General features: G+C 64.5%; 55 protein-coding genes (1 of these 55 cut by a window edge). 35 read left to right on the top strand and 20 right to left on the bottom strand.

Annotation, left to right across the window (positions count from 1 at the left end; genetic code table 11):
- A protein-coding gene (locus tag BW940_RS12880) for an NAD(P)/FAD-dependent oxidoreductase (protein ID WP_076609623.1) crosses the window boundary here: on the top strand, window positions 1–851 show its 3' portion. It extends 187 nt beyond the left edge of the window; 851 of the gene's 1,038 nt are visible here — the last part of the coding sequence; its start codon lies beyond the left edge, outside the window; its stop codon occupies window positions 849–851.
- A gap of 224 nt (window positions 852–1,075) precedes the next feature.
- Here BW940_RS12880 and BW940_RS12875 read toward each other — a convergent pair whose 3' ends face one another.
- Window positions 1,076–2,263, bottom strand: coding sequence for a M24 family metallopeptidase (locus BW940_RS12875; protein ID WP_076609752.1), 1,188 nt, complete (start codon window positions 2,261–2,263; stop codon window positions 1,076–1,078).
- Window positions 2,264–2,393: 130 nt separating this feature from the next.
- On the opposite strand from BW940_RS12875, the gene BW940_RS12870 reads away from it, so the two are divergent.
- Together BW940_RS12870 and aroA are read left to right on the top strand one after the other, a co-directional pair.
- A complete protein-coding gene (locus tag BW940_RS12870) occupies window positions 2,394–3,539 on the top strand; it encodes a LolA family protein (RefSeq protein WP_076609622.1) in 1,146 nt (381 codons plus the stop codon).
- A 69-nt stretch (window positions 3,540–3,608) separates the two neighbouring features.
- Window positions 3,609–4,901, top strand: a complete 1,293-nt coding sequence (gene aroA, locus BW940_RS12865) for a 3-phosphoshikimate 1-carboxyvinyltransferase (RefSeq protein ID WP_076609621.1) — start codon at window positions 3,609–3,611, stop codon at window positions 4,899–4,901.
- A 456-nt stretch (window positions 4,902–5,357) separates the two neighbouring features.
- Here the strand turns inward: aroA and BW940_RS21505 are convergent, their stop codons facing one another.
- Together BW940_RS21505 and BW940_RS12855 are read right to left on the bottom strand one after the other, a co-directional pair.
- Window positions 5,358–5,498: a hypothetical protein gene (locus BW940_RS21505; RefSeq protein WP_159440168.1), complete on the bottom strand. Its 141-nt coding sequence runs from the start codon at window positions 5,496–5,498 to the stop codon at window positions 5,358–5,360.
- A 155-nt stretch (window positions 5,499–5,653) separates the two neighbouring features.
- The gene (locus BW940_RS12855) at window positions 5,654–6,214 is read right to left on the bottom strand and encodes a hypothetical protein (protein ID WP_076609619.1); all 561 of its coding nucleotides are present in this window, start codon (window positions 6,212–6,214) and stop codon (window positions 5,654–5,656) included.
- Between the two features lie 192 nt (window positions 6,215–6,406).
- On the opposite strand from BW940_RS12855, the gene aroC reads away from it, so the two are divergent.
- The 5 genes from aroC to BW940_RS12830 all read left to right on the top strand — a co-directional run bounded on the left by aroC (window position 6,407) and on the right by BW940_RS12830 (window position 11,354).
- A complete protein-coding gene (gene aroC, locus BW940_RS12850; RefSeq protein WP_076609618.1) occupies window positions 6,407–7,558 on the top strand; it encodes a chorismate synthase in 1,152 nt (383 codons plus the stop codon).
- Window positions 7,559–7,690: 132 nt separating this feature from the next.
- Entirely contained in the window at window positions 7,691–8,734 is a 1,044-nt protein-coding gene (locus BW940_RS12845) for a thiamine pyrophosphate-dependent dehydrogenase E1 component subunit alpha (RefSeq protein WP_076609617.1), read from the top strand.
- The gene (locus BW940_RS12840) at window positions 8,734–9,741 is read left to right on the top strand and encodes an alpha-ketoacid dehydrogenase subunit beta (RefSeq protein WP_076609616.1); all 1,008 of its coding nucleotides are present in this window, start codon (window positions 8,734–8,736) and stop codon (window positions 9,739–9,741) included. Before BW940_RS12845 ends, BW940_RS12840 begins: the two co-directional genes overlap by 1 nt.
- Window positions 9,742–9,746: 5 nt before the next feature.
- Complete coding sequence (locus BW940_RS12835; protein WP_076609615.1) at window positions 9,747–10,772, top strand: NAD(+)/NADH kinase; 1,026 nt, start codon at window positions 9,747–9,749, stop codon at window positions 10,770–10,772.
- 72 nt (window positions 10,773–10,844) lie between these two features.
- Window positions 10,845–11,354, top strand: coding sequence for a VOC family protein (locus BW940_RS12830; protein ID WP_076609614.1), 510 nt, complete (start codon window positions 10,845–10,847; stop codon window positions 11,352–11,354).
- Between the two features lie 27 nt (window positions 11,355–11,381).
- Here the strand turns inward: BW940_RS12830 and BW940_RS12825 are convergent, their stop codons facing one another.
- The gene (locus tag BW940_RS12825) at window positions 11,382–13,190 is read right to left on the bottom strand and encodes a 2-oxo acid dehydrogenase subunit E2 (protein ID WP_076609613.1); all 1,809 of its coding nucleotides are present in this window, start codon (window positions 13,188–13,190) and stop codon (window positions 11,382–11,384) included.
- 362 nt (window positions 13,191–13,552) lie between these two features.
- Here BW940_RS12825 and BW940_RS12820 point away from each other — a divergent pair, with 362 nt between their 5' ends.
- Complete coding sequence (locus BW940_RS12820) at window positions 13,553–15,457, top strand: 2-oxoacid:acceptor oxidoreductase subunit alpha (protein ID WP_076609612.1); 1,905 nt, start codon at window positions 13,553–13,555, stop codon at window positions 15,455–15,457.
- A gap of 2 nt (window positions 15,458–15,459) precedes the next feature.
- Window positions 15,460–16,395 carry a thiamine pyrophosphate-dependent enzyme gene (locus BW940_RS12815; RefSeq protein WP_076609611.1) on the top strand — a complete coding sequence of 312 codons (936 nt, stop codon included), beginning with the start codon at window positions 15,460–15,462 and terminating at the stop codon, window positions 16,393–16,395.
- A gap of 229 nt (window positions 16,396–16,624) precedes the next feature.
- On the opposite strand, the gene BW940_RS12810 is transcribed toward BW940_RS12815, so the two are convergent.
- The 3 genes from BW940_RS12810 to BW940_RS12800 form a co-directional block, all read right to left on the bottom strand.
- Window positions 16,625–18,058: an FAD-dependent oxidoreductase gene (locus BW940_RS12810; RefSeq protein WP_076609610.1), complete on the bottom strand. Its 1,434-nt coding sequence runs from the start codon at window positions 18,056–18,058 to the stop codon at window positions 16,625–16,627.
- 405 nt (window positions 18,059–18,463) lie between these two features.
- Complete coding sequence (locus BW940_RS12805) at window positions 18,464–19,633, bottom strand: LolA family protein (protein ID WP_076609751.1); 1,170 nt, start codon at window positions 19,631–19,633, stop codon at window positions 18,464–18,466.
- A gap of 157 nt (window positions 19,634–19,790) precedes the next feature.
- On the bottom strand, window positions 19,791–20,117 hold the full coding sequence (locus BW940_RS12800) for a hypothetical protein (RefSeq protein WP_076609750.1): 327 nt from the start codon (window positions 20,115–20,117) through the stop codon (window positions 19,791–19,793).
- Between the two features lie 170 nt (window positions 20,118–20,287).
- Here BW940_RS12800 and lrpA1 point away from each other — a divergent pair, with 170 nt between their 5' ends.
- The 4 genes from lrpA1 to BW940_RS12780 all read left to right on the top strand — a co-directional run bounded on the left by lrpA1 (window position 20,288) and on the right by BW940_RS12780 (window position 22,914).
- Window positions 20,288–20,716, top strand: a complete 429-nt coding sequence (gene lrpA1 / locus BW940_RS12795; RefSeq protein WP_076609609.1) for an HTH-type transcriptional regulator LrpA1 — start codon at window positions 20,288–20,290, stop codon at window positions 20,714–20,716.
- Window positions 20,717–20,784: 68 nt separating this feature from the next.
- The gene (locus BW940_RS12790; protein ID WP_076609608.1) at window positions 20,785–21,282 is read left to right on the top strand and encodes an SRPBCC family protein; all 498 of its coding nucleotides are present in this window, start codon (window positions 20,785–20,787) and stop codon (window positions 21,280–21,282) included.
- Between the two features lie 43 nt (window positions 21,283–21,325).
- A complete protein-coding gene (locus BW940_RS12785; RefSeq protein ID WP_076609607.1) occupies window positions 21,326–21,928 on the top strand; it encodes a nitrous oxide reductase accessory protein NosL in 603 nt (200 codons plus the stop codon).
- An 80-nt stretch (window positions 21,929–22,008) separates the two neighbouring features.
- Window positions 22,009–22,914, top strand: a complete 906-nt coding sequence (locus BW940_RS12780; protein ID WP_076609606.1) for a DMT family transporter — start codon at window positions 22,009–22,011, stop codon at window positions 22,912–22,914.
- Window positions 22,915–22,934: 20 nt separating this feature from the next.
- On the opposite strand, the gene BW940_RS12775 is transcribed toward BW940_RS12780, so the two are convergent.
- Window positions 22,935–23,150: a helix-turn-helix domain-containing protein gene (locus tag BW940_RS12775; RefSeq protein WP_076609749.1), complete on the bottom strand. Its 216-nt coding sequence runs from the start codon at window positions 23,148–23,150 to the stop codon at window positions 22,935–22,937.
- Between the two features lie 242 nt (window positions 23,151–23,392).
- Between BW940_RS12775 and BW940_RS12770 the strand changes: the two genes are divergently transcribed.
- Window positions 23,393–23,968 carry a TlpA family protein disulfide reductase gene (locus BW940_RS12770; protein ID WP_076609605.1) on the top strand — a complete coding sequence of 192 codons (576 nt, stop codon included), beginning with the start codon at window positions 23,393–23,395 and terminating at the stop codon, window positions 23,966–23,968.
- A 14-nt stretch (window positions 23,969–23,982) separates the two neighbouring features.
- Here BW940_RS12770 and BW940_RS12765 read toward each other — a convergent pair whose 3' ends face one another.
- Window positions 23,983–24,615, bottom strand: a complete 633-nt coding sequence (locus BW940_RS12765; protein ID WP_076609604.1) for a class I SAM-dependent methyltransferase — start codon at window positions 24,613–24,615, stop codon at window positions 23,983–23,985.
- 197 nt (window positions 24,616–24,812) lie between these two features.
- Here BW940_RS12765 and BW940_RS12760 point away from each other — a divergent pair, with 197 nt between their 5' ends.
- A complete protein-coding gene (locus BW940_RS12760) occupies window positions 24,813–25,445 on the top strand; it encodes a TlpA family protein disulfide reductase (protein WP_076609603.1) in 633 nt (210 codons plus the stop codon).
- An 18-nt stretch (window positions 25,446–25,463) separates the two neighbouring features.
- Here BW940_RS12760 and BW940_RS12755 read toward each other — a convergent pair whose 3' ends face one another.
- Complete coding sequence (locus tag BW940_RS12755) at window positions 25,464–29,672, bottom strand: outer membrane protein assembly factor BamB family protein (protein ID WP_076609602.1); 4,209 nt, start codon at window positions 29,670–29,672, stop codon at window positions 25,464–25,466.
- A gap of 169 nt (window positions 29,673–29,841) precedes the next feature.
- Complete coding sequence (locus tag BW940_RS12750; RefSeq protein WP_076609601.1) at window positions 29,842–32,328, bottom strand: DNA topoisomerase I; 2,487 nt, start codon at window positions 32,326–32,328, stop codon at window positions 29,842–29,844.
- Between the two features lie 288 nt (window positions 32,329–32,616).
- Here BW940_RS12750 and BW940_RS12745 point away from each other — a divergent pair, with 288 nt between their 5' ends.
- Window positions 32,617–34,080: an MATE family efflux transporter gene (locus BW940_RS12745; RefSeq protein ID WP_076609748.1), complete on the top strand. Its 1,464-nt coding sequence runs from the start codon at window positions 32,617–32,619 to the stop codon at window positions 34,078–34,080.
- On the opposite strand, the gene BW940_RS12740 is transcribed toward BW940_RS12745, so the two are convergent.
- Together BW940_RS12740 and BW940_RS12735 are read right to left on the bottom strand one after the other, a co-directional pair.
- A complete protein-coding gene (locus tag BW940_RS12740) occupies window positions 34,081–35,655 on the bottom strand; it encodes a flippase (RefSeq protein WP_076609600.1) in 1,575 nt (524 codons plus the stop codon). It abuts the gene before it with no gap.
- Between the two features lie 121 nt (window positions 35,656–35,776).
- Window positions 35,777–36,166: an FxLYD domain-containing protein gene (locus BW940_RS12735; RefSeq protein WP_076609599.1), complete on the bottom strand. Its 390-nt coding sequence runs from the start codon at window positions 36,164–36,166 to the stop codon at window positions 35,777–35,779.
- 255 nt (window positions 36,167–36,421) lie between these two features.
- On the opposite strand from BW940_RS12735, the gene BW940_RS12730 reads away from it, so the two are divergent.
- The 3 genes from BW940_RS12730 to BW940_RS12720 all read left to right on the top strand — a co-directional run bounded on the left by BW940_RS12730 (window position 36,422) and on the right by BW940_RS12720 (window position 38,611).
- On the top strand, window positions 36,422–37,351 hold the full coding sequence (locus BW940_RS12730) for a sulfide-dependent adenosine diphosphate thiazole synthase (protein WP_076609598.1): 930 nt from the start codon (window positions 36,422–36,424) through the stop codon (window positions 37,349–37,351).
- Window positions 37,352–37,359: 8 nt separating this feature from the next.
- Window positions 37,360–38,127, top strand: coding sequence for a DUF7001 family protein (locus BW940_RS12725; protein WP_076609597.1), 768 nt, complete (start codon window positions 37,360–37,362; stop codon window positions 38,125–38,127).
- Window positions 38,128–38,188: 61 nt separating this feature from the next.
- Window positions 38,189–38,611 (top strand): acyl-CoA thioesterase, encoded by a 423-nt coding sequence (locus BW940_RS12720; RefSeq protein ID WP_076609596.1) that lies wholly within the window; start codon window positions 38,189–38,191, stop codon window positions 38,609–38,611.
- A gap of 15 nt (window positions 38,612–38,626) precedes the next feature.
- Here BW940_RS12720 and BW940_RS12715 read toward each other — a convergent pair whose 3' ends face one another.
- The 4 genes from BW940_RS12715 to BW940_RS12700 all read right to left on the bottom strand — a co-directional run bounded on the left by BW940_RS12715 (window position 38,627) and on the right by BW940_RS12700 (window position 41,630).
- The gene (locus tag BW940_RS12715) at window positions 38,627–39,346 is read right to left on the bottom strand and encodes a class I SAM-dependent methyltransferase (RefSeq protein ID WP_076609595.1); all 720 of its coding nucleotides are present in this window, start codon (window positions 39,344–39,346) and stop codon (window positions 38,627–38,629) included.
- 1 nt (window position 39,347) lies between these two features.
- On the bottom strand, window positions 39,348–40,247 hold the full coding sequence (locus BW940_RS12710; protein ID WP_076609594.1) for a thiamine-phosphate synthase family protein: 900 nt from the start codon (window positions 40,245–40,247) through the stop codon (window positions 39,348–39,350).
- A 136-nt stretch (window positions 40,248–40,383) separates the two neighbouring features.
- Window positions 40,384–40,986 carry a dCTP deaminase gene (dcd, locus tag BW940_RS12705; protein WP_076609593.1) on the bottom strand — a complete coding sequence of 201 codons (603 nt, stop codon included), beginning with the start codon at window positions 40,984–40,986 and terminating at the stop codon, window positions 40,384–40,386.
- A gap of 44 nt (window positions 40,987–41,030) precedes the next feature.
- A complete protein-coding gene (locus BW940_RS12700) occupies window positions 41,031–41,630 on the bottom strand; it encodes a DsbA family protein (protein WP_076609592.1) in 600 nt (199 codons plus the stop codon).
- A 102-nt stretch (window positions 41,631–41,732) separates the two neighbouring features.
- Between BW940_RS12700 and pth2 the strand changes: the two genes are divergently transcribed.
- From pth2 to BW940_RS12675, 5 genes are all read left to right on the top strand, one after another.
- Window positions 41,733–42,071: a peptidyl-tRNA hydrolase Pth2 gene (pth2, locus tag BW940_RS12695; RefSeq protein WP_076609591.1), complete on the top strand. Its 339-nt coding sequence runs from the start codon at window positions 41,733–41,735 to the stop codon at window positions 42,069–42,071.
- A 93-nt stretch (window positions 42,072–42,164) separates the two neighbouring features.
- Complete coding sequence (locus tag BW940_RS12690) at window positions 42,165–42,422, top strand: hypothetical protein (RefSeq protein ID WP_076609590.1); 258 nt, start codon at window positions 42,165–42,167, stop codon at window positions 42,420–42,422.
- 104 nt (window positions 42,423–42,526) lie between these two features.
- Window positions 42,527–43,876: a tRNA pseudouridine(13) synthase TruD gene (truD, locus tag BW940_RS12685; RefSeq protein WP_076609589.1), complete on the top strand. Its 1,350-nt coding sequence runs from the start codon at window positions 42,527–42,529 to the stop codon at window positions 43,874–43,876.
- A 240-nt stretch (window positions 43,877–44,116) separates the two neighbouring features.
- Window positions 44,117–44,908, top strand: a complete 792-nt coding sequence (locus BW940_RS12680) for a bacteriorhodopsin (protein WP_076609747.1) — start codon at window positions 44,117–44,119, stop codon at window positions 44,906–44,908.
- Between the two features lie 102 nt (window positions 44,909–45,010).
- A complete protein-coding gene (locus BW940_RS12675; protein ID WP_076609588.1) occupies window positions 45,011–45,322 on the top strand; it encodes a hypothetical protein in 312 nt (103 codons plus the stop codon).
- A 33-nt stretch (window positions 45,323–45,355) separates the two neighbouring features.
- On the opposite strand, the gene BW940_RS12670 is transcribed toward BW940_RS12675, so the two are convergent.
- Entirely contained in the window at window positions 45,356–45,877 is a 522-nt protein-coding gene (locus BW940_RS12670; RefSeq protein WP_076609587.1) for a hypothetical protein, read from the bottom strand.
- A gap of 118 nt (window positions 45,878–45,995) precedes the next feature.
- Here BW940_RS12670 and BW940_RS12665 point away from each other — a divergent pair, with 118 nt between their 5' ends.
- Genes BW940_RS12665 through BW940_RS12655 form a run of 3 tightly spaced genes read left to right on the top strand, consistent with a single transcriptional unit; the run spans window position 45,996 to window position 48,140 of the window.
- Window positions 45,996–46,451: a zinc ribbon domain-containing protein gene (locus tag BW940_RS12665; RefSeq protein ID WP_076609586.1), complete on the top strand. Its 456-nt coding sequence runs from the start codon at window positions 45,996–45,998 to the stop codon at window positions 46,449–46,451.
- A gap of 36 nt (window positions 46,452–46,487) precedes the next feature.
- Entirely contained in the window at window positions 46,488–47,327 is an 840-nt protein-coding gene (gene surE, locus BW940_RS12660; protein WP_076609585.1) for a 5'/3'-nucleotidase SurE, read from the top strand.
- 60 nt (window positions 47,328–47,387) lie between these two features.
- A complete protein-coding gene (locus BW940_RS12655) occupies window positions 47,388–48,140 on the top strand; it encodes a DUF2103 domain-containing protein (protein ID WP_076609584.1) in 753 nt (250 codons plus the stop codon).
- Between the two features lie 63 nt (window positions 48,141–48,203).
- On the opposite strand, the gene BW940_RS12650 is transcribed toward BW940_RS12655, so the two are convergent.
- The gene (locus BW940_RS12650) at window positions 48,204–51,905 is read right to left on the bottom strand and encodes a CARDB domain-containing protein (RefSeq protein ID WP_076609583.1); all 3,702 of its coding nucleotides are present in this window, start codon (window positions 51,903–51,905) and stop codon (window positions 48,204–48,206) included.
- 272 nt (window positions 51,906–52,177) lie between these two features.
- On the opposite strand from BW940_RS12650, the gene BW940_RS12645 reads away from it, so the two are divergent.
- The 5 genes from BW940_RS12645 (at window position 52,178) to BW940_RS12625 (ending at window position 53,735) form a co-directional block, all read left to right on the top strand.
- Entirely contained in the window at window positions 52,178–52,384 is a 207-nt protein-coding gene (locus BW940_RS12645) for a hypothetical protein (protein ID WP_076609582.1), read from the top strand.
- A 69-nt stretch (window positions 52,385–52,453) separates the two neighbouring features.
- Window positions 52,454–52,714 (top strand): 50S ribosomal protein L37ae, encoded by a 261-nt coding sequence (locus BW940_RS12640; RefSeq protein ID WP_076609581.1) that lies wholly within the window; start codon window positions 52,454–52,456, stop codon window positions 52,712–52,714.
- A gap of 22 nt (window positions 52,715–52,736) precedes the next feature.
- Window positions 52,737–52,871, top strand: coding sequence for a DNA-directed RNA polymerase subunit P (locus BW940_RS12635; protein WP_006064440.1), 135 nt, complete (start codon window positions 52,737–52,739; stop codon window positions 52,869–52,871).
- A 6-nt stretch (window positions 52,872–52,877) separates the two neighbouring features.
- Window positions 52,878–53,144, top strand: a complete 267-nt coding sequence (locus BW940_RS12630) for a KEOPS complex subunit Pcc1 (RefSeq protein WP_076609580.1) — start codon at window positions 52,878–52,880, stop codon at window positions 53,142–53,144.
- A gap of 117 nt (window positions 53,145–53,261) precedes the next feature.
- A complete protein-coding gene (locus tag BW940_RS12625; RefSeq protein ID WP_076609579.1) occupies window positions 53,262–53,735 on the top strand; it encodes a DUF2243 domain-containing protein in 474 nt (157 codons plus the stop codon).
- Between the two features lie 44 nt (window positions 53,736–53,779).
- Here BW940_RS12625 and BW940_RS12620 read toward each other — a convergent pair whose 3' ends face one another.
- The gene (locus BW940_RS12620; RefSeq protein ID WP_076609578.1) at window positions 53,780–54,850 is read right to left on the bottom strand and encodes an iron transporter; all 1,071 of its coding nucleotides are present in this window, start codon (window positions 54,848–54,850) and stop codon (window positions 53,780–53,782) included.
- Between the two features lie 109 nt (window positions 54,851–54,959).
- Between BW940_RS12620 and BW940_RS12615 the strand changes: the two genes are divergently transcribed.
- A complete protein-coding gene (locus BW940_RS12615) occupies window positions 54,960–55,361 on the top strand; it encodes a prefoldin subunit beta (RefSeq protein ID WP_076609746.1) in 402 nt (133 codons plus the stop codon).
- Complete coding sequence (locus BW940_RS12610) at window positions 55,362–55,616, top strand: DUF3194 domain-containing protein (RefSeq protein ID WP_076609577.1); 255 nt, start codon at window positions 55,362–55,364, stop codon at window positions 55,614–55,616.
- Window positions 55,617–55,894 lie beyond the last annotated feature (278 nt).

Here is a 55,894-nt window from a genome sequence, read left to right as displayed (position 1 = left end):
ACGAGCGCGTGGTCGAGTTGCTCACGGAGACCCTCGAGACCGACGGCCTCGTCGATATCACGGAGCCGGTCTGGACGTTCGACAGTGAGAGCTGCGTTTCCGAGGGCCGAGACGTCGACGAGCACAAGTGGACCTACCGCGAGGGGCTGACCCAACTCGCCAAACACCTCTTTGCCCGCACCGACGCGACGATCCACCGCGGGACGCGCGTCGAGACGCTTCGACGGGACGGCGAGACGTGGCATCTCGAGGACACTGATGGCGACCAGTGGGGTCCCTTCGATATCGTCCTCCTGAACCCGCCAGCGCCACAGACGGCCGAGCTGGTACGGTCGGCCGAGTGGGACAGCGACCGGCGCGAGCCGCTGCTCGAAGCCATCGACGCTGTCCCCTACCGAACGATCTGGACCGGCGTCTTCCACTACCCGTTCGCCCTCGAGGTCCCCTACTATGGGCTGGTCAACACGGACAAAGAACACGAGATCGGCTGGATCTCCCGCGAGGAGTGCAAGCCAGGCCACGTCCCCGAGGGCCAGTCCCTGCTGATCGTCCAGGCCAACCACGAGTGGTCGGTCGACCACTACGACGCCGACCCCGAGGCGAACCTCGAGGAGCTGGCGTCGCTGACTGCGGCTGTATTCGACGACGATCGCCTGCTCGAGCCCGACTGGACAGACCACCAGGGCTGGCGCTACGCCCAGCCCGAGGCTGCAGTCGATCGGGAGCCGCTCCGGCGGGTCGAAGCCGAGGGGCTGTACTGTCTCGGCGACTGGGTCGCCGGCGAGGCGCGGATCCACGCTGCGTTACGGAACGGGCTCGAGGTCGGCGATCGCGTTGTAGGTAATGAGTAGGGTGTTGACTGTCGCGTTGGGCGACGACGAGCCACTGGCTCGCTCACACTGGCACCACTGATCGCCACGTCCTCCCCAGCCGATTCGCGCTCCGCTGGCGCTCGCTCATCCCTCGCACAGTGTCGGACCACGATTCGCTCGTCGCTCATCGTGGTCCAGCGCGCGCCACCGCAGCAGCCGACGTCGAATCCGCTTCGTACTCGGCAGTTGGCTCGAGGGCCGCGCTACTCGGCAGTTGGCTCGAGGGCCACGCGGTAGTCGGTCAGGTTCTCGTAGCCGTCCTCGGTGACGACAACCAGATCCTCGATCCGAACGCCGCCAACGTCGGGGTCGTAGAGACCGGGTTCGATCGTGATCACGTGGCCGGCCTCGAGGTCGCCGCCGGAGGGCGAGACGCTCGGTGCCTCGTGGATATCGAGGCCGACGCCGTGGCCCGTGCCGTGGATGAAGCCAGTCTCGGCGCTGGGATCGCTCCGCAGGGTGTCGTAGCCGGCGTCTTCGATCACATCACAGGCGACGTCGTGGACGTCTGCGCCGGTGACACCCGCCTCGACGGCCTCGAGGGCGGCCTCGTGGGCCGCTTTGGTCACCTCGTACCGTCGTCGGGCCTCCTCACCCGGGTCGCCGCGGGCAAAGGTGCGGGTCATGTCCGCGAAGTAGCCCGTCTCCTTGTCCCGCGGGAAGATGTCGATCACGATCAGTTCGTCGGCCTCGAGCGGGCCACTGCCTCGGTTGTGCGGGTCCGCGCCGTCGGCGCCGCAGGCGACGATAGTGTCGTCGAGGCTACAGCCCTGGCGCAGCAGTGTGACCTCGATTTCGGTCTTAACGCGCTCGCTGGTGAGTGGCTCGCCGTCGTGGACGAGCACGCCGTCTTCGACGTCGGCAGTCGCGATCAGTGCCTCGGCGGTCGCCATCGCGGCCTCGTTGGCACGCTGGCTTGCTTGGATCTGCTCGCGTTCCCAGTCGGTTTTTGTCGCCCGAATCCCCTCGATGATGCCCTCGGGTTCGACCGTGACCTCGAGGTCCTGTGCTCGCAACCCGTCCGCGGTTCCCGTCGGGAACGATCGCGGGACGGCAAGCGAGTCGACGCCGTGGTCGGCACAGAACGCTGCGAGCATACGACACTTACCCTCGTAGGGCCCATGGTCGGCGACGAGTTGCTGGTAGTCGTAGGCCGACCGGCGCGTCACCGAGTCGGCGCTCGCGTCCGCCTTCGCGCGGCCGTACTCGAGGCCGGAGACGAGTAGGTGGATGCCCTCAGCCGTGACGAGCGTCTGATAGGGATCCGGCGCGGTGAAGCCGGAGACGTACCGCTGGTCCGAATCGGTCCCGTCGGCGTCGATACAGTACCCGTCGATGCCTTCGGCCTCGAGCGACTCGCGCAGTGGCGATAGGTCGACGTCTACGTTCATGGCCGGGTGTCTAACGGGCGGCCACATATACTGTTCGCTGTCGTCAGGTGTGAGTGGCAGTTCGGGACTCGCTTCGTACGGCTGGATTCGAACCCACATTCTTATCAATAAATGCGACTATCTGGGACATATGAATCGCCGACGGGTCCTCGCAGCGGGGGCCGTAGCTGCACTGGCCGGCTGTGTGAGCTACACTGCCAACAGTGACGACTCCCCAACCAGCGTGGAGCTCGTCCGAGATGCGATCGAGACACGAAAGCGGATGACCGACCTCACGGCTCGTCGGACCATGACGGTCGAAACGCCCGACGAGACGACCGAGCGGACGGAAGCCGTCACACGGCAGCCGCCGGCCAAACAGCGCATCGAGGTGCTCGAGTCGACTGACCCGAGCGTCCCAGTCGGATCAGTCACGGTGACGAATCGTGCGGCAACGTGGGAGTACAATCCCCGAACGGAGATCGTCGACAAGCAGTTCCATCCGAACAAGGTCGACGCCGACCGCACACGACGCGTCCTCGAGAACTTACTCGAGGAGTACCGACTCGGATACGAGGAAACGGCAACCGTCGACGGCCGGGAGGCACACGTCATCGAAACGAAGCCGCCGGTCGACGATATCGGGCCGACGATCGATCTCGTCGTCGGGGATACGACGTTCGTCGTGCCGCTGCGCGTGACGGGCGACCTCGAGGAACTGGACGTCTCCCGGACCGTCTGGATCGACGACGAGTACCGGTATCCGATCAAGGAGGAAAATACGATCAGCGACGACGACGAGACGCTCCACCGCGTCGCCGTCACCTACGAGGACTTAGCGATCGATACGGGACTCGAGCCCGAGACGTTCACGTACGAGCCACCCGCGGACGCGACCGTCGTCACCGACGGGATCGAGCCTGAGGGTGTCTTCGAGACCCGTACGGCGGCCGAGGAGATCCTTCCGTACAGCCTGCCGGAGCCGGACGTGCCGGATTCGTACGTCCTCGACCGCGTCACCGTCGTCGAGAAAGGCGAGGGATTCGGGACGACAACGATGCTGTGGTACAACGACCCGACCGTCATCGCCCGCGAACTGTTCGTCGCCGTCCGTAACGTCCAGCGGTTCAACCCGGACGCCCTCGAGGAAACCGAGGTCGACGGCCGCACGGTCTACCGTCGCGACGGGCGGATACAGAGTGTCTTCTGGGCCTGCGAGGACCTCAATTACGAGGTCTCGAGTCTGACCGACGACGCGCCGCTGGCCGAGATCGTGGCCTCGATCGGCTGTCCATAACGGTTCGATCGCCCTGCAGCTATCGTGTGGATCGGTACCGGTAAGGCAGGGCCATCCCACAGACAGAGCATGAACGTCACGATCACGCCCTCGAGGCTGCAGGGGACGGCACAGGCACCGCCATCGAAGAGCTACACCCACAGAGCGATTCTCGCGTCGGGGTATGCGGGCCAGACGACAGTTCGAGACGCGCTCTGGAGCGCCGACACGCAGGCGACCGCGCGGGCCGTCAATCTCTTTGGCGGGTCCGTTTCGCGGGCCGACGACGCCACGCTCGAGGTCGAGGGCTTCGACGGCCGACCCGACGTGCCAGCGGACGTCATCGACTGTGACAACAGCGGGACGACGATGCGGCTCGTCACGGCCGCGGCCGCCCTCGCCGACGGTACCACCGTCCTCACGGGCGACGAGTCGCTGCGCTCGCGCCCACAGGGGCCGCTGCTCGAGGCGATCGCTGACCTCGGCGGCGACGCACGGAGCACGCGCGGGAACGGACAGGCCCCGCTGGTCGTCACCGGCCCCATCGACGGCGGCGAGGTCGCGATTCCGGGCGACGTCTCCTCGCAGTACATCACCGCCCTGTTGATGGCCGGGGCCGTCACCGATGAGGGAATCGACGTCGTCCTCGAGACCGAACTCAAGTCCGCGCCGTACGTCGACATCACGCTCGAGGTGCTCGAGGCCTTCGGCGTCGAGGCGCGCCAGACAGCCGACGGGTTCTCGGTCGAGGGCGGCCAGTCATACGATCCGGTGGGCGGCGAGTACGCCGTCCCCGGCGACTTCTCGTCGATCTCCTACCCGCTCGCCGCGGGGGCGATCGCCAGCGAGGACGACATCCGCATCGAGGGAGCCAACCCGAGCGCGCAGGGTGACACGGCCATCGTCGACATCGTCGACCGGATGGGGGCCGACGTCGAGTGGGACCGCGAGGCGGGAACGATCGACGTCTCGAGCGCCTCGCTGTCGGGGATCGAGGTCTCCGTCGAGGACACGCCCGACCTGCTGCCGACGATCGCAACCCTCGGAGCCGTCGCCGACGGCGACACCCACATCACGAACGCCGAGCACGTTCGCTACAAGGAGACCGACCGCGTGAGCGCGATGGCCGAGGAGTTGGGCACAATGGGGGTCGCAACGACCGAAGAGCACGACTCGCTGACGATCCACGGCAGCGACTCGACCCTCGAGGGCGCGACCGTCTCCGGCCGGGCCGACCACCGGATCATCATGGCGCTCGCGCTCGCGGGGCTGGTCGCCGACGGCGAGACGACCGTCGAAGGCGCGGACCACGTCGACGTCTCGTTCCCCGGCTTCTTCGACCTGCTCGAGGAGCTCGGGTGTTCGCTCGAGCGCCAGTCCTGACTCTTCCGTTCGCTCGAGTCGCAACTTGCTTTTTGCGATGGAAACAGCGAGTCCTCACAGTAGAGATAGTAGCCACTGAACGTCAGTGCACACCGCATCGCACGACGGGAGCGCGGTTCGGAGCGTGCGCGGTTCGGAGCGAACGACGTGAGCGAGAACCGCGGGAACGCGAACGGGGAGGAACGACCCGTGAGCGAACGGACCCGCGAAGTGGCGGCGTCCTTGGTTGTAGACCTGAAACTCCCACCGTTGAGCAACCCTCTGGGTTGCGAGGCTCGGGAATCTGTGATTCCCGTCCGCTCGGGATTCCTCCGTGTTCACGCGGAGGTGGATGTCAATGAATGCTGGACGGTCTACCAAGACTGAGAGAGATTCGGAACAGCGTGCCGAATACAGGGCGCGAATTTTGTAATCCAGATCGTGCTGAAATCGTCAGTAACGCAAACCACTTCGTTTTCAGTCACCCTTCAGTTCATCCATACACTCGGCGCAAACTTTCAGATCATCCTCCCCGGCAAGGTCTTCTTCGCCGTGATCGATTGAGTCTATTAGTTCTTTCGTGATAACATCTGGTGTGATGTTTTCAACGTCATCCACATCACGGCCGCATCGAGCACATTTGACCATAGAATGAAGTAACAAGGTCTCAGGGTATTATTATTTGCCAGAACCCTACCGTTAACGCTGTACCCTGTACTGACTGCGGGTTTTACCATCTACTCTGAGTAACGAAACCGTATTACTAACGGCTGCTAACAGTGATCCGACTCGGATTCGGTCGTCGACTCGAAGCCGTCCTCGAGGACGAACAGCTCCGTTGCCGGACAGGGGTCATCGAACGATTCGGCCTCGATATCGGGCGCGTCGACCGGATCGCCGTCGACGGTGACGGTCACGTCGAACTCGTGTCGCCCGTGGAGGAAGACGGCGATGTGAGCCTCGGGATCGAGGTCGTAGGAGCCGCTCGAGGAGATCGAGCCGTCGGCGGAGTCGATATCGAGGCTGACGGCGTGGCGCTCGTCGTCGAGGTTCCAGAGTCGGACGCGGTGGGGTGGATCGTCGCTCGACTGCGAGCCGATGACCGAACGTCCGACCGGGTCGTCCGGGTCGGCGGGCGGTTCGACGGTCGCCTCGTCGGGTTCGTCGTCGGTGGTCTCGGACTCCTGCCCGTCCTCGGTGTGGTCGTCGCCCGCTCCGTCGGCATCGTTTTCGGCGTCCTGTTCGTCTGCCGACTCGCTGAGGGAGACACAGCCCGCGAACCCGGCAGCGACACTCGAGAGTCCGGCAACGGCGAGCAACGATCGACGATTCATTGTGTGGCCTGTCAGACAGGGGATGAAATAAAGGGTATTGGGCAGGCCAGTGCCGGCGACGGAAATACCCGGTGAGGTGCTCGCCGACCCCATGTCAGCGAGCCGTGGGCGAGATGACCGAAGACTGCGGCCGAAACACGGGCATTGCCGAACCATGCACCGCTAAGTGTCCCCATCACTGAGTGGGCCGTAATGAACGGCAACCGCTTCGGTCGCCTCTTTCAGGTGACCACGTTCGGCGAGAGCCACGGGGAGGCGATGGGCTGTACCGTCTCGGGCTGTCCCGCCGGCCTCGAGCTGACAGAAGAAGACATCCAGAAGGACTTAGATCGGCGCAAGCCGGGCCAGTCGATGATCACGACCAGCCGCGGCGAACCCGACGACGTCTCGATCAAATCGGGGGTTCAGGACGGCTACACCACGGGAACGCCGATCGGACTGGTTATCCAGAACAAAGACGCCCGCTCGGGCAAGTACGAGCCCTTCATTACTGCGCCACGGCCGAGCCACGGCGATTTCACCTACTCGGCCAAATTCGGCACGCGAAACTGGGGCGGCGGCGGTCGCTCCTCCGCACGTGAGACGGTCAACTGGGTCGCTGCAGGTGCCATTGCGAAGAAACTCCTCGAGCGAGAGGGGATCGAACTCAAGGCCCATGTCAACCAGATCGGCGACGTCGAAGCTCCCGACGTGAGCTTCGAGGAGATGCTCGAGCACTCGGAAGAAAACGACGTCCGATGTGCCCATCCCGAGACGGCCGAGGAGATGCAAGCGCTGATCGCTGACTACCAGGAGGAAGGCGACTCCATCGGCGGCAGCATCGAGTTCGAGGCTCGAGGCGTTCCCGTCGGTCTCGGGGCACCGCGCTTTGACTCCCTTTCCGCGCGACTCGGACAGGCCATGATGGCTGTCCCGGCGACGACGGCGTTCGAGTTCGGGCTCGGCACGGAGGCCGCCGAGTGGACCGGCAAGGAGCGAAACGACGACTGGGAGTTCGACGACGATGGGACCCCTGTCCCGGTCGAGAACGACCACGGCGGCATTCAGGGTGGCATCTCCTCGGGCGAGCCGATTTACGGCGAAGTCACGCTGCACGCGCCGACGTCGATCCCGAAGACCCAGCAGACGGCCGACTGGGAGACGGGCGAACTCAAAGAGGAGAAAGTCATCGGTCGCCACGACCCCGTGCTCCCGCCACGAGGCGTCCCCGTCGTCGAGGCGATGCTCGCGCTCACGCTCGTCGACTTCATGCTGCTGTCGGGTCGGCTCAACCCCGACCGCGTCGACGGCCAGCCCGGCACGTACGACACGGACTACCATCCGAGCAACCCCCGAAACGAGTAGGACAGTCTCGGTTCGGAACCGATTTCGATTGTTTCTGTCGCGAACTGGTCGATGAAAGTGACAACTGAGTTGTACCATTGTATGGTGGCTGCTAGCACTTATATCGAAGATTGTTGTATATCAGTATGGATCATGGCAGACTTTGACTTACAGAGCACAGAGGGCCGACTCGAGGCGCTGCGACGGATGGTAACTATCCGGGCGTTCGACGAGGAGGCGGGGGATCGATTCGCAGACGGCGAAATACCAGGGTTCGTCCACCTGTATATCGGCGAGGAGGCGGTCGGGGTCGGCGCCTGCGCCGCACTCGATCCGGACGACTACATCGCGAGCACGCACCGAGGACACGGCCACTGTATCGCGAAGGGACTCGACCCACAGTACATGATGGCCGAACTCTACGGCAAGGCCGAGGGCTACTGTAACGGCAAAGGCGGCTCGATGCACATCGCAGACGTCGATGCCGGGATGCTCGGCGCGAACGGCATCGTCGGCGCGGGGCCACCGATGGCGACCGGCGCGGCGCTGTCGATCGATTATCAGGACCGCGACCAGATCGCGGTCGGCTTCCTCGGCGACGGGGCCGTCGCCCAGGGACAGGTCCACGAGGCGATCAACATCGCGGCGACGTGGGACCTGCCCGCCGTCTTCGTCATCGAGAACAACCACTACGGTGAGGGGACGGCGGTCGAGGACCAGCACAACCTCGACAACCTGAGCGACACGGCACAGGCCTACGACATTCCGGGCCTAACCGTCGACGGGATGGACATCACCGCGGTCGCGGAAGCCGTCTCGGAGGCTCGAGACCGTGCCAGAGCGGGCGACGGGCCGACGATTGTCGAGGCCGAGACCTACCGCTACCGCGGCCACTACGAGGGCGACGAGGAACCGTACCGCGACGACGCAGAGATCGAACGCTGGCAAGAGCGTGACCCGATAGAGTCGTTCAAAGAGCGCCTGATCGACCGCGGCGAACTCACCCAAGAGGAGTTCGACGAGCTGCAGGCCGACATCGAGGCCGAAATCGATGCCGCGATCGAGTTCGCCCAGGACGCTCCAGCACCGGAACCACACGAGGCCTACGAAGACATGTTCGCGGAGATGCCGCCGGAGATCGAACGCTTTGCCAGCGCCGCCCGCACGGACGGTGGCCGCCCGGGAGGTGACCGATAATGACTGCACAAGTAGAATCCGAACTCGAGACTGAAACCGAGGAACTGACCGTCAGAGAAGCGATCCGACAAGCGATGCGTGAGGAACTCGAGCGCGACGAGGACGTCTTCCTCATCGGCGAGGACATCGGCGTCTTCGGCGGCGTCCTCGAGGTCACGGGCGATCTGTACGACGATTTCGGCCCGGAGCGCATCAAGGACACGCCGATCAGCGAAGCTGGCTTCATGGGCGCAGCGACGGGCGCGGCGGCAACCGGCACGCGGCCGGTCGTCGAACTCATGTTCTCCGACTTCGCCGGCGTCGCGATGGAACAGATCATGAACCAGATGGCGAAGATGCGGTATATGTTCGGCGGCAAAGCGGAGATGCCGGTCACCGTCCGCACCACCGAAGGCGGCGGCATGGGCGCGGCGAGCCAGCACTCGGGGACGGTCCACTCCTGGATCGCTCACTTCCCCGGCCTGAAAGCCGTCGCCCCCGGGACTGCAGCGTCGGCGAAGGGACTGACGAAAGCCGCCATCCGCTCGAACGACCCCGTCTTCGTCTTCGAGAACAAGATGATCTACGAGCAGAAAGGTGCCGTGCCGACCGACGAGGACTTCACCGTCCCGATCGGCGAGGCCGCCATCGAACGCGAGGGTGAGGACGTCACCGTCGTCGCGACCCAACGGCTCGTCGGCGAGTCCCTGCAGACCGCCGAAAACATGGCCGACGACACGAGCGTCGAAGTGATCGACCCGCGGTCGCTGTACCCGCTCGACATCGACACCATCGTCGAGAGCGTCAAGAAGACCGGCCGGCTTATCGTCGCCGACGAGAGCCCGCTGTCCTACGGCACTCACGCCGAAATCGTCGCCCGCGTCCAAGAAGAGGCCTTCTTCAGCCTCGACGCGCCAATCCAGCGCGTCGGCACGCCCGACACGCACATCCCGTTCAGTCCACCACTCGAGCAGGAAGTGCTGCCTTCCGGCGACGACGTCCGTGACGCGATCCGGCGGGTGACATAGCCATCGTGAGCCGCGTCGGACTGATCGTCAACCCTGCTGCGGGCCGCGATATCCGGCGGCTCACCGGTGGCGCGAGCGTCGTCGACAACTACGCGAAGCGTCGAGTCGCGACCTGCGTCCTCGACGGACTGACGGCGGTCGACGAGCCGCCGGACGTGGCAGTTATGCCCGACAGACGGGGCATCTCCGACCACGTCCTCGAGGAAGCGCCGGCTGGACTCGAGGTAAAACCACTCGAGATGCTCGTCGAGAGCACCGCAGCCGACACACGCCGGGCGGCGAGTCTGTTTCGCGAGGGCGACGTCGACGTCGTCGTCGCCCTTGGGGGTGACGGGACGACCCGCGACGTCGCCTGCGAGATCGGTGACGTGCCCGTGGTCGCCGTCTCGACCGGGACGAACAACGTCGTGCCGACGGCCGTCGACGGGACCGTCGCGGGCGTCGCTGCGGCGCTACTCGCGACGGGTGTGGTTCCGGCGACCGACGCGACCACGCGCCATGGGATGATCGAGGCCCGCGCGGAGACCGCAGGGGGCACACAACAGCTCTCGGCGCTTGCAGCCGCCGAGGTGTCCGCGCAGTCGTTTATCGGAACGCGGGCGCTGCTCGACTCCGGTGATCTCCGCGGTGGTGTCGTCTCGCGGGCCCATCCGGGCGATATCGGGCTCGCCGCCATCGCGGGGGCCGTCGAGTGCCTCGAGCCGACCGAGCCGGGCGGTGTCGCCGTTCGATTAACTGAGCCCGACGACGCCGCACGGACCGTCCGTGCGGTGCTCGCTCCGGGCGTCACTGCAACCGTTGGCATCGAGTCGATCGAGCGACTCGAGTGGAACGAGCCCGCCGAATTCGACGTGCCCGACGGCGTCGTTGGAGCCGATGGCGAACGCGAACTCGAACTCACCGAAACGACGGTCGAACTCACGCCCGTTCCCGACGGGCCCCGACTCGTCGACGTCGATGCGACGCTCGCAGCCGGTGTCGAGGCTGGCGCGCTCGAGCACGCCGAGCGGCTGCAGTCGACCGAGGACTGATCGCCCCGGATCGAGTGTTCACTCACTCGAGAGTACAATAAACACTATTTTGCCCGGTGTGGACAAGATATCATGGTTAGGAATACCATACCACAGCTAGACGTCGAGATTCCGGAGCTCTCACAGGTCGCGTTCGTCGTCGAAGACTTAGAAGACGGCATGGACCGCTTCGAAGGGCTGCTCGGGGTCGGCCCGTGGCAAGTGTATCGATTCGAGCCCCCGGCGTTGACCGACCGCACCTTCCGCGGGGAGTCCCACGAGTACTCGATGCGGTTGGCGCTGGCCCAACTCGGCGAGACGATGCTCGAGCTAATTGAGCCGCTCGAGGGGCCGAGCATCTACACCGAACACCTCGACGAGCATGGCGAAGGGCTCCACCACGTCGCCTGTTTCGCGTTCGACGATCCACACGCGGTCGTCGAGACGTTCGAAGACGCCGGCATGCCCGTGATCCAGAGCGGCAACTTCGACGGCGTCGAGTACTGGTACTTCGATACGGCCGACGAACTCAACGGGACGATCTTCGAGACGGCGGCGAACGTCGATTCGATCCCCGAACCGGAGATGACCTATCCCGAGTAGGCAAGCCGAACGGTTCTGCAACCGGTGTCAGACCCGCTCCCAGCTGATCTCGACCTCGAGGTCGTCTCGAGTCAGCTGTGAGACGTGACAGCCCCGCTCGCCCAGATCGATGAGTCGATCGAGGGTGTCGTCGTCGGCATCGGACTCGAGTTGAACCGTCGCCTCGAGGTGTTCGACGCCGCCATGTTCGGGTTCGGCCGTCGTCGTGACGTCGATTCCGTTGACTGGTGTGTCGCGCTTTTCGGCCTGGAAGCGAATGCTCAGCGACAGACAGGCGGCGAGCGAGCCGAGGAAGACGTCGACTGGCGTCGGCCCCGTTTCGGTGCCGCCGGCCTCCTCGGGTTCGTCGTAGCCCCACTCGAACGAGCCAGCCTCGATCGTGCCAGCCATGCCGTCGGGGTTGTGTGCCGTAACCGTGCGCTCGGGCATCTCCGTTGGCGCACCCGCTCCCGCGCCGGCTCCGGCGCTGATTTCTTCGGGCAGCAGCGCCCACGGCTCCTCGAGATGCTCGACGAGGCTCTCGAGGAAGCGGGCGGCGTCGGCTCCGTCGACGATGCGGTGGTCGAAGGAGAGATCCAGCGGAAGCTGTTGTCGCCACTCCACCTCGTCGTTCGGGCCGCGTGTGGGGGCCTCCGAAATCGCGTTGACGCCGAGAATGGCGACCTGCGGGGGGTTGATGACCGGGTCGAACGACTCCACGCCGAGGACGCCGAGGTTTGTCACGGTAAACGTCCCACCCTGGAGGTCGTCCATCGTGTACTCGCCCTCGAGGGCCGATCCAACGAGGTCGCGGCGTTCGTCGGCGATCGTCGCAAGCGACTTGTTCCCGACGTCGCCCAACACGGGGGCGATCAGCCCGTGTTCGACGTCGACGGCGATACCGACGTTGTGTTCCGCCCAGAGCGTGTGGACCTCGTCCTCGAACGTCGCGTTGAATTCGGGATGGTCCTCGAGGGTCGCCGAGATGGCGAGTACGAGCAGGTCCTGAATCGAGACGTCGGTCTCGAGGACCTCATCCGCGGCGTCGGTGGCGTCGAACAGTGCCTCGACATCTGCCTTGCGGTGGACCGTCACGTGGACGGCTTCCCGGTAGCTCTCACCGAGGCGGGCGGCGATCGTTTGGCGCATCCCGCTGAAGGGCCGCGTTTCGATCGGCGTTCGATCGCCGCTGCCGGCCGCGTCCTCGACGTCGTCTTCGGTGATCGAGCCCTGATACCCGGTCCCCTCGACGGTTATGAGGTCGACGCCGAGTTCCTCGGCGCGACTGCGTGCGCGTGGAGATGCGTTGACGTCCGCTTCGGCGGCCCCACCCGATTCGGCGGCCGCTTCGACGTCGTCTTCCGTGATCGACCCCTGGTAGCCCGTCCCCTCGACGCTCGAGAGGTCGACCTCGAGTTCCGCGGCGCGCTCGCGGGCCCGCGGCGAGGCCTGAACGTCGCCGTCGGCCGTGTCCGTCGCGGCTGCCGTCTCGCTCGTCGTGCCGCTGTCGGCGCTTTCGGCCGCTGGCTCGTCGGCTGCTGGCTCCTCGGCCGCCGTCTCGCCCGTCGCCTCCTCGATGTCGGCCGATGCCTCTGCCTCGAGGTCGTCGATATCGGCGTCTTCGGGCGCGACGATTCCGATCGGTGTTCCTGGCGGGACCGTCCCACCCTCCTCGAGGTACGTCTCTCTGAGGACGCCATCCTCTCGAGCGTCGACTTCGGCGATGCTCTTTTCGGACTCGACCTCCGCGATCGTCTCGCCCTCCTCGACGGTCCCACCTGCATCGATCCGCCACTCGAGGAGTTCGCCGCGTTCCATTTCCAGCCCGAGTTTTGGCATCCTGACGATGTAACCCATGGCATCTCATAGCATAACAACCACATAAAGCGTACCGGTGGCTCCGTGATTGTGAGACGGTCTGATACGGACTGCTGTAATCAATTACCGCCGATCACCGACCCCGTCTCTGGTAATCGGCGGTAACTCGGTACAGCAGACCGTATGAACGGACACTGCTCGAAGCGGCCAGTTTGAACTGGATGCACGATTATCGAATACAGGTAATTTTGGATGATCTTTCCAGAAGGTTCGCGCGCCTGTGCCGAGTACTGGATGATTGTTCATTCTTCACGATAGATATATGGTAATGTATAGCAAAGGCTTTAGGTTGAGTAGGGCAAAATTCCGGTACGGTTGGCCCACAGGCCACTGATTTACCTATGAGCGACGACGAACTCATCTGGCGAATCGCAGGCGGTTCCGGAGACGGAATCGACTCGACGAGCCAGAACTTCGCAAAAGCGCTGATGCGCTCGGGGCTCGACATCTTTACCCACCGCCACTATCCGTCTCGGATCCGCGGTGGCCACACGTACGTCGAAATCCGGGCCGCAGACCACGAGGTACAGTCACGAGGGGACGGCTACAACTTCCTGCTCTCGCTTGGCGACTCCTTCGCCCGCAACCCACAGGAAGACGCCTACTACGGCAACGAAGAGATCAAGCCCCTCTCGGAGAACTTAGACGAGCTGCGAGAAGGCGGGATCATCGTCTACGACGAGGGCCTCATCAGCGAGGAGGACGTCGACGCGATCGACCTCGAGGAACGTGCCGAGGAGAACAACTGGCACGTCTTCCCGATGGACCTTCGCGGCCTCGCCAGAGAGCACGGCCGTGAAGTCATGCGCAACACCGCCGGTGTCGGTGTCACGGCGGCGCTGCTCGATATGGACCTCGAGCACATCGAGGACCTGATGTCCGACGCGATGGGCGGGGACATCCTCGAGTCGAACCTCGAGATCCTCCACGAGGCCTACGAGACGACTCGGGAGGAGTACGAGTTCGAACACGACCTTCGCGCACCTGAAGGCACCCACGAGACCGAGCAGGCGCTGTTGTCGGGCTCGAACGCGATCGCCTACGGTGCGATCGACGGTGGCTGCCGGTTCATCGCCGGCTACCCGATGACGCCGTGGACGGACGTCTTTACGATCCTCAGCCAGAACTTCCCCGACATGGGTGGCGTCTCCGAGCAGGTCGAAGACGAAATCGCCGCGGCCGCACTGGCCGTCGGTGCCAGCCACGCCGGCGTGAAAGCCATGTCCGGCTCCTCCGGCGGTGGCTTTGCGCTCATGAGCGAACCGCTCGGCCTCGCCGAGATGACCGAGACGCCGCTGGTCCTCGTCGAGTCGATGCGTGCCGGTCCGTCGACCGGGATGCCGACCAAGCCCGAACAGAGCGACCTCGAGTTCGTGCTTTATACGAGCCAGGGCGACTCCTCGCGCGTCGTCTTCGCGCCGGGCACGATCGAGGAAGCCTACGAGCAGACCCGACTGGCCTTCGATATCGCCTGGGAGTACCAGATCCCGACGATCATCATCTACGACCAGAAGCTCTCCGGCGAGAACACGAACGTCGACGTCGAGTTCTTCGACCGCGAGCCAGAGCCAGGACTCGGCTCGACGCTGACCGAGGAAGAACTCAAGGAGGCCGCACACGACGCCTCCGGGAAGTTCGAGCGCTTCGGCTACGACGACAACGAACGCAACGTTAGCAAACGCTCGCTGCCCGGCCAGAAAGGCGGGCGCTACCTCGCAACCGGGAACGAACACAGCCCCGTTGGTCACATCGAAGAGGACTCGGACAACCGCGTCTTCCAGATGACTCGCCGACTGGAGAAACTCGACTCCATCCGCGAGGAACTCGACGAGGACCACCCCTCGAACCAGACCTACTTCGGCGACGAGACGGCCGATTACGGAGTCATCACGTGGGGCTCGAGCCAGGGCGCCGTCGTGGAAGCCGTTTCCCGCCTGAACGAGGCCGGCCACTCGGTCAAAGGAATCAGCGTCTCCGATATGATGCCGTTCCCCGAGACCGAGATGACCGAGTTCTTAGAGAGCGTCGACGAGGCGATGGTCGTCGAGATGAACGGGACCGGCCAGTTCCGCGGGCTCATCCAGAAGGAACTCGGTCGCTTCGGCGAGAAACTGACGAGCCTGCTCAAGTACAACGGAAACCCATTCGAACCAGCAGAGGTCGTCGAGGGCTACGAGGTCAACGTCGCCGAGGAAGACCGTGAACCGACCGCACAGGTCCGAATCGAACCCGCAGCAGGTGACTAACCATGAGTGCATTCAACGCGATCGGAGAGGAGCGAGAGATCGACCGGGACGAGTTTACCCCCGGTGTCGAACCGCAGCCGACCTGGTGTCCGGGCTGTGGTGACTTCGGCGTCCTGAAGTCGCTGAAGCAGGCCCTCCCGGAAGTCGGCAAGACACCCGAGGAAGTGCTGACGGTCACTGGGATCGGCTGTTCGGGCAAGCTGAGCAGCTATCTCGACACCTACGGGTTCCACACCATCCACGGCCGTTCGCTGCCCGTGGCCCGTGCCGCCAAACTCGCCAACCCCGAACTCGAGGTCATCGCCGCCGGCGGTGACGGTGACGGGTACGGCATCGGCGGCAACCACTGGATCCACACGGCCCGTGAGAACCACGACATGACCTACATCGTGTTCAACAACGAGATCTTCGGCCTGACGAAGGGCCAGACCTCGCCGACGAGCCCGAAAGGTCACAAGTCGAAGACCCAGCCATCCGGCAGCGCGAAGACGCCGCTGCGTCCACTGTCGATGTCGCTGAACGCCGGTGCGAGCTACGTCGCCCGTACCGCCGCGGTCAACCCCAACCAGGCCAAAGAAATCATCAAAGAAGCCATCGAACACGACGGCTTCGCCCACGTTGATTTCCTGACGCAGTGTCCGACCTGGAACAAGGACGCACGCCAGTACGTCCCCTATATCGACGTCCAGGAGTCCGACGACTACGACTTCGACATTACGGATCGTCGCGAGGCCGCCGAGATGATGCACGAGACCGAGGACGTCCTCAACGAGGGCACCGTCCTCACCGGCCGGTACTACGTCGACGAGGACCGGCCATCCTATCAGGAGGAGAAATCGGCCGTCGGCGAACTGCCCGACGAACCGCTCGTCGAGCGCTACTTCGACGACGACGCCGAGTGGGAGCGCAGCTACGACCTGCTCGACCGTCACAAGTAAGCGTCGGCGGTCGTCTCGCTGGACGATTTTATCTTTTATGTGAGTGTGGTCGTCTCGAGCGAGGACGGAGTCACAACTGCGCCAGAGAGTTATCTGAACGGAAGCTACTCGTTACATCAGAGATTTATCGAGTAAGGTTCACTTCTCCGAAAGGAACTGGGGACCAAAACACGACCTGGCATCTCGACTGAATTCAAGGGCCATCAGTCGCGTCAATGCTGGTTCCATCTCATGGGAATGGACTCGTCTCGTCGTCTTCGACGTGACTCGGTACGTGACTGTGGGGCGACTCACGTAGCGACGATTGCGTGTCTTTCTGGCCCGGCCGTAGCACGCGCCATAGTACACTGGGATGTAACAGCGAGGTAGGAGGCTGCTGCATCGAGAGGACGCGAGTGAAGGCGTCAGTCAAGACGCTGTCTGTATGTGCCTTTCGGAACAGTCGGCCCAGATACCAGTTAAAGAAGGCAGTTCCTCGAGGTTTGTCGCCTTTTGTCTGTGGGAAGCTGAAATCCGCTCCAGTCGCTAGCATCCACGCGGGCTCGACGACCTCTGTGGCACGATCGAAAAAGCGACGTCCGAACTGTTTCCGATCGTCCGTCGCAAGCGTGTGGTGAAGCATCAGCGCCTCGAGCGCAGCCACAGACATGCCCTGTCCGTAGATCGGATTGAAATTGGCGATCGCATCACCCATGACGACCAGACCATCCGGGAAGCGGTCGAGTTCTTCGTACCGGTATCGCCGGTTCGACGGGAATGGATAGAAAGGGATCTCCGTGGACACCCTGGGGCGCTCCTCGAGGAGGTCTTTCACGATTGGGGTGGGCAGACTCGCTGCGAAGTCGTTGGATTCCTCGACATCTGTCGGTGGATGATCACCGTGGATCCCGTGTAAGTTCACCAGCCAACGATTGTCTTCAACGGGTAACACTGCCCCACCACGGGTACGCGGTGCCTCGGCCAGCACACCGATCATTCGGTGGTCGTCAGCAGGTCGCTCAATAAGGCTGGCGCTGTAGGCTAAGTCGACGTGTACCGCCTCGGTTGCAGGCGGCGTGTAACCGTGTTTCGCTAGCCAGTTCGGCGTCCGACTCGTTCGGCCCGTGGCATCAACGACCAGATCGGCGGCGAGTTCCTGCTCAGCGCCATCGTCTCGGATCATCACACCGTTCACGCTGGTCACTCCGTCGTCAGCGAGATACTCAAGAAATGGACAGTTCCCCCGTAGCTTGACGCCGTCAAGTTCGGAGACACGTCCTCGGAGCAACTGCTCGTACAGCGGCCGCGTCGCTGCGTAAAGTTGAAACGGCTCCGATCCGGCGGCAAGGAAACCGCCTTGGCTGTACATGTAGAAGTCCCGCTGACCATCGATTACCACCCCGCCAGCGCTACGCAACGCTTCGCTGTAGCCCGGGAAAAGTTCTTCCAGCGTCGCCCGTCCGGCCTCCCACAGAATATGGATTTGGCGGGCTTGGGGGACACCGGGACGTGCAACTGGTTCATCGGGCAGCGGATCACGATCAAGCACCGTGACCTCATCAAATGCATCTGCAAGGATACGGCCAGCCAGCAGACCGGCTATGCCTGCGCCGACCACTACCGCATGCCCCTCTCTGTCGGCGATCTGTTCACTGTCGTACTGTGGTACAGTTGTTAATGTCATCTGATTCAGTACTTATCTACTTGGCTGGCTTCACGTTTTCATTGAGCTCGAAGACGGTCTCCAGGCTGTACCCGTCGGCGTCGCCGCTCGCACCGCGACCGGGCCGATCGAGCGCGTAGACCGTGCAGTAGTTCACCAAGGCAGGGCTGCATCCAGACAGGTCCAATTTCGGGCATGCGTCAGCTCACCCGTGTCTCACTATGGGGAGCAGTCAGATAGCGTCATCTACCGCCGAATTTGCACGGACTGAAAGAAGCGTAGCCGGTGAACGATACGCGCTATGTATCTCACACACGTCTCGAAACGTCTCTCACAACAGGTCGCATATTCGGCGGCCAGTCCGCATCTGTAGCGAGTGGAGCGAAAGTACTGTTTGCGTCCCGACCGCACAGCAATCGAAAACACTCAACACTCGAGGCCCAGCGACTCGCTAACCACGAGCGCGAGTTCTGCGTCGCCGTACTCGTCGCTGACGAACACCGAGTAGTACAGCCCGTCACACGACCACTGCAGTTCTGTCCCCTGCTCGGTGGTCTCGAGCGTGCCCGTCGCCTCACCGACGCTGACCGAGTCGCCGTCGGTCGCGAACGCTCGAGGGCCGTCGCTCGTGGTGACCGTCACTGACTCGCCACCGCCGTTGCGGTAAAAGAGCGACACCTGTCTGCGGTCCTCGTCATGGAACTCGTAGCTGCTTGCGCCGTCGAAGGCGACGGCATCCGGCAGCGCGTCGGCTGACGGCTCGGCGACCGCGAACGGCGCTGCCGCCTCGGCGTCGGCGATCGTGTCGTACTGGTCGATTGTTGGGAAGACGAACTCAGTCTCGTCGGCGTCGCTGTCTTCGGCGACGGTCGGTGGCTCGAACAGGTCGTCATCGAGTCCCCCGTCGATCGAGAGGTTGCGGTAGGTCGTCGTCAGTTCGATGTCGTCGCCCGCGATGGTGTGTTTGACAGGAAATAAGGTTTCTCGATCGAGCCAGAGTTCGACTCGGTCGGCGCTTCGTTCGTAGGGGCCAGTCTCGCTCGTCTCGAGCGGAAAGACGTACTCCGTCTGGCCGACCCGGACGCCAACCGAGCGCTCGATCGTCTCGTTTGCCGGCGGTTCGAATTCGACGTGGTAGACGTCCCGACCGTTGACCTGTGTCTCCTCGAGGCCGGTCACGTCGTAGGCGTCGAGGTATCGCTCGGGCTGGGCGGAGAGCCCCTCGAGCAACGATCTCGCATCCGGATCGCGTTCGTAGCTGCGGATGGTGTCGCGCTCGAGGTCGTGAATGTACCGGTCGCTGCCGTCGCTGACGATGACGAGCTCGCTGCCGTTGTCGGCGGTTTCGATCCGGCTAGTACCGTCGGCACGTAACCAGACGGCTTCGGTGTGCTGAGTTGTCTCGCCGTCGACCGTCTCGCGAACGTCGACGGTTGCGGCGAACTCGTCCGGTGGCTCGGTGTCGGCGAGTTGGTCCTCGAGGTGGGCCTGTGAGGGACCGGCATCCGGAACGGCGACACAGCCAGCGAGCACCACGGTGAGAAACAGCGCGGCGGCGATGCGGATCGGGGTGTGATCGGCAGCGGGAACACGCATGACAGAAAAGATCACAGTCAAGCCCTATTATGTCATCGGCTCGGTGCCGACAGGTCGATCGCGTCCCGGGGTGATACGGACTGCTGTAGTCAATTACCGCCGATCACCGACCCGTCTCTGGTAATCGGCGGTAAACCGGTACAGCAGCCCGTATGAGTCACCCATCGTAGTCGCCGCGGTAGCCGACACCGCGAGCGAACAGCTTCGTCACGTAGCTCAAGACAAGCAGGGAGACGAGCAATCCACCGAGCGCGTAGGGCTGGAAGCCGTAGACAAACTCTCGAATTGCATAGGCGATGACGAGTATGCCCATGAGTATCGCCGTGCCGCCGGCCCATCGCGAGACGTACTCGGGATCGACCGATTCGTCGTAGTTGGCGTGGAGATCGGCTCGCCCACGGATGGCGATCAGATAGCCGAGATACAAGATTGCGAGGCCACAAAGCAGCCAGACGGTCCCGCTGATGATGTTCGCGTCGACCATGTCGTTCGCCGACACTGGGACCAGGAGGCGAATAAGTCCGACGGTCCCGTGGTCGCGTCGCAGTCGGCCGCGCTGACCCGATGAAACCGGCGTTTTCCGCCGCTTCCGTCGGAAGACCAACCGTTTTCGTATACAAAAGATATTTTTCCGTCGGAGCAAAAGAGAGTAGTATGAGTACACAGGCGACAGAAGATCGCATCCTCGATGTTCTCGAGGAGGATGCCCAGGCGTCTTACGCCGAGATCGCCGACCGGGCGGACGTCTCAAAGCCGACAGTTCGAAAGTATATCAACCAACTCGAAGAGGAGGGCGTCATCGTCGGCTACTCGGCCGACATCGACCCGAAGAAGCTCTCGAGCAAGACCATCGCGCTGGTCGGTTTCGACGTCGCGAGCGAACGCTACGTCGAGGCGACGAAAGCACTCAAGCAACTCGACGAGGTCGAGGCGCTGTACAGTTCCAGCGGTGATCACATGCTGATGGCCGAGGTTCGTGCCAAAGACGGCGACGAACTGGGCGAGATCATCTCCGACGAACTCCTCGAGATCGACGGCGTCACTGCGGCCCACCCGTCGTTTCTCCAAGAGCGACTGAAGTAATGTGGTCGGTCGTGACAGGACACTGTATGGCCACTTCGTTTTGATGCCGGCCGCCGTAGATACGGGCGATGCCAACGTACGAACGCCGAACGACGGTCGACGCACCGCTCGAGGAGGTCTGGCAATTTCACTCGCGAATCAGCGGGCTCGAGGCACTGACGCCCGACTGGATGGGGCTGCGCGTCGAGCGCGTGATCGGCCCCGACGGCGAGCCGGATCCGGACGTTCTCGAGCCGGACTCGGAAATCGCGCTCTCGATGCGCCCGTTCGGTGTCGGGCCACGCCAGCACTGGACGTCGCTGATCACGGCCCGCGAGCGCGTCGACGGGAGCGCGTTCTTTCGCGACGAGATGGCCCACGGCCCCTTCGACCGCTGGGAACACACGCACTCGTTTTACGCTGACGGCGATCGCACGATCGTCCACGATCGCGTCGACTACACCCTCCCCCGTGGTGGCCTCGAGGGCGTCGTCGGCCTCGGAAACGGAATCACGGCTGTCTCACAGCTTGGCTTCGAGACCATGTTCCGGACGCGCCACCGGATGACGAAAGTACGCCTCGAGTGAGTGAACCGTACGCGTTTTGCCACCCGAGCCAGTAAGAGTAGGCATGACTGAACGCGGTGGGCTGCCGATCGGACGGCGGGGGTTTCTCGGTCTCCTCGGAGCAGGCACGGTGGCCGGCGTCGCGGGCTGTCTGGGGGGAGACGGTGACGACGGGAGCGCGCATGTCGACGGCGACCAGGCTGGCAACAGCTACGATCCAAACGTCGACGAGCATCCGGGTGACGACCCGATCGAATTCGCGGAGACGCAGGGCTGTGCCGTCTGCAATATGACGCCGACGGACTACCCCCAGTGGCAGAGCCAGCTCGCCCACAAGGACGGAACAGGTGCCGTCTTCGATACGCCGGGCTGTCTGTTCGCCTACCTCGTCGCCACCTCGTCCGACTCGGCGGTCGCCGGCGCGTGGGCAACGGACCACGGGACAGGCGACCTCATCGACGCCACCGACGCCCATTTCGTGGTCGTCACCGACGCGACCGCGGCCGACGATCCGATGGATATCAACCCGCGCGTGTTCGCCGACCACGACGATGCCGTTGCCTACCTCGAGGAGTGGGACGCGGAGAGTCTGACCGAGGACGACATTATCGGCCTCGAGGACGTCGATGTCGAGATCGCGTCGATCTATCGTGGGAATCGACTCTAAGACTGGCGATTGAGACTCGAGTGCGACCGACAGACGCCGTTTCGCAAGGGGTTTGGGCCCGTGCCTGATTTCTCTCCGATGTGAACGCGTCCGACCTCGAGGTGACGCCGGCCGTCGCCCTGGCCTTTGCGGTGTTCGCAGCGAGCACCAGCGCGATTCTGGTTCGCTGGAGTCAGGCCCCGAGTTCGGTCGCGGCCTTCTACCGGGTGCTGTTCACGACGGCACTCGTCACACCCATCGCAGTACTGGGCCATCGCGAGGCGTTTGCCCGTCTCTCGAGGCGTGATCTCGGCTTTGCGGCCGTCGCCGGGGTCGCGCTCGCGGCCCACTTCGCGGCGTGGTTCGAGAGTTTAAACTACACGAGCGTCGCGGCGAGTGTCACCATCGTCCAGTCCCAGCCCGTTTTCGTGGCTCTCGGTGCCGTGTTCGTCCTCGGCGAGCGGATCACCCGCGAGGCCGCGCTGGGAATCGCCGTCGCGATCGGTGGGGCAGCCGTGATGTCGCTGGGCGATGCCGGACAGGCACCGCTCGCCGACGCGACGCTGTACGGCAACTCGCTTGCGTTGCTCGGGGCGGTCACCGTCGCGGGCTACGTGCTCGCCGGTCGCTCGATCCGCCAGCGCGTGTCGTTGTTTCCCTACGTCACCGTCGTCTACATCGCCTGTGCAATAACGTTGTTCGCCCTCGTCGGCGTACAGGGCCACGCGTACGTCGCCTACCCTCCTCGTGAGTGGCTGCTCTTTTTCGCTATGGCTGTCGGCCCCGGTATCTTCGGCCACACCGTCGTCAACTGGGCGTTGAAACACCTCGAGTCGGTCGTAGTCAGCGTCGCCTGGCTGGGCGAACCCGTCGGCGCGACGCTACTCGCGCTCGTCTTGCTCGCGGAGGTGCCCGACACGGTGACGGTGGTCGGCGGACTGGTCGTTCTCGCGGGGATTTACTTGACGACGATCAAACGAGAACGACGGCACAGCCCGACAGACTGATGGAAAACTCGGAGCGCTAGCTACTCTGTGAGCCTCGAGAGATGGTCCCTGCCGCGTTCGGTGATCGTGTATACATCGCCCGAAATCTGGCGAACGTAGCCAGCAGACTGGAGTTCGTGGCACTTCGCTCGCACCGTCATCGGGTGTGCATCGAGCGTTGCCGCCAGCGACGTCGCTGGAGCCGGCCCACGCTCGTCCAGAACGGCAAGAAGCCCGCGGCTCGAACAGCGGATCATCGTGGTAGCAACCATCACGGTAACATTTAACATAGTCTTTTCGGTGAGTCGTCCCCCATCGAATGCGATCCGGCGACGTCACAGCTACACCACCACCATCGCCGGTGACCATCGCCTCTTTACGCTGCGAAACGAAAGGGCAACATGGAAACGCGTGAGTTGGCACTGTGCCAACATATGTGTGCTATGATACCACTGGCCACGTACCGCGACCGACACTCGAGTCAACTCACGAGTCCGGTATGAATCGGCGGACACTGCTCGCTGCGACGACGGCAGTGACGATACCGATAGCCGGCTGTCTGGACGACGGGAGGGGGACAGACGACGGTACGGATGCGAACGAAGAACTCTCCTCCCCTGTCGATAGGTCGCCACCGTTCGATATCCGGACCGTCGACGCACCGGGGAGCGAGGCGGGGACGGTGCAGATCCCACGGGAAGGACGGGTCATGCTCATCAACTTCACCCGCATGTTCTGCCCGACCAGTCAGGGGTTTCTCGCCGATATCAGCGAGGCGGTCGTGAGCCTTCGACGACGAGACGTCGACGTCGTCTCCGTCATCGACCGGAGTGTCGGCCCGCAGCCGTCGCCGGAGGAACTGGCCGACTGGTGGCGCAAACACGACGGCAACTGGACGATCGGGATGGACGAACGCGGGTTGCTCAACGACCACTACGAGGTCAGCGGCTTTCCGGTCGCCATCGCGATCGACGGCACCGGCGAGACACACTGGCGTACCGACGGCCCGACGACGGCGAACAACATCGTCTCGGGCGTCGAAGCGGCGCTCGAGGCCCAGTCACGGGCCGAGTGAGCCGCAGCCGTGGCCTACTCTTGCGATGGCGGTTGCGTTCGGGCCGTCAGCTTCGGATACGACTGCGTGCCGCCACTCGAGTTGCGTGCGACCAGCGTCGCCACCGCAGCAACCCCGCCCGCGACCGGCCGGCGGCGCTCCTCGTAGGAGAGGATCGTCAGATCGAGACACGCCCGCAGGAGATCGTTCGATCGGTACCGGTGACGCTTGCTCGAGGGACCGATCTCGAGAGGGTCGCTCGAACGGATGTGGTGTTCGTAGATGAGTACGCCGCCCGGCGCGAGCGCCTCCTTGAGCGCAGGCAGGTGCTCGAGGGCGGCGAAAAAGCTCACCGTAATCACGTCGTACTCGCCGATGGGAACGTCGAACTCGGCCAGATCCGCGCGCGTCCAGTTGACGTCGACGCCGTGCTCGTCGGCGCGGCGGCGGGCCTGCTCGAGTGCGACGTCGGAGATATCGATCGCGTCGACATCGTAGCCTGCTGCGGCGAGAAAGAGCGCATTGCGCCCGTTACCGGTCGCGACGTCTAACGCGCGGCCGTCCGGCAGGGTCGAGCATCGGCGCTCGAGTTCCGGGATGGGGTCGTCTGGGAGGCTGAAGTCGACGCCGCTGTACTTTTCGTTCCACCGCTCGCGCTCGTCGGACATGGTCCAACAGACGGGCGAGACCCATTTGATGGTTGGCTCCCTCGAGCCCGCGCGCTGGGTGGATCGGCCACCGCGTGCGGCCGATTCCACGATCGAACCAGTGGTATCTTGATCATTCAGCCCGTATCATACTATATGCAGCGTCTCTCGTCTCGGTGGGCTGACACTGGCTGTCGACCGACAGCGGTGAGCGTCCGATGAACCGACGCGAACTCCTCGCGGGGATCGGTAGCGTCGGCGTTCTCGGCGGTGCCGGCACCGTCCTCGTCCGCGGGCTCCCGTCGTTCGGCGACGACGGTTCCGAGACGGCCGACGGCGAGAACGACCGTAACCCGCTCGAGGTCGAGACGATCCACGCCGAAGGCAGCGAGGCGGGCACGTTCGCCGTCCCGACCGACGGCGTCACGACCATTATGTTCTTTACCACCGGCTGTGGCAACTGTCAGGCCCAGATGCCGCGGCTGGCAGCCGCTCGCGAGGAACTCGTCGACAAACACGGCGACCGCGTACAGTTTCTCTCCGCTACGTACCAGACACCCGACACACTGCCCGAGGCCGATCTGCGCGAGTGGTGGACCACCCACAGCGGGAACTGGAACGTCGGCTACGACTCGGGGCTCGCCGGATCCTACGGCGTCGTCGGCTTTCCCGTCACGATCGTCGTCGACACTGATGGCGAGAAACACTGGGAGGAAACCGGCGTCCAGGGCACTGACAGGATCGTCGGCGCTGTCGAATCGGTCCTCGAGACCGAGACGTTCGACACCGACGCAACCGACGAGGCCGACACCGACGCAACCGACGAGCGCAGCGATGAACAGACGGCGTAGCCGTCCTCGAGACACGTATCACCCGCCGAACAGGCCCGAAAGCGAGTCCGTCCACGACGTACGCTCGTCGCCGATCGCTGTGATCCCGTCACCGACAGCATAGCGGTGGCCGTCTGCGACGGCGAGTGCGGTAACCGTCGCGTCACACTCGTACCGCCACCGTCGTGACCCATCTCCCGTCGCGAGTGCGTGGACAGACCCGTCGTTGTCCGCCAGACAGAGTGTGTTACCGACGAGTACGGGCCCCGTTTTCGACGTGCCGAACGCGACCCGCCAGCGCTCGCTCCACGTCGTCGTGTCGATGGCGTACACGCTGTCGTCCGAACTGGCCACGTAGACCGTCCCGTCGGCGACCGCCGGTGGCGTCTCGATCCGCCCGCCGGTCTCGAATCGACCCTGCCGTGAGCCGTCCGCACTCGCACAGATCAACAACGTTTCGCCGGCGGCGACGTACACCGTCCCGTCGGCGACCGCCGGTGATGTGCCGGCCGCGTCCTCGAGGTCGGTCGTCCAGCGGTGACTGCCGTCTGCCGATTCGAGGGCGACCAGTCGCTCGTCGGCGGCGACATACACCGTTCCGTCGGCGACCGCTGGACCGGTGGTCTCGCCGCCGAGATCGGCCGTCCACGCCGACTGGCCCGTGTCGGCGTCGATCGCGTGGAGGGCGTCACCGCCGACGTACACCGTGTCGTCGTCGACGACCGGTGCCGTGCGAGCGCGACCATCCGTTCGGTACTGCCAGAGACGCTCGCCGGTGTCGGCCTCGAGTGCGGAGACGTCGCCGTCGCGACTGGTGACGTAGACGACTCCGTCGGCGACTGCCGGCGTCGTTGCGACCGCCCCGTTGGTTTTGACGCGCCAGCGTTTGCTGCCGTCCGAAAGCGCCAGCGCGGCGATACCGTCGTCGCGGCCGACGTAGGCCACCCCGTCGACGACTGCCGGCGCGGCCTCGAGTGCGGTGTCGCCCTGCGGAGCGATCCGCCACTGCTCGGTCGGTCGGCCGATGAGGTCGCTGCTGCCCGAAACGGCCCCGTTGCGCGTCGGTCCTGCGCGTGCCATCGCCCAGTCGACCCGCTCGGTCGCGGCGTCGTCAGCGTCGGTTTGGGCGTACTCGAGCCGACTCGTCGCGGTCGACGCCGCTGTCGAAACGATCGACACGGGGTCGTCGGTCAGCGGCCGGATCGCCTCCAGCGCGTCGGATTCCTCGAGTGCAGTGAACGTTCGACTCGCTCGAGCGCGAACACGGGCGTCGGGATCGGTGAGACACGGCCGAAGCGCCGCGACGTGGTCGCGGTCGGTGTCAGCGACGGACGGTCCGGCGTCGCGTTGGGCACACGTCGCAAGCGCACCCGCGGCGCTCGCTCGGACGTCGGCGTCGGGATCTTCGAGCGCGTCGAGCAGCGCCGGGATCGTCTCTTCGAACCCGGTCGGATCGACCGTCGCCAGCCGCTCGAGGGCATCGGCCGCGACGAGCCGGCCGAGTTCGTTGTCGCCGACGGTGCCGTGGGCGAGTTTCGAGATTCCCGATGATCGGAGCGCCTCGGATTCGTCGGCTAGTGCGGCAAGCGCCAGCGCAGCGAGCCCCGCCGTCCAGGGGTCGGGATCGTCGTCCAGCAGCCGACCCATTGCCGACAGTTGCGTGGTGATCTCGTCGGTGTGTGTTGGCGTGTCGATCCCGGCCGCGAGCGCGGCGGCTTCGCGTTGCCGGTCGTCGACCGACTCGAGTGTCGACGCCAGCGCTCCGTCGCCGTGACCGGTCGCCGCGAGGGTTGCGAGTGCGAGCGTGATGGACCCGCGAACCGCCTCGTCGCCCTGCGAGCCGTCCTTGAGCAGCGCGACCAGTCGCTCCCGTTTGGCCGCGACGTCGTCAGGAGCCGTGACTGCAAGCCGCGCGATATCGCGGGCGATCGGCTGTGGGGCGTCCTCGAGTCGCTCGAGCAGGGACGCCGTCACTGGCTCTCGGCCGGCTTCGTCGGCGACCGACGGCAGCACGCACAGGAGCGCTCGCCGTTCGCTGCCGGTCGCCGACTCGAGTCGGTCGGCCAGCGCGGGTGCGGCGTCCGCGACGAGCGCGGGCTCGCTGCGGGCGATATCCGCGAGTCCCGAGGCGACGGCGGCCCCGCGTTCGCCACCGTCCGACAGCGCGTCGACCGCAGCCGCGAGTGGCGTCGGCTCCGTCTCGGCGTCGAGAGTCGCCTCGAGCGCGTTCAGCGCGGCGACCCGGACGGCCGGCGTCGGCTCGGACAGGAGGGCGCAAACGGCCTCGACGGCGGCGTTCGTTTCCGCTCCCGTCTCGAGGCCAACCACGGCAAGCGCCTCGCAGCCGGCGACACGGATGGCTTCGTCGGGATGTGTCGTCGCCTCGAGCGCGACCGACAGCGCGGGACGGACGTCCGCTTCCGTCCGTGGAGCGATCGCGGCAAGCGTCCGGCGAACGGTCGCCCGAACGGACCGATCCGGGTCGTCGAGCGCACCCAGCAGCGGTCCCAGCATGTCGCCGTCGCGGACGGCGTCCGGGGACGCCTCGGCGAGTCGCGAGAGGGCGATCGCCGCGTTGTTCCGGACGGTCGCGTCCTCGTCGTCCAGTCGCGCTCCGAGCGGGCCGACCGTGTCGCGGACGTCTCGCGGTCGCTCGCTTGCGACAGTCGCGAGGTCACGCGCCGCCGCCCGTCGAACGGCAACTGCGTCGGCCTCGAGGCGGCCACGCGCCGCTCGGATCGCCGGATGGGCGTCGGCGACCTGCGACTCGGCCACGTCGGCGAGCGCGCGAGCGGCGTACCCCTGCTCCCACTCGTCGCCGTCGGCCAGCCGATCGACGAGCGCGGCGACGTCCGGGTCGGCAGCCGAGGCCTCGAGCGCGATGGCGGACAGCGCCTCGGCCGCGTGGCGACGGACCGGATCGTGTGAATCGTCGAGACGATCGGCGAGGGCGGACACGACGGGTCGGATCGACGTCGGCGAGGCATCCGCGACGGCAGCGGTCGCCCGGACGGCCTCGAGGCGGACGCGCTCGTCGTCGACGGCGAAGACGCGAGCGAGATCGGTGAGGACGGGGTCGACGGCGGCCGGTTGCGCCTTTGCGACGGCCGCGACGAGCGAACTGCCGTGGCGTCGAAACGTCGGCTCGCTCTCGTCCAGCCGACGGGCCACCACCGGCACGGCGTCGACGACCGCTTCGGGGCGCTCCGTCGCGAGCGCCGACAGCACGCAGGCGGCGTCCGTCCGAACGGCCTCGAGTGGATCATCGAGCCGACCGATGAGCGGAGCGACAGCCGAGTCGACAGCCGTCGGCTCGCTGTCGGCGACGGCCCGAAGCGCGCGGACGCTCTCACGGCGCACGTCGGCGACATCGTCGAGTCGCGCGGCGAGTGGCTCGACGGCCTTGTGGACGGCAGCCGGACGGGCCGCCGCGACGGCCGCGAGGGCAACGGCAGCGGCTGTTCGGATCCGTTCACAGTCGTCTGCGAGGCGATCGGCAACGGGATCGATTGCGGCTTCGACCGCCGACGGGTCTTCGAGTGCGAGTTCCTCGAGCGCCTGTATCGCGTGTTTCGCGACGGCTGTCTCGTCGTCCAGCCGATCGACGAGCAGCGACACGCGATCGAGCACGTCGGCGGGTCGGTCCGTCGCGACCGCCTCGAGGATCGCGGTCGCGTGCTCGCGAACGGCGGCCGTCTCGTCGGTGGCGGCGTCGGCAATCGCGTCGACGACGGCGACGACTGCCTCGGCGTCGGCCTCGGCGAGCGACTTGAGTGTGGCCGTCGTCTGGATTCGAACACGTTCGTTCTCGTCGGTTACGTACCGCTCGAGCGTCTCGACCGAGCCGTAAACGACGACGGGACGGTCGGCTGCGACGGCCGCGACCGCGTCGACCGCCGCCGTCCGAACCGCCGTCGGCCCCTCGAGACCGTCGATGAGGTCGGGGACCGCCGCCCGAACCGCATCGGGGTGTTCGGTTGCGACGGCTGCGAGTGCAGTCGCGGCGTGTGCGCTGACGTCCGGGTCGTCCTCGAGGCGGTCGGTCAGTGCGCCGACGGCGGACAGAACGCCCTCCGGGCGCTGTGTAGCCTCGTTCGCGAGCGTGCTGGCCGCGTACGCCCGTATTTCGGGATCGTCGGCCGTCAGAAACCGCTCGAGTTCCGTTCTACCGACGGTGACTTCGATTCCGTCGCCCTGTTCGTCGAACTGGCGGTCGCGGTCGGTTGCGTAGGTGTCCGGGTGCGTCATAGCGAGTCGAGCACGACGCGCGCTCGAGTCGCGCGCGGCCGTGCGAATATTTTGAGGGACCGGTGACACGCAGTTAATTCTACCTCCTGTATGCGGCCCTTACCGCCCGTAGGGGGCGCTTTGACGGCTGTATTCGGAGAAAACGGGGAGGGGATTCGACGGCGCTCGATCAGGCCTTCGCCTGCCAGGTTCGAACCCGGTCGGCGCTGACGCCATCGACGTCGTCGGCGACGGTATCGGGGTCGGCCTCAGTCAGGTCGTCGATACTCTCGATGCCCACGTCGGCGAGTTTCTCGACCGTTTTGGCACCGATCCCCTCGAGCGCCTCGAGTTCGGAGCCGGTCTCGCTTTCGCGGGCCTGGAACTCCTGGTAGTTACAGATCGGACAGCCCAGTTCCCACGGCTCGTCGCCGCTGTGGATGACGAGTTCGGGCAGGTCGTGTTCCTCACAGCGGTCGTCGGTGACCTCGATATCGCCCCGCCGTGGCAGCGGCAGCGAGTACTCACAGTCGGGATAGCGCGTACAGCCGACGAGTCGCGAGCCGCTCTGGAGGGTCTTGACGGCGAGTTCCCCACCGTGCTCGTCACCACAGTCGGGGCAGTCGCCCAGAATCGGCCCTTCACCGGCGTCTTCGGCCTTACAGAGCGGACAGCCGTGGACGAACGTCTGGCGGCCGGCGAGCATCTTGACCTCGTTCAAGTCGTGCTCCTCGCACTCGCGCTCCATGATCAGTGGCTTGCCCGTCGACGGCAGCGGCAGCGTGTACTCGCAGTCCGGGTAGCCGTCACAGCCGATGAAATAGGAGCCGTGGCGACTGCGCCTGACGAGCAAGTCCTCGCCACACTCCGGGCAGGGACCCAGCCGCTTGTCGTCTTTGAGCGACTTGCGCAGATGGTCGCCGATCTCCTCCCGAGAGTCCGCGAGGTTGGCGAAGATCTCTTCTAACATCTCGCGGGACTCGTCGGTAACGTCGTCCAGCGTCGCCTCGCCGTGTGCGATGGCGTCCATGTCGGCCTCGAGTTGGGCAGTCATCCCCTCGCTGACGACCCGATCGGCGTAGCTCTCGGCCGCGTCGACAACGGCCATCGCGAGCTTCGTCGGCCGCGGTGGATCGCTCTCGATGTAGCCCCGGTCGTACAGCTTCTCGAGGGTGTTGTGACGGGTCGACTTCGTTCCGATCCCCATCTGCTCCATGGTTTCGATGAGCCGCGACTGGCCGTACCGGCGAGGTGGCTGGGTCTCTTTCTCCTCGAGTTCGACGTCCGTCAGCGACACCTCCTCGCCCTCGTCGACGTCTGGCACGAAGTTCTCCGTCGTACTGAAGTAGGGGTAGACGTCGTGATAGCCCGGTTCGACGAGCCGTTTGCCGTTTGCCTTGAGCCGAGAGTCGTCGACCTCGGCGACGACTTTGAGGTGTTCCCAGACGGCCGCGTCGGCGACCGTCGCGAAAAAGCGCCGGACAACGAGTTCGAAGATTTCCCACTCGTCGTCTGAGACGTCACCGCGGGTCGGAATCTCACCGGTCGGATGGATCGGCGGGTGGTCAGTCGTCTCCTCGTCGCCCTCCGTCGGGGTGATCTCGTTGGCCTCGAGCAGCGACTCTGCCGACTCGCCAAGCGTCGAGTGGCCGACGAAGTCGTCGAGCAACTCCTCGGGCTCGAGATCGTCGGGGTAGACCGTGTTGTCGGTTCGCGGGTAGGTAACATACCCCGCGGTATAGAGCTCTTCGGCGATCGACATCGCTCGTTTCGCCGTGTAGCCGATCGAACTCGCCGCGCGGATGAACTGGGTCGTGTTGAACGGCGTCGGTGGCGTGTCGGTTCGGGTTCGGCGGTTAACGTCGACGACCGTCGCCGTTTCGTGACTCGAGAGCGTGTCGTAGACCTCGTCGGCGATGGCTTCCTCCCAGACGCGTTCGGCCTCGTTGTCGTCCTCGTCGCGATAGAAGTACTGGGCCTCGAAGGCATCGGTGTCGTCGTCTTTCTCGAGGTCGGCGAACAGCTCCCAGTAGGTTTCGGGGTCGAACGCCTCGATCTCGCGTTCGCGGTCGACGATCAGCTTGAGCGTCGGCGACTGAACCCGGCCGACCGAGATGAAGTCGTTGCCGAGCTGGCCGGCAGACAGCGACAGGAATCGCGTCAGCGATGCCCCCCAGATGAGGTCGATGATCTGGCGAGCCTCGCCCGCGGCCGCCAGATCGAAGTCGAGTTCGTCGGGTTCCTCGAAGGCGCTCTGGACCTCGTTTTCCGTGATCGAGGAGAACCGGACCCGCTGGATCGGGACGTCCTCGTTGACGTCGCGGACGATCTCGTAGGCCTCCTTGCCGATGAGTTCGCCCTCGCGGTCGTAGTCCGTCGCGATCGTGACCTGTGTGGCCTTTCGCGCGAGGATTCGAAGGGTCGCGACGATGTTCTCTTTCGTCGCCGTCTTCTCGACGTCCGCGTCGATGAGTTCGGCGGGTTCGACGTCTCGCCAGTCCGAATACTCCGAGGGGAAGTCGACGCCGACGACGTGGCCCGACAGCCCCACACAGCGCTTGCCACCCCACTCGTAGACGTTGACACCGTTCTCACGGCTCGAGTCGTACGTGCCGCCGCTCAAAATGTCGGCGATCCGCCGTGCGGCGTTGTCTTTTTCCGTAATGATCAGTTCCACGGCGGCTCACCTCCGATATCGGTCGGTCCCCCCGGCTGTGGGCGAGTAGTCTGCATCGTCGGCGGCTACGGCTGAAGTTCTGATAACGCTTTCGCCAAAACCCGCCGACAGCGCGGGTGTGCGCGTCCTCGAGCGGTCGCGCGTGTGCGAGATTGTTGTCTGGCTGTCCGGACTGGGGTCGCAGTGCCGGCAACGGGCCCGGGGAGCCAAGCGCTTTTTACGGAACCAGGACTCACTCGTAGCAGACACACTGTGGGAGAGACGGAGACGGACCGCAAGCGCGTCGATATGACGACGGGGGCAATCCCCCCGAAACTGCTGGCGCTGGCCTGGCCGCTGGTTCTGGGCAATCTCCTCCAGACGTTCTACAACCTCGCCGATATGTTCTGGGTCGGTCGCGTGAGCAGCGAGGCCGTCGCTGCCGTCTCCCTGATGTTTCCGCTCTCGTGGCTGTTCGTCTCGACGGCGATCGGTATCACCGCCGCGACGATCGCCTTGGTCTCCCAGTACGTCGGCTCCGATGACGACCGGCTTGCCGACAAAGTCGTCGGCCAGACGATCCTGCTCACGCTTGCCGTCTCGACGGTCCTTGCGGCGCTTGGACTCGCCGCTCGGCGGCCGCTGCTCACCCTCATCGGCGCGCGCGATCAGGTGTTCGTCGAAGCACTCGCCTACATTGAGGTGATCTTCCTCGCGCTGCCGCTGACCTTCCTGTTCTTTGCGTTTCGCTCGTCGCTGCAAGGCGCTGGCGACACGAAGACGGCGATGTGGCTCGTGGTCGTCTCGGCGGGCCTCAACGTCGTTCTCGATCCCTTTTTTATCCTCGGCTGGGGGCCGTTCCCCGAGATGGGGACGCGCGGTGCGGCCGTCGCAACGTTCATTGCTCGTGGTGTTGCCACCGTCGCCGGCGTCTACATCCTGCTCGACGGCCGGTTTGGCGTTCGGCTGCGCCTCGAGGACCTCACGCCCGATCCGACACTCCTCCGGCGGTTGGTCGACATCGGCACGCCCTCGACGATCGATGGCTGGGCGCGCAGTTTCGCATCGGTCGCGATGGCCGGCTTCGTGGCCCGATTCGGTGCAGCACCCACAGCGGCGTATGGAATCGGTGTGCGGCTGATGTCGGTCACGTGGGCCGTCTCGGGTGCCGTCGGAAACGCGACGGCGACCGGCGTCGGCCAGAACCTCGGCGCGAAGACACCCGACCGTGCCGCTGCCGTCACGCGAACGGCGACCGCGGGGACGATGGTTCTGATCGGTGCCGTCGTCGTCGTGCTGCTTGCGTTTCCCGTACAGGCAATGCGAATCTTCGTCGCCGATCCCGACGTGATCGCCGAAGGCGTCGTCTTCCTGCGAATCATGGCTCCCTTCTGGGCGCTGTTTGCCGGCGTGATGGTCATTCAGGGGGCGTTCCGCGGCGCTGGCAACACGAAAGAGGCGATGGTCCTCTCCTTTCTCTCGCGGTGGATCTTCCGGGTTCCCGTCGCGCTCGTGCTCGCCTTCGCCTGGAGCGTGACGGTTCCGTTCATCGGCCTCGAGATCGCCGCTCTCGACTGGGGAGTCAACGGAATCTGGTGGGCCTACGCCTTCGGAATGGCTGCCTCCTTCGTCGTCGCCGTCGGCTGGTTCCGGCTGGGGACGTGGACGGAAGGCATCATCGACGACGACGCTGCGTCGGAGGCGAGTGCACCATCCCGCCCTCGAGGCGAGCAGACGACGGACGACGGCGACGTGGAACCGATCGACGACTGATCAGCGACTGGGGAGCCACTTTTGTAGCGTCGGGCTAAACTCCGCGGCCATCTGGGCGTCGGCATCGGTGAAGGCGTCCGTCGCGATCAGCGTCAGCAGGTAGGTGCCGACGACGACGACCGGGAGCACGCCGGCCGTGATCGTGTTCGACTCGAGGAAGTAGACGACGGGCACGCCGGCGACGGTCGCGGGAACGCCGGCACCGACGATTTTGGCGAAATCCCGCGTGAAAGGATGGATGCCGTCGAGATAGTAGATTTCGACGAGGGTCAGCCCGCCAACGAGAAAGAGCGCCGTCGCCGACCCGATCGCAGCACCTTCGATGCCGACGATTGGGACGAGCGTGAGCGAGACGAGGAAGTTCGCGCCGAAGAGGACGAGCGTGTTGACGAAGACGACCCGCGAGTAGCCAAGCCCCTGCAGCAGCGAGCCGTCGGGGCCGCCGAAGGTGACGTTGAAGAGGAACGCTCCCGCGAGCAGGATGACGACGGTGCTCGCTTCGGCGTACTGGGGCGTGTAGAGGACGGCGAGGTAGGAACTTGCTCCCAGCGAGAGGAAGATTGCGATCGGGAGCGTGATCGCGGCGATCCAGCGGGCCATGATCCGGAACCGCTGTTCGACGAGGTCGATATCATCCCGGGTTTCGGCGATCAGCGGCTTGAACACGGGCGAGAGAGAACTGAAGATGATCGTCAGCCCCGAGCCGAGCATGTAGCCGACGCGGTAGATCCCGACGTTATCCGACTCGAGGAAGAAGCCGAGAATGAAGTAGTCGACGTGGCCCATCAACACGAAGACGACGCTGGTCATCGCCAGCGGGAGCGAGTACGTGACCAGTGGCCCCGGTGCAACGAGTTCGATCTCGGCCGACAACAGGTCCCACGCCTTGTAGGTGAAGACGGCTGTGCCGACCGTGATCGCGACGAACAGGCCGATGACGTAGCCGCCGATCAGTCCGAGCAGTCCGAAGCCAGCAAGCAAGAGGCCCGCAGTGACGACAAACCGGACGATCGGCCGCACCAGGTCGCGCATCAGCACTCGGTACTGGAGTTTCTTGATGCTGTAGTAGGAGGTCAACAGGACCTTGTAGATCGCGAGCATCGGGATCGTGACCGAGAGGAACAACAGCGCGACCCGCATCGAGGGTTCCTGAAAGAGGTCGCCGATCGACGCCGCGCTGAACGCGAGTGCGAACGCAACCAGTGACGACGTGACTAATACGGTCGCCGTCACCTGCACGATCACGCCTTTTGCCTTCCCGCGCTCGCCGCTGGCTAAATACTGCGGCACGAAGTAGTCGATCGCCAGTGGCAAGCCGAGATTCGCGAACACCTGCGTGAACAAAATGACGGACGTCGCCAGCACGAACAGGCCATACACCGAGGGGCTGACGAACCGAGTCATCAGCATGACGATCGCAAACCCCAACACCCCTTTGACGACGTTCCCGGCGAACGTGATGCTGCCTTGCTTTGCGAGCGTCGACACCCCTTCGTCGCGGTCCGGCTCCGGCCCAGCGCCGGCATCGGGGTGCGGGCCGTGTGCGGATCCAGAACCGGTATCCGGATCGCTCATCGCGATTCGTATTCCCGTGTGATCGTGGATGCGCTTTTGCCCATTGACAAGCCCCTCAGCTTACGTATGCTTGCCCGCTCGAGCGACTGTTTCCGTCGGTTCGTGATGCTGTTTGTGGCCATTAAACCCCCGTTGCTGGCTCGAGTTCGTAGGTCGCGACGGCAGCCGCGTCCTCGCCGAAGCGAGGGAACTCGACGTCGAACGCCCACTCCTCCTTCGAGGTGTCGTCGACGGTGACGCTCTCGATGACGGTCTCGAGTTCCTCGCCGTCGGCGTCGAAAAACGTCGCCCGGATCTCGATATACGACAGCGTGCGCTCGCCGACGTTCCTGACGGCACCCCAGACGACCACCCGTTCGTCTTCGGTGCCGGGGTTCTCACGCACGAGATCGTCCCAGACGATCTCGACGTCACCCGGTTCGGTGATCTCCTCGCCGTTGTCCTCGAGGAAGTCCAGACAGCCCGAGAGCGGAGCGAGGACGGCACACGCGAGAAACGCACGACGATGCATCTGCCTACTGTAGACGAGGGCGAGGCTTCAGCGTTCGGGTCGTTGCACATCGGACGGACACGGCCGTCTCACTTGGGGATTCTCGTCGCTATGCATCGATGTGGGACACGGAGACCGAGCCACGGAACCTGCACAGCTGCGACACCCGGCTGGCGACGAGAATCCCGAACTGTGCCAGCCTGACACCAACGTCGCGTTCATGGGACTCCATCGCTACGACAGACTTTTCACTACCAAGTCATACCACCTAGTTGTATGAGCGACTTCGAACAGTTCAGTCAGGTCGGTGAAGCGGATGTCACGCGCGCAATCGGACAGGAGTGGACCGAGGAGTTCATGGACTTCTCGGACTCGGACGTGATCATCGTCGGCGGCGGCCCGTCGGGGCTGACAGCCGCAAAGGAACTCTCCGAGCGCGGCGTCAAGACGATGGTCGTCGAGAAGAACAACTACCTCGGTGGCGGGTTCTGGCTCGGCGGCTTCCTGATGAACAAGGTCACCGTTCGCGACCCCGCCCAGCAGGTCTTGGACGAACTCGAGGTGAGTTACAAGCAGTCCCAGGACAGCGAGGGACTGTACGTCGCCAACGGCCCAGAGGCCTGTTCCGGGCTGATCAAGGCCGCCTGCGACGCCGGCGCGAAGATGCAGAACATGACCGAGTTCACGGACATCGTCATCCGAGAGAACCACCGCGTCGGTGGCATCGTCATGAACTGGACGCCAGTCCACGCCCTGCCACGCGAAATCACGTGTGTCGATCCGATCGCCGTCGAAGCGGATCTGGTGATCGACGCGACGGGTCACGACGCAATGGCAGTCAAGAAACTCGACGAACGCGGCGTCCTCGACGCACCGGGTATCGCCGACGCCGAAGCGAACGCGACGGGGATGGACCAGACCGGCGACGACAGCTACGGCGCACCCGGCCACGACTCGCCCGGCCACGACTCCATGTGGGTCGGCAAAAGCGAGGACGCCGTCGTCGAACACACCGGCCTCGTCCATGAGGGTCTCATCGCGACCGGGATGGCCACCGCGACGACCTACGGGCTGCCGCGGATGGGGCCGACGTTCGGTGCCATGCTCGTCTCCGGGAAGCGTGCGGCACAGGTCGCCTTAGACGAACTCGAGGTCGATGCCAACCCGGTCGAACTGACCTCGCGAGCAGCGTCCGCTGACGACTGACGATTGCAATGGTCGACAGCGTCGTCCTGTATCGCGCCCCGACGACAGTCGTCGACGTCGACGAGCTCGGCGCGTGGCTCGAGGCCCGGATCGACGCCGCGGTCACGGTTCGGGGCCGATTCCTCGACGTCCATCACACCGACGACCTCGCCGAGCGATTCGCCGAGGCACGGGTCACCTCGCCGTACGACCGCGAGACCGGCAACACGATGCTCGGGACGATCCGCTACGAGGAACGCGCCCTCGAGCACCCCGAGCGCAAGGGTGGCGTGCTCTACGACGGCGTCCAGATCCAGCGGGCGCTGAACAGCACGCTCCCCACCGACGGGCGCGGCCTCGAGACGCTGCATGTCCCGATTCTCGACCGAGCGATCGGCACGTGGGGCGACCACGACGGCCGCTGGCACAAGCGCGTGAACGTCCTCGGTCAGCCGGCGCTCGTCTCGGTGCCGGGGCTGTACGAAGCCCCAGCCAAGCCCGAGGCCTACTACAAGGAAAGGCAGCGCCACGCCCTGCTGTCGGGCGACGCGCCGCCGCGGGAAGTACTCGAGAATCAGGTCGAGGGCGACTTTCTCGTCGAGAACGATCCTCGATCGACGGACGCGCTGAAGGGCTACGCGTTGCAGGCCGTCCACTACCTCGAGACCGGCGAGGCGTTTTGTGACCGAGCAGGATGTCGCCTGTTCAACGCCCACTCCCACGAGGATCTGATCGAGGCCCAGTTACTCGATCCGCCGTTCTGTGCGGTTCACGCCCGTCTGTACGGCGACTCGTGACGACGGCCCGTCAGACGAAACCGGTGCTCTCTTTTCGCCGACTCGAGTGCAACAACATACAATGAGTGAACCGTTCACCGTCGACGTTCCCGTCCGGTTTCGCGACCTCGATCCCCTGAATCACGTCAACCACGCCGTCTACGCGAGCTATCTCGAGACCGCTCGCGTCGACTACTTATCAGACGTGGTCGGGATGGCCGACGACGACCTCTCGTTTGTCATCGCAAATCTCGAGATCGAGTACAAACGGCCGATCGTCGCCGGTGACGACCCCACCGTCGCGCTCTGGGTGTCCAGCCTCGGTGACTCGAGTTGGACGATGGCCTACGAGATCCGCGTCGACGGCGACGTTGCTGCGACGGCCAAGACAACGATGGTGCACATCGATTCCGAAACCAAACGGCCGTCGCCGCTTCCCCCCGACGTTCGAGAGCCGGTTTGCGAGTACGAGGACATCGCGGAACAGGCGTCGACGCAGTCCTGAACGGTCGGGGGTCGGTTACGTCGCCTTGAGTCGCCCGCCCGTCAGCCGCACGACGCCGAAGACGTGTGTTTCATCGGCGACGGCCACGGATCGCTCGCGGAGACGCGTATGCGCAGCGTCGATCTTCTCGTCGAGTCGCAAATGGGGGTCGTTTTCGTAGCGCAGTTTCGTCGTCGGTGGCGTCGAAAGGACAACGATCGCTCGAAAAACAGCGTTGACCGGCGGCGCATACCATTCCTCGCTCCGGGCGGCGTTGGCGAGGACGACGTGTCCGCCGGGGCCGACGAGATCACACCAGTCGTCGACCGCCCCCGCGGGATCGGCGAGCATCCCGACGACGAACGTCGCGAGAACGGCGTCGACGGTCGTCTCGTCGTCGATCCCGTCCAGCGGCGGTCGCGTGGCGTCACCCTGGACGACGTGGACGTTGTCGTACTCGCTCGTCAGCTCGCGCGCTCGCTCGAGCACCGGTCCCGTAAAATCGAGCCCGATGACGGTCCCCTCGGGGCCGACCTGTTCGCGCAAATAGGGCAGGTTCGCGCCCGTTCCACACCCCATCTCGACGACGGTGTCGCCGGGCTCGAGCCGGCAGGCAGCGGCCGCTCGTCGCCGCAGCGCCGGAATACCTGGCGTTCGACGCGCGATGACGTCGTAGAGACGCGCCCAGCGGCCGTAAAACGCCTGTGCGTCTTCGGGTTGCATGCGCGCCTCGAGCGCCGAGCGAAGCGATCCCATCTCAGATCAGCGAGCGAATCGTCTCCGCGACCGACTCTGCATCCGGCCCGAGCACGTAGATCAGCGGCTCGATCCCCATCCCGCCGGTCTGGTAGAGCACGGTCGCTTCCGGTTCGTCTTCGATCGCCGCGCCGACGCTCGAGGCGACGTCACCCTCCTCGTCGAACTCGGCGGTGACGTGGCCGCGTTCGGCCAGCGCGTCGAGCAGTTCGGGATCGTATGTGATGTTGATCGCTGCCGACGCAGCCGCGCCGTGGCGACGAGCAGCAAGTAACACCGTCGCGACGTGTTCGGAGACCCCGAACTCGGGACTAGAGGGCACAGTCGTCTGGCCTTTCACGTCAAAGATGCGTCCCGGTACACCGGCGACGTCATCGACGTCGTCGGCGTCGGGCGTGCAGGCGACCAGATTCGAGCCGACCGCGGGAATCAGCCGCGTGAAGCCGCTCGCGTTCTCGAGGGTGCGCAGCCCGCCACGGAGCGACGAGAGCACGCGCTCGCTGGTTCGCAGATCGCTTTCGGGGTCGTGGACGCGGAAACTCGAGCCGTACTCGGCGAGTTCCGGCACGGCGTCTTCGTGGAGTTGCGCCAGCAGGTCCCCGCCGGCCTCGAGGTCCCGAATCAGGACTTCGATCTCGATGAGCGCCTGCACTGGCGTGATGTCGCCGTCGGCGAGTCCGTCGGCGAGTTCGGTGACATGCGCGTCGACGCGCTCGTCGTTGGCGATGCGGTCGTTCGTGGTGACGTCGCCGTGGGCGTACTTCGAGACGGCGCTCTGGCTAATTCCAAGGACGCCGGCGACCTCACTCTGGGTCAGGCCGCGCTCGCGGAGGGCTCCTGCCAGCAGCGACCGGACCGTCGGCAGGAACTCGTCGACGACGATTTCTTCGACGAATTGCATCTGTTTGGTGTCGGTATGGTCGCCCTCGGGATAACTGTGGCCTTCGATATCGGCGTCGTGGAGCGCATCGAGAGCGTTGAACCGGACGGTACGTCAGCGGCGGTACTAATCCGTTCGTGCCGACAGTGGTCGGCGCTTACTCGTTTCGCTCGAGTTGATCGCCGCCGAACTCGTCGTCGCTCTGGATGCGCGAGGCCTGCGGGCCATCTTGATCCTGATACTTCGAACCGCGATCGCTGCCGTAGGGCCGTTCAGCTTCGGTCTTGAGTTCCGTAAATGTCAGCTGGGAGATGCGCATGCCGGGCGTGAGCGCGACGGGGGCACTGCCGAGATTCGAGAGTTCGAGGGTGATCTGGCCGCGGTAGCCGGGATCACAGAGCCCGGCGGTGGCGTGGACGACGACGGCGAGCCGGCCAAGCGACGAGCGCCCTTCGACGTGCGCCAGCAGATCCGCCGGAATCTCGACGCGTTCGTGGGTCGTCCCCAGCACGAAATCGCCGGGATGAAGAATGAAGTCGTCGCCCTCCTCGACGACCGTCTCGGTGACGTACTCGTCGACCTCGCGTTCGGAGGTCGGGTGGATACAGGGGATGTTCGTCCGCTGGAACTCGAGGAACTCCCGGCCGAGTCGGAGGTCGACGCTCGCCGGCTGGATCTGGAGTTCGGGATCGTCAAGAGGGTCGACGACGAGGTCGCCCTCCTCGAGCCGTCGCAGGATGTCCGCATCGGAGAGGATCATATCCGACGAGTCGAACGGTGGGTGTGTAAACCGTTCGATCCGGGTTACTCGAGTGCGGCGTCGATGGCGGTTGCCGTCCGTGTCTCTCTACGGTCGATCTGCTCGCCGTCGACGAAGACGGCTGGCGTTGCCTCGACGCCGTTCGAGCTGCCGTACGATTTGTCGTCTTCAACCAGTGATCGGTGGGTCTCCTCTTCGGCTGCCTCGCGGGCCGCAGCCCCATCAAGATCGAGTTCGGCAGCGGTCGTTTCGATTACGTCGTAGGAGTACGAGCCCATGTAGTCGTAAATCCCGGCCGCAAAGTCCCAGAACGCGTCGTTGCCCTCGGTCTCGTAGAGCTCGCGCGCTGCACACGGGATCGCCCACGACCAGGTCTCGTCGACCGGGATTGGGTAGTTACGCTGTTCGTATCTGATCCGTCCCGGCTCGATGTACGCCTCCTCTATGTCCGGGAAGATTTCCTGTTTGAACTGACGACAGCTCGGACAGGAGAAATCCTCGTAGACGGTTACCGTCACGTCGGCGTCCGGATCGCCAAGCACGGGTGGCTCCGGTGGATCCTCACTACCGAGACAGCCCGCAACTCCGGTTCCGATGCCGACAGCCGCGGCCGTCCCGAGAACCGTCCGTCGCGTGAGTTTCATGATACTAGCTATCGATTCGGCGTAGAAATACGTACCGCCATCCATCCAGGAGCCGGCCCTCCGATCGCCGACGCTTTATCGGTCGCCCTCGAGTGTCGGCGTATGAAACAGGCCATCGTCGCTCGCACCGACATCGGCATGGGACAGGGAAAGCTCGCCGCACAGGTCGCCCACGCGTCGCTGTCGGCCTACGAGAAGGCAGACAGCCAGCTCCAGAGCCAGTGGAAAAGCGGCGGTCAAAAGAAGGTCGTCCTGAAAGGCGACAGCGAGCGCCAACTGCACGAACTCGCCGCGATCGCCGACAGTAACGGGATTCCACACGCGATCGTCAGAGACGCCGGTCACACCCAACTCGAGCCGGGAACCGTCACCACGCTGGCGGTCGGCCCGGCAGCTGACGGCCGTGTCGACAGCGTCACCGGCGACCTCTCGCTGTTTTAGAGGTGACAGCGCCGTCGGTCGAGACGACCGTACTATCATTCCGTTGTTATCACCAGTAAATACTTTTCGTCAACGCAACAAGTTACAGCCACAATGTCGGTACTCTCGACAGAAGACGAAGGCAAGTTCCTGATGGATGTTCGCGGCGAACAGATCGGCATCGTCACCGAAATCGACCCCATTGAACAGGTCGCCTACGTCGATCCTGATCCGAGTCTCACGAACGCGTGGCTCCAGAGTCTCGGCCGTGGCGATGCCGGCGAAGACGACCTCGAGATCCCATCCGAGAATATCGAGACGATCACCGACTCGGAGGTTCGCGTCGACGCAGACCTCAGCAGCGAGACGTAGGCGTGGTGTCAGACTGACTTGTTCGTCTGGGTTTTGTGACTCGAGTAAAGCCACCTCGAGAACGAACCGATTTATCCCCGGCGGCCAAAGCGCTGCTCATCAGTATGCGCCCGGCACATTCCACAGAGCAGGCCGTCGGTATGGAGTACTACGTCAGCGACACCGACGGCGTCGGTGGCCACCTGCGCGAGGACGACGAGCATTTTCGCGTGCGCGAACTCGAGCGCTTTTCGACTGAACCAGTCGGTGCGCCACTGGACGCCTACCCACATCTCGTCTTCCGGGCGACGCTGTCGGGGTGGGACACCAACGACTTCGCCTCGCGACTGTCGGACGCGCTCGGCATCTCTCGAGAGCGGGTCAACTGGGCTGGCACGAAAGACAAGTACGCGGTGACGACGCAGCTGTTTTCGGTCTACGGCGCTGCTCCCGACGACCTGCCGGACATCGACGGAGCCGAGATCGAGGTCCTCGGCCGGGCCGGTCGCTCGCTCGAGTTCGGCGATCTGGCGGGCAACGCCTTCGAACTCGTCGTTAGCGAACCCAACCAGCCCGAAAACGCAGCTGGCATTACGGACGAACTGCACGACTTCGGCGGCCTCGAGGATGCGGACACCGACAGCACTATGGTCGGCGTCCCCAACTTCTTTGGCCAGCAGCGCTTTGGCAGCCGGCGGCCGGTGACGCACAAAGTCGGCCTCGAGATCGCTCGTGGCGACTGGGAGGGCGCGGTGATGGCCTATCTCGGCAACCCGACCGACGCGGAGCCGGAAGGGACACAGGACGCCCGCGCGTTCGTCCAGGAGACGCGCGACTGGCAGGAGGCCCTCGAGCGCTTCCCGAACCGCTTGCGCTACGAGCGCTCGATGCTCCACGGGATCACGGAGTGTGACGGCGAGCCCGGCCCCGACGACTTCCGGGCCGCTCTCGAGCGCGTCCCGTCGAACCTCCAGCGGCTGTTCGTCCACGCCGCCCAGTCCTACGCGTTCAATCTGATGCTCAGCGAGCGCCTCGAGCGCGGGCTGCCGTTCGATACGCCCGTCGAGGGCGACGTTGCCTGTTTCGCCGACACCGACGCCCCAGCGGGCCTCGAGTTGCCCGACACGGACCGCCTCCAGCGGGTCGATGAGCGCCGCGTGCGATCCGTGACGCGCCACTGCGAGCGCGGCCGCGCGTTCGTTACCGCCCCGCTCGTGGGCACCGACACCGACCTCGCCGACGGCGAGCAGGGTGAGATCGAACGCGCCGTTCTCGACGATCTCGACCTCGAGCCCGCGGATTTCGACCTCCCCGGCGAGTTCTACTCGAGTGGCACCCGTCGGGCGATCCTCGTCCGGACACCGCTCGAGTACGAGACCGATCCGTTGACACTCGAGTTTTCGCTGCCGAAGGGGTCGTACGCGACGGTCGTCCTGCGGGAGTACCTGAAGGTCGATCCGATCGATCTGGGCTGAGAGTCGAGTGCACCCGCCAGCGGGGATCTATCAGGATGTATGTCAGTTCGATTACGGGGCTTTTCCACCCGTGTTATGTTGACAGCATCGATGACATAAATCGCGCTATATCTTATAGACAGGGCCGAACAGGGCGGTTTAGGCTGTGGCTTTATTGAATAGGCACCCATACGTCGTGTCATGTTAGAATCAGTAGTGGCCGAGATGTGGGCCGTCGCTCAGTTTGGCCCCCCACTCGAGATGACACAGGCGGAGACAATGCAGACAGTCCAGGAGGACACGTGGCTCAACGCGTCGTTCTGGGCGAACATTGCTCTGGCAGGGGTTTCCATCCTGCTATTCGTGTATATGGGTCGGACCGTGACGGATCCGCGTGCACAGCTCATCTACGTGGCGACGATTCTGGTGCCGCTGGTCTCGATCTCGAGCTATCTGGGCCTCGTGTCAGGTCTCACGATCAGTTTCCTCGAGATGCCGTCTGGACACGCCCTTGCAGGCGAGGAAGTCCTCACAATGTGGGGGCGATACCTGACCTGGACGCTATCGACGCCGATGATCCTGCTGGCGCTTGGCTTGCTGGCAGGCACGAACCTGACGAAACTGTTTACGATCATCACCGCCGATATCGCGATGTGTATTACGGGTCTTGCCGCCGCGTTGACCACGTCTTCGTACGCCTTGCGGTGGTTCTGGTATCTGATCAGCTGTGCGTTCTTTCTCGTGGTGTTGTACGTCCTGCTCGTCGAGTGGCCCAGAGACGCCGAACTCGCCGGGACAGCGGAGATCTTCAACCTGTTGAAGATTCTGACAGTTATTATGTGGTTTGGCTACCCGATCTTCTGGGCGCTCGGGTCGGAGGGGCTAGCCGTTCTCGAGGTCGCGACCACCTCGTGGGGCTACTCCGGGCTCGACATCGTCGCTAAATACATCTTTGCGTTCCTGTTGTTGAACTGGGTCAGGAACAACGAACGGACCATCGCCGAGACGTCCACGACGTTCCGAACCGAAACGGCAACACCCGCTGACGACTAACGAACCGACACGGATCGGTAGCGACACTGAAAATCAGTGTCTATCGGATGGGTGTCGTGCAATTAGTGTGTGAATCGTTTCAGTTGTTACAATCTCTCGAGCATGATCGGACCGAACGACGACCGCGACCTCGTCGACTGGCGGAAAACGACGACCGACGGGACGACAGTGTACGAACTCGAGTACAGCGTGCCCGTCTCGGAACCGACGGGCCGCCCGCGGACGCTGTTCGGGGCCACCAGCGGCGGCACGGTCCCGGCTGCCGAGCAGTCCGTTCGGTTGCCCGACGGCGAGCGGATTCCCGCGACCGACGTGACGTTCGAGGCGGAGGGAACTACGCTACGGATTCGGGTCGAAGAACCGCCATTGCTGGCACGACTCTGGCGAGCGCTTCCGTGGTGGACTCGAGGGTGAGCCGTCGGCCCGACTCGACAGCCGGTGACGGACTCAGCGCAGGATACTTTTGAGAACGGCACCGAAGCCGGCAGCGCCGATACAGAACGCGATAAGGCCGCCGATCCCCGTCAGCGTGAGCACACCGTTGAGGCCGGCAGCGACGAGCAACGGTTTCAGCCAGCCATCCCCGCGACCGATCAGCCGGTCGGCAATGGCGAGATACGCGATCACCGCGCCGATCGCCCACAGCAGGTACGCGACGAGCACGAGCGGAATCGCCACGAGGATCCCGACGATGGTGATGACGAGAACGAACGCCACGATGAGGATGCCGACCAGCGCGAGAACTCCATACATGAACGAGCCGACGGGTTCCTCGAGCACGTCGCCCATCATCCGCTCGGTGTACTCGGGGATGATCGCGATCATGATCGCGCCGACGATCAGCGTGGTCAGAAACGCGCCGACGGCACCGCCGGCGAGGTTGTCGGCTGTCCCGATGCCGATGTCGACGCCCGGATCGGCCTGGGCGAGCAGTCCTGTGAACAGGGCAGACTGTACGAGTCCTATCATAGTTACTGATAGCTCACCGAGTCGAATTAAACTGCTGTGTCAGTCACTGTCGGGTGCAGCGTCGATCGGCCCCGATTTCGCTCATAGGTTTTTGTCCACTCGAGACATGGTATCGTCCATGCGAAGCAAACGTCTGCAGCGCGAGATCGACGACCTCGTCGCCCAGGGCTGGCGGATCGAAGACGAGGACCGCGACCGCGTCGTGATGGTCGACCGGGAGTTTGGCTCGCTCGCCTCACACGTCGTCGTGGCGCTGCTGACGTTCTGGTGGACGGCCGGGCTCGGCAACGTCATCTGGGGAGTGTACAACTACGTCTCGAACTCCCGGCGGCGCATGCTCTGGGAGGAGACGGCGGGCTGTCCCGACTGTGGCGTGGCCGTCTCCGCGGACGCCACGTACTGTCCCGACTGTGGGGCGTCACTCGAGGACCACCCGCGAGCCGGGTCGGCAGCCGACGGTGGCGTGCTCTGTCCGGCCTGTGAGGCAGTCGTCTCCGAGGGCTCACGGTACTGCCGCGCCTGCGGTGTGAAACTCTCGGACGGATCCACATCGGAACGTTCTGAGAACGAATAGATACTCGTATCCAGCCCCATCCCTAATACGGACTGTATGGACGAGCAGCCGGACATTCTCCTGACGAACGACGACGGGATCGACGCGCCGGGTATTCGCGCGCTCTACGACGCGCTCACGGAGGTCGGATCGGTCACCGTCATCGCCCCGGACCGCAACCAGAGCGCGGTTGGTCGGTCGCTGTCGTACGGTCGCACGAGCGACGTGGCGGACGATCCGGACGGGTTCACGCTCGATCTCGAGGAGAGTTCTTTTACCTCGCCAGTGCCCCACACCGACCACGAACTGGGCTACGCCGTCAACGGGACCCCCTGTGACTGTGCCATCGTCGGCGTCAACGCCCTCGAGTCGCCCCCCGATCTCGTCGTTTCGGGCTGTAACGCCGGGGCAAACCTCGGCGCATACGTCTTTTCGCGATCGGGGACCGTCAGCGCCGCCATGGAAGCCGCGTTTCTCGGCACGCCCTCGATCGCGGTCTCGATGGACACGCTCGGGATGGACGGCGACCTCGAGCCCGCGGATTTCGAACGGGCCGGCGAGATCGCTGCAACGCTGGCGCGAGACACCCACGAGACGGGCCTGTTCGACCGGATCGACTACCTGAACGTCAACGTGCCGCGGCCGGATCTGGAGGGCAACGGCGTCGCGTTGACTCGTCCGACCGAAATCTACGAGATGGACGCTACCTTCGAGGACGGCGGCTTCCAGTTGACCAACCGCCTCTGGCAGCAGATGGCCAACCGGGACATCCCTGACCCCGAGGACACCGACCGCCACGCCCTGCTCGAGGGTCGAGTCTCGGTGTCGCCGATGCGAGTCCCCTACGACGTCGTCGAGACCGATGCAGTGCAGACTATTCTCGAGCGCGTGCTCTGACGCCCGTCTCGAGACGATCGAAAACACGTCAACTTTACACGTCCCGCCCGAACTGGCGGTATGGAGTGTCGCCACTGTGCCACGCCGCTCGAGAAACCCGGCGACTACTGTCTGGTCTGTCGAGAGCGAAACACCGAGGCGATCGTCCTCGAGGCGGGGCGCGAGCGGGCGACACTAACGATGCTCGCGAGCGAGGAGGACGACGATCCGACGACGGCCACGCTCGACGATCCGATACTTGGTGAGACGACGATCACGACGATGCCCGAAGACGGCGAGAACGAGGTCGTCGAACTGCGGAACTTCGCAGGGCTGATTGGCGACGAAATCCGGCGCAAGCGCCCCGAAGAAGTGTACGCAGGCGGCGAGCGAGACGTGATCCGGGCCGTTCGTGAGGACATTCACTTCCCGTGCTATCGTGTCGACGACGCAGAGCCTGTCGAGGCGGTCCTCGAGCGCCGCGGCAATCGCGCCCTCGACGTCGTCGAGACGCCGCCGGCCGAAAAGATCGGCGGCAGCCACACCACCCTCATCGGCGGCCGCACAGGGATGCGGGCGATCCACACCGTCGCTGACCACCCCCACGTCAAGAAGGTCATTCCGGGGCCGATCGACGCTGGCGGGAAGGGCTCCCAGTCCGGGCTCCGCGCGAAGGTGACCCGCGCCGACAACGGCGGTAACGTTCGCATGCTCCTACGAGATGGCTCGAGCGTGCAGGAAAACCGCGTCGTCACAACTGCTCGTGACCGGGAGATGGGCGAGATGATTCGAGACGATCTGAACGAGGTCCTGACCGACGCTGAGTTTCAGTAGTCGACGGCCGTCTCGTCGAACAGTCGCCGCTGACGGCCCACTCGCTCGAGGGCGTGTCGTCGATTACGGCGACTCGTCGTCGGGAGATTCGTCTGCTGGTTCGTCCGCGGGTTCGGCAGGCGGCTCTGCTGGGGGATCAGCCGGTGGTTCCTCGGGTGGTCCTGGTTCTTCTGGTGGCTCTCCTGGCGTGTCCTCAGGCGGTCCTGATTCTTCCGGTGGCTCCCCGGGTGGGTCCTCAGGTGGTCCTGGCTCTTCTGGTGGGTCCTCAGGTGGGTCCTCAGGCGGTTCAGTATCCTCCTCGGGTTCGGTCACAGTGACCTGAACCGATGCCGTGTCGTCGTCGGTTCGCAGAGTCGCGGTTCGGTCGCCGACATCCGCCTGAGTCGTCTGGTATGTCAGCGAAACCGACCCTGTTTCGTCCGGATCGAGCGAGGTCGACTGGCTGTCAACACCCTGTTGCTGGTCGAGATCCAACTCCACGACCGTCTCGCCAGCTTCGCCGCCGACGTTCGTCAGTTCGACAGCCACCTCGAGTGTGTCCCCAGCTTCAACCGAGTCGGGTGCGCTGACGCTCGAGATCTCGAGCGTCGCTGGCTCGAGTGGTTCCTCGACGGTCACCTGTGTCGTCGCCTCGTCGTCCTCGCTGCGGACCGTCACCTCGAGTTCGCCGACGGCTTCGGGCTGGGTCTGGTACGACAGCGTCACGGTTTCACTCTCCCCAGCCTCGAGGTCGACCTGTGTCGTGTCCACGACTTGCCCACCGATCTCGAGTGAGAGTTCCTGAGACCCCGCCGAGCCGCCGACGTTGTCGACGTTGACCGTCACCCCGAGCGTCTCACCGGCCACCACAGGATCGGTCGCCTCGAGGATGGAGACTGAAAACTCCGGCTCCAGATCGAGGTAGTCGCCGGCGGGCTCTGTTTCGGCCCGAAGCGTCTCGTCGTAGAGATACGACGAGAGGTCGACCGCCCAGACGAGCCGCTCGTCGTCGGATGCAGGCGTCCACTCGGCAGTGAACGTGTGGGACCCGGGCTCGAGCGTGGGCGGTTCGTCCGGGGTCATCCCGGCGACGAACGCGCCGCCGAAGAGGTCGAGCTCGTTCGGGTTCTCGTAGCCGAACGTCACCGCCAGGCTGTCGTCTTCCTCGGGCGCGACGTCCTCGAGGGCGATCGTCGGCTGCTCGGGCCGCCGTTCGTCGACGCAGTCGTCGGGGTTGCCCTCGCGGATTTCGTCCGGTCCGAACCAGTTGACGATGATCGTTCCGATAGTCGACCCGAAGCCGTCATCCGGGAGTCCGACGACGGCGTCGTCGTTGGTTTCGTCGACGACGCCGTCACCCGCGCCGATCTCGAACCGGATCGTTCCGGAAAACGGGGCGTCGATTTCTTCGCCGACCGTGAGCCCATGATGAGCGTTGCCGACGCCCGCCGAGTCGACAAAGAGGGTCTCGACGGTCAGATCGTCGCCGTCCTCGAACGCGCCGGAGACGGTGGCCTGCGTACAGTCGACGAACTCGATTTCGGGGTCGTCGTCGTCTTCGTCATCGGTGCCGTAGACGAGAACCGTGCGTTCGTCAGAGGCAACGGCGCTCTCGACGCGAACCGGAAACTCCTGGTCGTTCTCGACGAGCGCCGTTTCGAACGCCATCGTGACCGTCTCGCGCTCGCCTGGCTCGAGTCGCACCGCGGCGCTGTCCACGACGGTCGGCTCGTGGCCGACGACGAACTCGAGATCCTGGGTCACGGCGACCGCGCTCGCGTTTTCAATCTCGGCGGTCACCTCGAGGATCTCGCCGGCATCGACGGGGTCGTTCGTCCCGGTGATCGTTATGCTCACGTCGACGTCGTCGGTGCCGATCACCTCGACGTCGCGGACAGCCGCGTCGTCGTCGCTTTCGACTCGGACGGGAAACGTCTGAGTTCGCCGGACGAGCGCCGTTTCGAACTCGAGATCGACCGTCTCAGTGTCGCCACCGGCGACCGTCACCGTTTGGGTGTCGACGAGTTCGGGATCGTGACCGACGATCAGTTCGATCTCCTGGGTCGTCTCCGACTCGGCGGTGTTCTCGAGCGTCGCCGTCACCTCGAGGACGTCGCCGGTCGTCACCGGGTCGTTCGTCTCGAGACTCGTCACTGCAAGCGGCGGCTCATCAATGTAGACGAAGACCGGGACCTCGTCCAAATCGCCCTCGGTTTCGATCCGAACCGGGAACCGCTGGGCAGTCTCGACGACGGCGGTCTCGTAGCCCATCGTGATCGTCTCGCTGTCGCCCGGCTCGAGCGTCACCGTCGTCGTGTCGACCACGGTCGGATTGTGGCCGACGACGAACTGGAGTTCTCGGGTGAGTGCCGAACCGTGAGTGTTCTCGACGTCGGCAGTCACCTCGAGAAACTCGCCTGTCTGGACCGGCGAATTCGTCTCGGTGATCGTCACGTCCAACCCGATATCGTCGGTGCCGATCACCTCGACGGTTCGCTCGTCGGCGCTGTCGTCCGCTTCGACCCGCACAGGGAACGTCTGGGTTCGTCTGACGAGCGCCGTTTCGAACTCGAGGTCGATCGTTTCGGCCTCACCACCGCCGACAGTCACCGATTGGCTGTCGACGAGTTCGGGGTCGTGGCCGACGATCAACTCGACATCCTGTGTCAGTTCGGTGTCGGTCGTGTTCTCGAGTGTCGTCGTGACCTCGAGCACCGCACCGGCGTCAACGGGATCGTTCGTCTCGGTGATCGTCACGTTCAACTCCGCGTCGGGGTCGCCGACGTCGTCGATCATCCACGGGCTGGTGGACGTGACGGAGCCGTGCTCGTCGATCACCCAGGTGATGATCGGACAGCCGTGACAGCTGCTCTCGAGGGCAAGCGTTGCGGTATCTTCGCTGCCGCTCACCGCCGTTTCGCCCAGAATGACGTCCGCATGACCGAGCCACCAGACCACCCGCTCGAGTGCGCCGTCGGGGTGGGCGACGTCCAGTTCGAGGTCGATCGGGTCGTCAGGATCGACCGCGATCGAGTCGCCGGCCGGCCGTTGCCTCTCGACGGTCGGCGCTGCGGTGCCGGTTTCCGCCACAGTGACCGTCCACGTCGCTCGAGCAGGGTTGTCGTCGCCGACGGCGGCGGTGACCTCATAGGTGCCAGCAGCGTCGAACGTCGTCTGCCAGTAGTCGGCCCCGCGATGGCCGTAGTACGCGCTGTGCCAGGGCCCCATCGACCAGCCGGCGTACGCTCCGTCGACGAACCACTGCGTTTGACCACCGTACTCTCCCAACGCATCCGATTCGACCTCGAAGAGGACCGTGGTCCCCGGCTGAACCGTGAGCTCTCGGTCCGGCCACATCTGCGTCGCGTCGAGTTCGTCAACTGCGAGGACATCGACCGTTTGCTCGGCTGCGTCGCCATCGACCTCGAACCGGACCATGACCGTGTCGTCCTGCTCGACCGGAGACGTCCGGAAACTGACGTAGTCGAGCGTTCGGGTCGCCCCGGGATCGACTGGCGTCTCGATCGTCGACCGATGCTCACCCTCGTAAAAGGCGTCGACGGCCGCTCGCACCGGCGTGGTGCCGGTGTTTTCGACTTCGACCGTGACCTCGAGCAGCGACCCGCCCTTGACGGGTGCGTTCGTCTCGAGGATTCGGACCTCGGTGACGCCGTCATTCTGGACGGCGCGACCCCGTCTTCTGAGCCCCCGTTCGACTGCTTCCACGCTCCCCATAAGTGTCACCGCCAGACCGCTCCCGGCGGTGAGATATGTTCGTCGCCGCATGTTGTCACACACCACGACAAACGGTATAATGCATTGTTAGGGAACTTTTGACCGTTATTCTTTGTGATGAGACGGCTACGAAAACGACGCGAATGTGGGCCGTCAAACACCGGCTCCGTCTCGGAGCGACACGACTGCGGCCGAGTTCCGGTCGCTATCGAAACTCGACGTAGAGTGGAACGGCGCAAATACTGTCAGTAGCCGATGGAAGTGACACTGTCTGCTGGTTGTCAGTCCCTTATCCGGGCGGCTGTAATTAGATATAATTAGTCATGCCCGAACGACCGGATGCCGTCCTGGCTGCGATTCCGCTGCTTGCGGTGAGTGGACTCGTCGTTCGATCAGCCATCGCGATGACGGGCGTCGCAACGGGACTGCTTGCGGCTCCACTTGCACCCGTCGGCTACCTCGCTGCCCTCGTGTTCGTCTTCCGGGAGCTACTCGCCGGCCCAGTCGCGAGGGCAGCGGCTGACACATAGTCACGTTCGCCGGCGGCTCCGGTGTGACTCAACAGGTTTAAGAATCCGCTGGGGATAGCTAGTCCTACTATGGCCGATAAAGGAACAGTCGGTAGCGCAGGCCGCTTTGGCGCACGCTACGGTCGCGTTGCTCGACGTCGCGTCAGTGAGATCGAAGACGACATGCAAAACTCCCAGGTCGACGGTGACGACGTCAAACGCGTCGGAACCGGTATCTGGAAGAACGAAGAGACCGGCGAAGTCTTTACCGGCGGTGCTTACCGTCCGGAGACACCCGCCGGCCGTACTGTCAAGCGCTCCATCCGCGCCGCACTCGACGAAGACGAATAACGACCACGGACACTGATTCAGTATGAGTTACAAATGCTCCCGGTGTAAGCGCGACGTCCAGATCGACGAGTACGGTGGCGTTCGCTGCCCCTATTGCGGCCACCGCGTGCTCCTGAAAGAGCGCAGCCGCGACGTCAAGGAAGTCGGCGTTCAGTAACCGCGCGTGTCTTCTCACGACGCGACCCTCGAGTTCGAGTACGAGACGCCGTCTCGTGCACGACTCATCGCCGATAGCGTCCGCCGCGAGATCGGTGAGATCGACGACGCCCGCTCCCAGACGACCATCGAGCACCAGCAGTCGGTCGTCCGCATCGATATCGAGGCCGCGGATGTCATCGCCCTCCGAGCGGCACTGAACACCTGGTTTTCACTCGTCGACGTCGCCGAACAGACGGCCACCATCGGCGAGCGCACGCTCGAGTCGCCGTAAGCGCGTCTATTCGACTCGAGTTATGCTGCGTGTGGCCACTCGAGTCGCTGTCTCGATGCAGTACTCGTTGGCAGTCGCCGGTTTGTGATTTTTCCCCGCAACGAGCAAAACGGACGTATGACCACAGCCGCCGGTATGCGACATCGGCTTTTGGTGTCGGGCGGAACGGTCGGGTTTGGCTTCGGTGCCGTCATCGACGCCATGATCTTCCACGTCACGCTTCAGACACACCACCTCCTGTCGGGGTTCTATGACCCCTACAGCCTCGACGGGTTGCGAACGAACGTCATGATCGACGGCCTGTTCTTGCTGGTCATGCTCGGCGTGATGATCGGCGGGCTCGGTGGCCTCTGGCGAACCGTCAACGGGGCCGACGAACGGTTTTCGACCCGCTATCTCGTCGGTGCGGTCGTGGTCGGGATGGGCGTGTTCAACGTCATCGACGGGGTCGTCAGCCACTACGTACTCGATCTCCACAACGTCGTCCACGGCACCGAAGCGTGGAACCCCCACTGGCTCGCCGTGAGTATCCTCTTGCTCGTGCTCGGTCTCGCGGTTTTGCGGGCCGCCGACGGACACACGGCGACGTAACCGTCGTGGAAGGCAGAACGGCAAATCGGACGACGGGACTCTTCTCACTCGAGCCCGATCGTCGTCGAACCGCGCTCGAGAAAGGCGGTTTCGTATCCTTCGTGACGGGCCATCTGTGGTGGCGTTTCGACAGTGAGCGTGAGTTCGTCGCCTCGCTCGAGAACGTCCGGCTCGAGCGTGGTGCTGTAACAGTGGCCGTACTGGGCGTCGATCGTCTCGGCGAGCGCTTCGGTGGCGATCCGGTCGCCGCCTCGAGACACCGTAGCCGAGAGTGACATGAACAGGAGCGGATACCGGTTGTGTCTCGTCTGTGGTGTCACCGCAAGCAATGGAGTCTCGAACCCCGAACGAGCATCGCGCTTGATGTGGGCAGTGGGAACGACGACGTCACCGCTTTGTCCGACACCGACTCGAGTTGCGCCACCGGATGCGACTGCCGAGCGATGAACGGGGTGGTCCGCCATCGGCTCGAGCGCACTGGACTCGCCCCGACCTTCGTCCGCGTCGATCAGCCGGCGCTCGAGGCCCTCGATTTCGGCCGTGTTATACGTGAACTCGAGATCGATGGTCGTCGGCTCGTCCAGCCGGTCGGCAAGCGACTCGGTCCTCACAGCATTCGCTGGACCGACGTGGACCGTCGCCGCGTACGTGCCGTCGCCGTCGAGGACAACGTTGTCGCCATAGTGTGGTCCCATCCGCTGGGAGAGCATCGGCCAGAGCGATCGTTCGTCGACGCGTTCGCCGTCGTCCGTCCCGTTCTGTCGCCGAATCGTCGTGGTCACCGATGTGGGAACGATCACTCCCGAGTCGGCGTCGTGGACGCCCACCATCAGGTGCAACGCGTGTCGCGACCGAACGTCGGCGCGGCTTCGCTCGGTACCGGCGACCGGCCAGAACGAGTGCGGGCGGGTTGCGGCAAGCGAAATCGACCACCCATTCGTAGTCGCCGTCCCATAGGTCATCGTTTCGTCCACGTGGGGCGGGACGTAAACGCCGTCGGGCGGGTCGACGACGAGTTCGCGCCACGCGTCGTCTCGACGCAGCGTTTCGAGGCAGCCGGCCGAAAACGCGGTGAGCAGGCAACCACCGGCCGCGAGTGCCGTCCGTCGTCGCATCACGATACCCACAGCGGTGTTTCGGATAGCTGTCCGGGCTGCGCTCGCCGGGACCTGCTGGTCGACGACAAAGCTTGGCTTTATCAGTCCGGAGGGCGACGGTCGAGATATGCAGGGTAATCTACCGCCGGAAGCACAGGAGAAAATCGAACAGTTGCAGGATCTTCAGGAGACCGCCCAGACGGTCGCCGTCCAGAAGCAGGAAGCCGAATCGAGCCTCACCGAGGCCGAAAACGCCCTCGAGGAACTCGAGAACATCGACGAGGAGACGCCAATGTACCGCAAGGTCGGCGAACTGCTCGTCGAGACGGAGTACGACGAGGCCGAAGACGACCTCGAGGACAAGGTCGACTCCCTCGAGATTCGCCTCGAGACCCTCGAGAAACAGGAAGAGCGCGTCCAGGACCAGTTCGAGGACCTGCAGGGCGAGCTCGAAGAGCTCCTCGGCGGCGCAGGCGGCGGCATGGGCGGCCCAGCCGGCCCAGGCGGCCCGGGCGCTGGCGGCGCATAAATGCAGACTGACGAGCCGACGGACACCGACGTCGTCCAGACGGCGTCGGACGCTGCAGAAGGCTACGTCTTCTCGCAGTACAAACAGTCGGCCGTACGCGATCTCGACGTCACCGTGACGTTCGAAGACGGCGTCCTCGAGGTCGACGTCTACCTCAACGGACCCGACAGCGAGGGGACGCCCACTCCCGAACAGGTCGCCGACGACGCTGCACTCGCGGCGCGGGAAGCGGTCGACGAACTGTTCGGCGAATAAGAAAGCGGCCGATCGACGGCCGAACGTGCCGTTTTCGTGGTACAACTGGATCAAGAGCGCGCCGCTCGCGGAGCCGAGCGGGCTCTCTGTCGTGTGCCAGTGGCGACTGTACCGAGAGAGAGATCTCATTGATAGGTCCCCGGAAGCCCCAGCAGCAGCCGTGGCCGGACCGCAGGCTGACTCAGTAGACCGTCCAGTAAATCCGTACCCGGTAGCGGTCCCTACTGGAGATAGAGTTGTGCGGCAGTGTCGAAGCACGATTCTGGAGATCCAGCAAA

Origin of the sequence: Natronorubrum thiooxidans (assembly GCF_900156475.1) — an archaeon.
Lineage (GTDB): Archaea > Halobacteriota > Halobacteria > Halobacteriales > Natrialbaceae > Natronorubrum > Natronorubrum thiooxidans.
Note: the sequence above shows the minus strand (reverse complement) of the source record. Positions and strands in the feature narration are given on the sequence as shown.

Excerpts from the sequence above, each read along its gene's own strand:
- BW940_RS12875 (WP_076609752.1), bottom strand. The coding sequence starts at position 2,263 with ATGAACGTAGACGTCGACCTATCGCCACTGCGCGAGTCGCTCGAGGCC.
- BW940_RS12870 (WP_076609622.1), top strand. The coding sequence starts at position 2,394 with ATGAATCGCCGACGGGTCCTCGCAGCGGGGGCCGTAGCTGCACTGGCC.
- aroA (WP_076609621.1), top strand. The coding sequence starts at position 3,609 with ATGAACGTCACGATCACGCCCTCGAGGCTGCAGGGGACGGCACAGGCA.
- BW940_RS12855 (WP_076609619.1), bottom strand. The coding sequence starts at position 6,214 with ATGAATCGTCGATCGTTGCTCGCCGTTGCCGGACTCTCGAGTGTCGCT.
- aroC (WP_076609618.1), top strand. The coding sequence starts at position 6,407 with ATGAACGGCAACCGCTTCGGTCGCCTCTTTCAGGTGACCACGTTCGGC.
- BW940_RS12845 (WP_076609617.1), top strand. The coding sequence starts at position 7,691 with ATGGCAGACTTTGACTTACAGAGCACAGAGGGCCGACTCGAGGCGCTG.
- BW940_RS12840 (WP_076609616.1), top strand. The coding sequence starts at position 8,734 with ATGACTGCACAAGTAGAATCCGAACTCGAGACTGAAACCGAGGAACTG.
- BW940_RS12830 (WP_076609614.1), top strand. The coding sequence starts at position 10,845 with ATGGTTAGGAATACCATACCACAGCTAGACGTCGAGATTCCGGAGCTC.
- BW940_RS12825 (WP_076609613.1), bottom strand. The coding sequence starts at position 13,190 with ATGGGTTACATCGTCAGGATGCCAAAACTCGGGCTGGAAATGGAACGC.
- BW940_RS12820 (WP_076609612.1), top strand. The coding sequence starts at position 13,553 with ATGAGCGACGACGAACTCATCTGGCGAATCGCAGGCGGTTCCGGAGAC.
- BW940_RS12815 (WP_076609611.1), top strand. The coding sequence starts at position 15,460 with ATGAGTGCATTCAACGCGATCGGAGAGGAGCGAGAGATCGACCGGGAC.
- BW940_RS12810 (WP_076609610.1), bottom strand. The coding sequence starts at position 18,058 with ATGACATTAACAACTGTACCACAGTACGACAGTGAACAGATCGCCGAC.
- BW940_RS12805 (WP_076609751.1), bottom strand. The coding sequence starts at position 19,633 with ATGCGTGTTCCCGCTGCCGATCACACCCCGATCCGCATCGCCGCCGCG.
- BW940_RS12800 (WP_076609750.1), bottom strand. The coding sequence starts at position 20,117 with ATGGTCGACGCGAACATCATCAGCGGGACCGTCTGGCTGCTTTGTGGC.
- lrpA1 (WP_076609609.1), top strand. The coding sequence starts at position 20,288 with ATGAGTACACAGGCGACAGAAGATCGCATCCTCGATGTTCTCGAGGAG.
- BW940_RS12790 (WP_076609608.1), top strand. The coding sequence starts at position 20,785 with ATGCCAACGTACGAACGCCGAACGACGGTCGACGCACCGCTCGAGGAG.
- BW940_RS12785 (WP_076609607.1), top strand. The coding sequence starts at position 21,326 with ATGACTGAACGCGGTGGGCTGCCGATCGGACGGCGGGGGTTTCTCGGT.
- BW940_RS12775 (WP_076609749.1), bottom strand. The coding sequence starts at position 23,150 with ATGATCCGCTGTTCGAGCCGCGGGCTTCTTGCCGTTCTGGACGAGCGT.
- BW940_RS12770 (WP_076609605.1), top strand. The coding sequence starts at position 23,393 with ATGAATCGGCGGACACTGCTCGCTGCGACGACGGCAGTGACGATACCG.
- BW940_RS12765 (WP_076609604.1), bottom strand. The coding sequence starts at position 24,615 with ATGTCCGACGAGCGCGAGCGGTGGAACGAAAAGTACAGCGGCGTCGAC.
- BW940_RS12760 (WP_076609603.1), top strand. The coding sequence starts at position 24,813 with ATGAACCGACGCGAACTCCTCGCGGGGATCGGTAGCGTCGGCGTTCTC.
- BW940_RS12755 (WP_076609602.1), bottom strand. The coding sequence starts at position 29,672 with ATGACGCACCCGGACACCTACGCAACCGACCGCGACCGCCAGTTCGAC.
- BW940_RS12745 (WP_076609748.1), top strand. The coding sequence starts at position 32,617 with ATGACGACGGGGGCAATCCCCCCGAAACTGCTGGCGCTGGCCTGGCCG.
- BW940_RS12740 (WP_076609600.1), bottom strand. The coding sequence starts at position 35,655 with ATGAGCGATCCGGATACCGGTTCTGGATCCGCACACGGCCCGCACCCC.
- BW940_RS12735 (WP_076609599.1), bottom strand. The coding sequence starts at position 36,166 with ATGCATCGTCGTGCGTTTCTCGCGTGTGCCGTCCTCGCTCCGCTCTCG.
- BW940_RS12730 (WP_076609598.1), top strand. The coding sequence starts at position 36,422 with ATGAGCGACTTCGAACAGTTCAGTCAGGTCGGTGAAGCGGATGTCACG.
- BW940_RS12725 (WP_076609597.1), top strand. The coding sequence starts at position 37,360 with ATGGTCGACAGCGTCGTCCTGTATCGCGCCCCGACGACAGTCGTCGAC.
- BW940_RS12720 (WP_076609596.1), top strand. The coding sequence starts at position 38,189 with ATGAGTGAACCGTTCACCGTCGACGTTCCCGTCCGGTTTCGCGACCTC.
- BW940_RS12715 (WP_076609595.1), bottom strand. The coding sequence starts at position 39,346 with ATGGGATCGCTTCGCTCGGCGCTCGAGGCGCGCATGCAACCCGAAGAC.
- BW940_RS12710 (WP_076609594.1), bottom strand. The coding sequence starts at position 40,247 with ATGCAATTCGTCGAAGAAATCGTCGTCGACGAGTTCCTGCCGACGGTC.
- dcd (WP_076609593.1), bottom strand. The coding sequence starts at position 40,986 with ATGATCCTCTCCGATGCGGACATCCTGCGACGGCTCGAGGAGGGCGAC.
- BW940_RS12700 (WP_076609592.1), bottom strand. The coding sequence starts at position 41,630 with ATGAAACTCACGCGACGGACGGTTCTCGGGACGGCCGCGGCTGTCGGC.
- pth2 (WP_076609591.1), top strand. The coding sequence starts at position 41,733 with ATGAAACAGGCCATCGTCGCTCGCACCGACATCGGCATGGGACAGGGA.
- BW940_RS12690 (WP_076609590.1), top strand. The coding sequence starts at position 42,165 with ATGTCGGTACTCTCGACAGAAGACGAAGGCAAGTTCCTGATGGATGTT.
- truD (WP_076609589.1), top strand. The coding sequence starts at position 42,527 with ATGCGCCCGGCACATTCCACAGAGCAGGCCGTCGGTATGGAGTACTAC.
- BW940_RS12680 (WP_076609747.1), top strand. The coding sequence starts at position 44,117 with ATGACACAGGCGGAGACAATGCAGACAGTCCAGGAGGACACGTGGCTC.
- BW940_RS12675 (WP_076609588.1), top strand. The coding sequence starts at position 45,011 with ATGATCGGACCGAACGACGACCGCGACCTCGTCGACTGGCGGAAAACG.
- BW940_RS12670 (WP_076609587.1), bottom strand. The coding sequence starts at position 45,877 with ATGATAGGACTCGTACAGTCTGCCCTGTTCACAGGACTGCTCGCCCAG.
- BW940_RS12665 (WP_076609586.1), top strand. The coding sequence starts at position 45,996 with ATGCGAAGCAAACGTCTGCAGCGCGAGATCGACGACCTCGTCGCCCAG.
- surE (WP_076609585.1), top strand. The coding sequence starts at position 46,488 with ATGGACGAGCAGCCGGACATTCTCCTGACGAACGACGACGGGATCGAC.
- BW940_RS12655 (WP_076609584.1), top strand. The coding sequence starts at position 47,388 with ATGGAGTGTCGCCACTGTGCCACGCCGCTCGAGAAACCCGGCGACTAC.
- BW940_RS12650 (WP_076609583.1), bottom strand. The coding sequence starts at position 51,905 with ATGCGGCGACGAACATATCTCACCGCCGGGAGCGGTCTGGCGGTGACA.
- BW940_RS12645 (WP_076609582.1), top strand. The coding sequence starts at position 52,178 with ATGCCCGAACGACCGGATGCCGTCCTGGCTGCGATTCCGCTGCTTGCG.
- BW940_RS12640 (WP_076609581.1), top strand. The coding sequence starts at position 52,454 with ATGGCCGATAAAGGAACAGTCGGTAGCGCAGGCCGCTTTGGCGCACGC.
- BW940_RS12635 (WP_006064440.1), top strand. The coding sequence starts at position 52,737 with ATGAGTTACAAATGCTCCCGGTGTAAGCGCGACGTCCAGATCGACGAG.
- BW940_RS12625 (WP_076609579.1), top strand. The coding sequence starts at position 53,262 with ATGACCACAGCCGCCGGTATGCGACATCGGCTTTTGGTGTCGGGCGGA.
- BW940_RS12620 (WP_076609578.1), bottom strand. The coding sequence starts at position 54,850 with ATGCGACGACGGACGGCACTCGCGGCCGGTGGTTGCCTGCTCACCGCG.
- BW940_RS12615 (WP_076609746.1), top strand. The coding sequence starts at position 54,960 with ATGCAGGGTAATCTACCGCCGGAAGCACAGGAGAAAATCGAACAGTTG.
- BW940_RS12610 (WP_076609577.1), top strand. The coding sequence starts at position 55,362 with ATGCAGACTGACGAGCCGACGGACACCGACGTCGTCCAGACGGCGTCG.